Below are 56,063 nucleotides of genomic sequence, written 5' to 3'. Positions count from 1 at the left end.
TCGCCATGGAGTTGGCCGTGTCGTGGAACCCGTTGGTGAAGTCGAAGGCGAGCGCCGTGACGATGACGATGACGATGAGAAAGGAGACAGTGCCCACCGCATACCTCCCACCCGGGTGCGGTGCAGTTCACCGGGCCCTTCGTAGCGATGTCGTGTCGGGATTCCAGGCTAGGCGAGGTGCCGGTGGGCCGCATGGCACGGGCCGCCGGACGGGCACGCCGCCGGAAAATGCCTGGCGGCGGGTGGCCGGCGGCGGGCACGATGCCCGCATCATGGAGAACACCGAGATGCCGTACCGCCTGATCAGGGCCGCGCACACCGAGGACACCGTGACGGTCTATCAGGCGTACCGCCCCGAGATCGGTGACCACGCCGCGCAGCACGGCCGCTTCCCCGCGAGCTGGAGCCGCTCCCGGATGACGTGGATCAAGCCGTCGTTCCTGTGGATGATGTACCGCAGCGGCTGGGGCCGCAAGGACGGGCAGGAGCGGGTGCTCGCCCTCGACATCAGCCGCGACGGCTTCGACTCGGCGCTCCGGCAGGCCTGCCTGTCGCACTTCGACCGCTCGGTGTACCCCGACCGCGGGACCTGGGCCGAGCGCGTGCGCACCACGCAGGTCCGCGTCCAGTGGGATCCGGAGCGGGACCTCTCCCTGCGCCCGCTGCCGTACCGCTCGCTGCAGCTCGGACTCACCGGCCGGGCGACGCGCGACTACGCCGACCACTGGATCGTCCGGATCCGGGACGTCACCGCGCTCGCCCACCGCGTCCACGGGCTCGTACGCTCGGGCGACCACGAGGCCGCGACGGCGCTGCTGCCGCAGGAGCCGCCCTATCCGGTCGACGCGGCGACCGCCGCCGTGATCGGCGCGACGACCGGGCTCAGCGGCCGTCCAGCTCCGCGATGAGCCGCTTCGGGGCGACCACGCGGTAGCTCTCCTCCACCCAGTCGCACAGCACCTCGGCGGCCGGCGCCTCCCCGGTGAGGGGGACCGTGACCCAGCCGGCCCCGCCGAGGCCGTAGCCGGAGGGCTCGGCGCCGGGGACCGACAGGGCGTGCTCATGGACCTGGGGGTCCTTGAGCTTGACGTTGATGCCGGGAGGATGGCTGCCGTCGCCGGTGCCGAGGAAGACGAAGACCTTCTTGTTGACCTTGACGACGCTCTCGCCCCAGGGGAACTCCTCGGCCGCGCCGGGCAGCGTGAGCGCGAAGGCGCGCACCTGCTCGCGCACGGCGAGCGGGTCGTGGACGGTGGTCACGGGGCCTCCCCGGGGCGGGCGCGGACGGCGGACGACGGGCACGCGTACGCCCCGATCGTAGGACGCGGGCGGCCCGGACCCCGGGCAGGCGGGCCCCGCGACGCGCCACGCCCCGCGACGCGCCACGCCCCGCGGACGCGCGAGGCGCCGCGGGGCCGGGCCGTAGCGTCCGTACCGGCTCGCTCATGAGCAGTACTGCGCCTCCTTGCCGATGGCGCGGTACATGCAGTCCGCGTTCTCCAGGAGCAGCAGCACCGCCTCGCGGTTGCGGCTTGTCTGGGCGGGGATCACCTCGTCGGGCGGGTAGAAGCCCGAGGAGCCGTTCGGGCCCGGGTACATCTCGAAGGTGTACGCCCAGATCCCCTGGGTGCCCCAGAGCCAGTCGTCGATCGACCCGTCGGTGATGTAGAGGTCGCTGGACTGCTCGGGGGTGTAGCCGTTGGTGGCGGCCATGGTGCGGCCGAAGGTGGCGAAGGTGTTGTACTGGTCGGCCGTCATCCCGGTGGTGGTGTTCGCGGTCGTGTAGCCGAAGGGCCACAGCACGAGCTGGCTGTAGGTGTGGAAGTCGATGCCCGCGGTGATCTGCTGCCTGCCGCCGACGACCCGGCCGCGTACGAAGTCCGCGACGAGCCTGACCTCGGGTGCGGACTCGGGGGACGCGCCGCGGTAGGTCTCGCTCGACTTGGTGCCGGAGGAGCCGCCGCAGCAGCCCCACCGGTAGTTCCAGTTGCGGTTGAGGTCGGTGCCGACGGCGGTGGAGCCGGAGTTGGGCTGGCGGTTCTTGCGCCAGCTGCGGTAGGAACCGGTCGCGATGTCGTACTCGCCGCCGTCGGGGTTGAGGTCCGGGATGATCCAGATCTCGCGGGAGTCGACGATGCTCTTGATGCGGCTGTCGGTGGCGTAGGTGTCGCCGAACTGGTGCAGCAGGTAGAGCGCCATCTCGACGGTGAGGTGCTCACGGGCGTGCTGGTGGTGGGTGAACAGCACCTCGGGCTCGGCCTCGTCGGTGCCGACGTTGTCGCTGACCTTGACGGCGACGATGTTCCGGCCGCCGTAGGAGGTGCCGATGACCTGCTGCCTCATGATGGCGGGATGCGCGGCGACCAGGGCGCTGATCTCGGCGGTCATCTCCGCGTGGTTGTGGTAGCCGGAGTCGGAGCCGGGGAAGTCCAGCACCGAGGCGCCTCCGTCGGCGCCGCGGTTGCCGTCGCTCCCGGCGGGCGGACCGGGGAGCGCGGTGAGGCGGTAGCCCGCGGAGCGGAGTGCGGCCGCCTGGGCGGCGTTCGCGGTGACGACGGTGGAGTGGGTGCGGGCGGCGTCAATGGACACGCCGTGGGCGGCGAGCGCGGTACGGGCGGCGACGGTGCCCGTGCCGGCCACCTCGTACTGCCGGACGATCTCGTCGGCGGCGGCCGCGACGGGACGGCCGCCGGCGGTGGACGGCGAAGCGTCGGCCTGGACGGCGAGCGAGGTCGCCAGGGCGCAGGCGAGCAGTGCGGCGGTGACCGTCGCCCGTCGGCCGGTTCGGGGGATGTGCATGGACGTCCTCCTGGGTGTGGGGGTAGCGCAGGAGTTCGACCCGATCGTGCGGTCATGGCATGCGCGCGTCAATATGCCCACGGCGTCTTCGGCCGCGAACGCCCGGAACCTTCCGGTGGATTGGCCGGTGGGCCGCCCTGAGGGGCCCTGCGCGGCGCCGGTACGATCGGCGCAATGCCCGGACGTAGCGCAGAGGCAGGCGCACCGTCTTGCTCAGACGCATCACGCCGGTTCGAATCCGGCCGGCTCCACCGGGCACTGCCGGACGTCGGGCAGGGGCAGCGGGGGACTCGGGCGACATCACGGAGGCGGAACCCGCCGCCTTCGACGCGGTGGTGGGCAAGCTGCGCACCCTGCCCGTCGACGATCCGGTACGGCTGCGCGCTGAGCAGATGGCCGCGTCCTTCGCCCGGGACGGACGCCTGCGCCGCAGCAAGACGCGGCGGGACGACCGGGTGGCGGCGGACGCCGACGTCGTGGCGACCACCGGGACCGGTGCGCGGGAACGTTACCAGGGGCCACTGACAACGGGCCGTCAGTTCTCCCCTCAGCCGCCACCGACAGGGGTCGACTCAGATTCCGCGGCGCAGCACCCCGTCCAGGACCGCCGACCACTCGCGGACGATGCCCGCGCGGCGGGCGCTGTCGTCGCTGAGGAGGTTCGCCAGCCCCAGGCCCCGGGCCATGTCGAGGGTGGCCTGGACGGTCTCCCTGACCCCGGCCACCGCCTCGTCCGCGCCGAGCATCTCCACGGCGAGCCGGTGCGCCTCCCGCCCGATGCGCGCCTCCAGCGAGGTGACCCGGGGCCGCAGTTGCTCCTCGTTCGCCGCGGCGACCCACAGGTGCAGGGCGGCCCGGAAGATCGGCCCCGTGTAGAGGTCGACGACCATGCCGACCACGGCGTGCGTGCGGGGCACGCCCTCGCGGGGCAGGGCGTGCGCGTGCTCGCGCAGGGCGACCAGCCACTGTTCGGCGACGAACTCGATCGCCCCGGTGAACAGGTCCTCGCGGGTGGGGAAATGGTGCTGGGCCGCGCCCCGCGACACCCCCGCGCGCTCGGCGACCACGGTCACCGTGCTGCCCGCCCAGCCGCGTTCGGCCAGGCAGGCGACGGCGGCCCCCAGCAGCCGCTGCCGGGTGGCGCGGCTGCGGTCCTGCTTGGGCGTACGGGTGCCGGCGCTCACAGCGCCCATGGTGCGGCCCGCCGTTCGAGGAACGCCCGCATCCCTTCCGCGGCCTCGGGCGAGCCGAACAGCCGGGCCGACTGCTCGGTCAGCGTCGCCGCGTCCCGGTCGAAGACGCGCAGCACGGCGGCCGTCGTCAGCGCCTTGGACTCCGCGAGCCCCTGCGGCGACGCCGCGCGCAGCCCGGCGAGGATGCCGTCCAGCGCCTCCTCCGGTGCGGCGACCAGGCCGGTGCGGACGGCCTCCGCGGTGTCGAAGACCTCGCCCGTCAGGTAGTGCCGCGCGGCGGCCCGGGCGTCCATGCGCGGCAGGACCGTCAGCGAGATGACGGCCGGGGCGAGGCCGAGCCGCGCCTCGGTGAAGGCGAAGCTCGCCCGCGTCCCCGCCACCGGGACGTCGCAGGCCGCCAGCAGCCCGAGGCCGCCCGCGCGCACGTGACCGGTCACGTGCGCCACGACCGGCTTGGGCAGTTCCACGATCGCGCGCAGCAGCGCCACCAGCCGCCGCGGCCCCTCCGGCGACGCCGCCTCCTTCAGGTCCGCGCCCGCGCAGAAGGTGCCGCCGGTGTGCGTGAGCAGCACCGCCCGCGTGGCCGGGTCCTTGCCGGCCCGGGCCAGCGCGTCGGACAGCTCGTCGACCATGCGTGCGGACAGCGCGTTGCGGTTGTGCGGGGAGTCCAGCGTGAGCGTGGTGATCCCCCGGTCGTGCGCGCTCCGCACGCAGGGTGCCGCGGCGTCGTCGGTCATCAGGTGGTTCCCCTTTCCCGGGCGCGCAGTTCACGCCGGAGGATCTTGCCGCTCGCGGCCCTCGGTATCGCGTCGGTGAACTCCACCCGGCGCACCTTCTTGTACGGGGCGACCTGCGCGGCCACGTGCGCGATCACGTCGTCCGGCGTGAGGTCGGAGCCCTGCTGCGGCACCACGTACGCCTTGGGGATCTCGTTGCCGTCCTCGTCAAGCACGCCGATGACCGCGGCGTCGGCCACCCGCGGGTCGGTGAGCAGCACGGCCTCCAGTTCGGCGGGCGGCACCTGGTAGCCCTTGTACTTGATCAGCTCCTTGACCCGGTCGACGACGTGCAGCCATCCGTCGGCGTCCACCCGGCCGACGTCGCCGGTATGCAGCCAGCCCTCGTCGTCGATCATGGCGGCGGTCTCCTCGGGCCGGCCCAGGTAGCCCTTCATGACCTGCGGACCGCGGATGTGGATCTCCCCGGTGCCGTCGGCGGAGGCGTCCTCGTCCTCCTCGCCGAGCGGCACGATGCGCATCTCGGTGCTGGGCAGCAGTTTGCCGACCGCGCCGGGTGGCGCGTCCCGCGAGTCCAGCGGCACCACGTGCGTGCCCGGGGAGAGTTCCGTCATCCCGTACGCCTGCAGGATCGGCGGCAGTCCCAGCCGCTTGGAGCAGGCCTGGGCGAGCTCCGCGTCGAGCGGGGCCGCCGAGCACAGCACGTACTCCAGCGAGCTCAGGTCGTGCGCGGCGACCGCCGGGTGCTTGGCGAGCGCGAGCACGATCGGCGGGGCCACGAACAGGCCCTGTACCCGGTGGGTCGCCACCGCCTTCAGGAACTGCTCCAGGTCGAAGCGCGGCAGCACCACGACGGTGGCGCCCTTGCGCAGCGGGGCGTTCATGAGCGCGGTGAGCCCGTAGATGTGGAAGAACGGGAGCACGGCCAGGATGCGGTGCCCGGGCCCCATCGACAGCGTCGGGTCCAGCTGGGCCAGGTTGGTGGCGATGTTGCGGTGGGTCAGCATCACACCCTTGGGCACGCCGGTGGTGCCCGAGGAGTACGGCAGCGCGGCCAGGTCCTCGCCCGGGTCGAAGGCGATCTCCGGCTCGGGGGCGGTGGAGCCGAGCAGGTCGAGGACCGAGCGGTGGCCCTCGGCGCTGTCGCAGACGAGGATCTCCCGCACGCCGCCCGCCTGCTCCGCCGCCTTGCGTGCGGTCTCCAGCAGCGGCGAGACGGTGACGATCCACGAGGCGCCGCTGTCCCGCAGCTGCCGCGCGAACTCCTCGGCGGTGGCGAGCGGATGGACGGTGGTGACGGCCGCCCCGGCGCGCGTGGCGCCGTAGAAGACCGGAGGGTAGGCGATGGTGTTGGGGCTGTGCAGGGCGAGGACGTCGCCCTTGCGCAGGCCCGACTCCGCCAGCGCCGCGGCGATGCGGCGGGTGAAGGAGTCGAGCTGCGCGTAGGTGAGCGTCGTGCCCTCGACCCCGTCGACGAGCGCGGGCCGGTCGCCGAACCCGGCTGCGTGGCCCAGCACGGCCTCGTGGATCGGCAGGTCGATGGCGGGAACCGCGGGGTACTCGCTGTGGAACACGGCCGGCTGTGCCATGGCCGTTCCCCCCTCCTCGGTAGGACGTGCTCAGTAGGACTTGGGCAGACCCAGCGTGTGGTGCGAGACGTAGTTGAGAATCATCTCCCGGCTGACCGGCGCGATGCGACCCACGCGCGACGCCGTGAGGAGGGAGGCCAGCCCGTACTCGGCCGTCAGCCCGTTGCCGCCCAGGGTGTGCACGGCCTGGTCGACGGCCTTCGCGCCCGCCTCGGCCGCCGCGTACTTCGCCATGTTGGCGGCCTCACCGGCCGCCATGTCGTCCCCGGCGTCGTACAGGAACGCGGCCTTCTGCATCATCAGCCGGGCCAGTTCCAGCTCGATGTGGGCCTGTGCCAGCGGGTGGGCGATGGCCTGGTGCGAGCCGATGGGGGCCTTCCACACCTGCCGGGTGCGGGCGTAGTCCACGGCGGCGTCGAGCGCGAAGCGGCCCATGCCGATCGAGAAGGCGGCCGTCATGACACGTTCGGGGTTGAGGCCCGCGAACAGCTGCAGCAGCCCCGCGTCCTCGTCGCCCACCAGGGCGTCGGCGGGCAGCCGTACGTCGTCCAGGTAGATGTGGAACTGCTTCTCGGGCGCCGACAGTTCCATGTCGATCGGCCGGAACTCGAAGCCGGGCGTCTCGCGCTCCACGACGAACAGGCACGGCTTCAGCTTGCCCGTGCGCGCGTCCTCGGTGCGGCCCACGATGAGCGTCGCGTCGGCGATGTCGACGCCGGAGACGAAGACCTTGCGGCCCGTGAGCAGCCAGTCCGAGCCGTCCCGGCGGGCCGTGGTCGTCAGGCGGTGCGAGTTGGAACCGGCGTCCGGCTCGGTGATGCCGAACGCCATCCGGAGGGAGCCGTCCGCGAGCCCGGGCAGCCACCGGCGCTTCTGCTCCCCGGTGCCGAAGCGGGCGATGACCGTGCCGCAGATCGCGGGGGACACGATGAGCAGCAGCAACGGGCAGCCCGCGGCGCCCAGTTCCTCCAGCACGATGGAGAGCTCGGCCAGGCCGCCACCCCCGCCGCCGTGCTCCTCCGGCAGGTTGACGCCGAGGTAGCCCAGCGCCCCGGCCTCCTGCCACAGCTTGTCGGTGTGCCGCCCCGCGCGGACGGCGTCCAGGAAGTACGAACGCCCGTAACGGCGCCCCAGGTCGGAGACCGCCTTGCGCAGCGCGCGCCGTTCCTCGCTCTCCAGCAGGACGTTGTCGAAGGTGCCGGTCGGTCCGTTCACAGCGGGCGTACCGCTCATGGAGACTCCTCTTCCTGAACGACGGCGAGTACGGCTCCGACGTCGACCTGGCGGCCGGCCTCGGCGTGCAGTGCGGTGAGCACACCGTCCGCCGGGGCGGCGACGCGGTGCTCCATCTTCATGGCCTCCAGCCACAGCAGGGGCTGCCCCGCGGCCACCTTGTCGCCGACGGCGACGTCCGCGACGCGGACCACCGTCCCCGGCATCGGGGCCAGCAGCGAGCCGGGCGCGAGCTGGGCCTCGGGGTCGGGGAAGCGGGGCAGCGCGGTGAAGCGGTGGGAGCCCGACGGGCCGTCGACGCACACCTCGTCGCCGTAGACCGCGACGTCGAAGGCCCGGCGCACCCCGGAGACCTCCAGCACCACGTGTCCCGGCCCGTGCTCCAGCAGGCGTACGTCCGGGTGGCCCTCGGCAGCGAGGCCGTCACGGCCGAGCCGGTAGCGGACCTCGTACTCCGCGCCACCCGGCGCGGCGCGGTAGGTCTTGGACTGCGGCGCCGACCGCAGGTTGCGCCAGCCGCCCAGCGGGTGGCGTCCCGAGGCGTCGGCGAGCGCGGCGGCCAGGGCCGACAGCCGCAGCGCGGCCCCGTCCTGCGCGGGCGCCGGGCCGAGCCGGTCGAGGAAGGCCGTCGACAGCCGCCCCGCGGCGAAGTCCGGGTCGCGCAGCACCCGTACGAGCAGGTCGCGGTTGGTCACCAGGCCGTGCACGCGGGACCGCTCCAGGGCGCCCGCGAGCAGCCGCAGCGCCTGCGGGCGGGTGGGGGCGTGGGCGACGACCTTGGCGAGCATCGCGTCGTAGTGCACGCCGATCCGGTCGCCGTCGCCGAAGCCCGCGTCCACCCGCAGCCCCGGCGCCCGCGGCACCCGGAAGCGGTGCAGGACGCCGGTCTGCGGCTGCCAGTCGCGGGCCGGGTCCTCCGCGTACAGCCGGGCCTCGACCGCGTGCCCGGAGGGCGCCGGGGGAGCGGCCGGGAGCCGCCCGCCCTCGGCGACGTCCAGCTGGAGCGCGACGAGGTCCACGCCGAAGACGCACTCGGTCACCGGGTGCTCCACCTGGAGACGGGTGTTCATCTCCAGGAAGTACGGCCTGCCGTCCGCCGACACCAGGAACTCCACCGTTCCCGCGCCGACGTAGCCGATGGCCCGCGCCGCCGCCGCGGCCGCCTCGTGCAGCGTCCGGCGCAGCCCGTCGGTGATGCCGGGCGCCGGGGTCTCCTCGACCACCTTCTGGTGACGGCGCTGCACCGAGCAGTCGCGCTCGCCGAGCGTCCACACGGTGCCGTGCGTGTCCGCCAGCACCTGCACCTCGATGTGCCGGCCGTCCTCGACGTACGGCTCCAGGAACACCTCGCCGTCCCCGAAGGCGGACAGCGCCTCCGCGCGGGCGGCGGCCAGCTCCTGCTCCAGGGCGGCCGCCTCGCGGACGACGCGCATGCCGCGTCCGCCGCCGCCCGCCGCCGCCTTGACCAGCACGGGCAGGTCGCCTGGACCGGCCTCCAGCACCGGGACGCCGGCCTCGGCCATCAGCCGCTTGGCCCGGGTCTTGGAGCCCATCGCCTCGATGGCTTCCGGCGTGGGCCCGATCCAGGTCAGGCCCGCCGCGATGACGGACCGGGCGAACTCGGCGTTCTCCGACAGGAACCCGTAGCCCGGGTGGACGGCGTCCGCGCCCGCGGCGAGGGCGGCCTTCACGATGAGGTCGCCGCGCAGATAGGTGTCGGCGGGCGCGTCGCCCGGCAGCCGCACGGCGGCGTCCGCCTCCCGTACGTGCGGGGCGGTCGCGTCCGCGTCGGAGTGGACGGCGACCGTGGCGATGCCCAGGTCGCGGCAGGTACGGAAGACACGGCGGGCGATCTCGCCGCGGTTGGCCACCAGCACTGATGCGATCACGGTCAGGTGCTCCTCACATCCGGAAGACGCCGAAGCCGCCACGGGCGCCCTCGACCGGTGCGCTGTGGACCGCCGACAGGCACACGCCGAGCACCGTGCGGGTGTCGCGCGGGTCGATCACCCCGTCGTCGTACAGCCGCCCCGACAGGAACATCGGCAGGGACTCGGACTCGATCTGCTGCTCCACCATCGCCCGCAGCCCGGCGTCGGCCTCCTCGTCGAAGGGCAGGCCCCGGGCGGCCGCGGACTGCCGCGCCACGATGGACAGCACCCCCGCGAGCTGCGCCGGCCCCATGACGGCCGACTTGGCGCTGGGCCAGGCGAACAGGAAGCGCGGGTCGTACGCCCGGCCGCACATGCCGTAGTGCCCGGCGCCGTAACTCGCGCCCATCAGGACGGAGATGTGCGGGACCTTCGAGTTGGACACCGCGTTGATCATCATGGCGCCGTGTTTGATGATGCCGCCCTGCTCGTACTCGCGGCCCACCATGTAGCCGGTGGTGTTGTGCAGGAACAGCAGCGGGATGTCGCGCTGGTTGGCGAGCTGGATGAACTGCGCGGCCTTCTGCGACTCGGCGCTGAACAGCACGCCCTGCGCGTTGGCGAGGATCCCGACGGGATAGCCGTGCACCCGCGCCCAGCCGGTCGCCAGGCTCGGCCCGTACAGCGGCTTGAACTCGTCGAACTCCGAGCCGTCCACGACCCGCGCGATGACCTCGCGCGGGTCGAAGGGGGTCTTCAGGTCGGCGGGGACGATGTCCAGCAGCCCGTCCTCGTCGTACAGCGGCGGGTCGTAGGCGGCGGCCGGGGCGGGGCCCCGCTTGCGCCAGTTGAGCCGGGCCACCACCCGGCGGGCGGTGCGCAGGGCGTCGGGCTCGTCCAGCGCGAAGTAGTCCGCGAGGCCGGAGGTACGGGCGTGCATGTCCGCCCCGCCCAGCGACTCGTCGTCGCTCTCCTCGCCGGTGGCCATCTTCACCAGGGGCGGGCCGCCGAGGAACACCTTGGAGCGCTCCTTGACCATGATCACGTGGTCGGACATCCCGGGGACGTACGCGCCGCCGGCCGTGGAGTTGCCGAACACGACGGCGACCGTGGGGATGCCGGCCGCCGACAGCCGGGTCAGGTCCCGGAAGAGCGCGCCGCCCGGGATGAAGATCTCCTTCTGGCTGGGCAGGTCGGCGCCGCCCGACTCCACGAGGTTGACCAGCGGCAGCCGGTTGGAGAGCGCGATCTCGTTGGCCCGCAGGGCCTTCTTCAGCGTCCACGGGTTGCTCGCCCCGCCGCGCACCGTGGGGTCGTTGGCGGTGATCACGCACTCGGTGCCCTCGATCACGCCGATCCCGGTCACCAGCGACGCGCCGACCGGGTAGTCGCTGCCCCAGGCCGCGAGCGGCGACAGCTCCAGGAACGGGCTGTCCTGGTCCAGCAGCAGTTCCACCCGCTCCCTGGCGGTCAGCTTCCCCCGCGACCGGTGCCGGTCCACGTACTTGGGGCCGCCGCCCGCGAGCGCCTTCTCGTGCTCGGCCTCCAGTTCGGCGAGGCGTTCCAGCATGGTCGTACGGTTCTCGGCGTTCACGCCGTTCCTCCCTCACGCGGCTCGCGACCCCGCCCGGGCGGTCCCGCGAACGCCTGGGCGATGTCCAGCCAGCGGTCGGCGTCCTCGCCCTCGGCACGTACGGCGAGGTCGGCGCGGTGCCGGCGGCGGGTCGCCAGCAGGCACAGGTCGAGCGCCGGGCCCGTGACGCGCTGCGCGGCGTCCTCGGGGCCGTACGCCCACAGCGTGCCGTCGGGGGCCGACAGCTCGACCCGGAACTCCTCGGCGGGCGGGGTCAGCCCGTTGACGAAGTACGCGTAGTCGCGGGCCCGTACGGCGATCCGCGCCACGTGCCGCAACCGCGCGGTCGGCGGACGGCGGACGCCGAGGGCGTCCGCGACGTCCTCGCCGTGCGCCCAGCTCTCCATGAGCCGGGCCGAGGCCATGGACGCGGCGCTCATCGGCGGCCCGAACCACGGGAAGCGCGTCCCGGGCGGCTGCGCCCGCAGTGCGGCCTGCAGCTCCGCCCGCCCCGAGCGCCAGCGCGCCAGCAACGCGGCGGGCGGCAGCGCCGCGCCCTCCTCGGCGCCGGCGTCCACGAAGGTGTCGACCGCGGCGGCGGCCTTGTCCACCACGGAGCCGAAGCCCTCCGGGTCGGTGACCGCCAGCACGGACTGCCGGTCGGTCCAGGCCAGGTGGGCGATCTGGTGCGCGATCGTCCATCCCGGAGCGGGCGTCGGTGCCGTCCAGGCGTCCTCCGCGAGCGGGGCGACCAGGGCGTCCAGGCCCTCGCTCTCGTCCCGCAGATCGTCCAGTACGGGTGTGGGGTCGGACAAAGGTCCCCCTGAATGACGCAGCGTCAGCGAAGCCGTGCGCGTCACAGGCTGGCACTGCGGCAGGAAACAATCAAGCGTGCTTGCATGATTTTCCGCCCGGGGCCCGGTGCGGCGGCCCGGAGGCCGCCTGATTGACTGCACCGGCCCGCCCGGCGATCCCGGGACCGCGCCCTACGGCTCACCGGACGACCCGAGGTTCCATGCACGCCCTGCCGCCCCTCCTGTCGGGCTTCGTACCCATATGGGCCCTCAGCGCGGCGGGCTACGTGGTCGGCCGGACCGGGCTGCTGGGGCAGCAGGCGGAGTCCGTCCTCGGGCGGTTCGTCTTCCATGTCGCCATGCCGGCAGCCCTCTTCACCACGGTCGCCGCAACACCGTTGGACGCCTTCGCGAACACGTCCGTGATCGCCTTCGCGGCCGGCACGGCCCTGGCGTGCCTGCTCGGGTTCGCCGTCAGCCGGTGGCTCTTCGGGCGGCGCCTGCCCGACCAGGCGATCGGCGGCATGGCGGCCGGATACGTCAACTCCGCCAACCTGGGCATCCCGGTCGCGGCGCAGATCCTCGGCGACGCCTCGTTCGTCGCCCCGGTACTGCTCTTCCAGGTGCTGCTGGTCACCCCGGTGATCCTGACCGTCCTCGACGCCGGTACCGGCGCCGCCGGGCGGGCGCGGGCGGGCGGCGGTGCCGCGCGCATGCTTCTGATGCCGCTGCGCACCCCGGTCATCCTCGGTGCGGCACTCGGCTGCGCGTTCTCCGCGGCCGGCTGGCGGCTCCCCGCCGCGCTCGGCCACTCCGTCGAGTTGCTGGGCGACGCGGGTGTGCCGACCGCGCTGATCACCCTCGGCATGTCGCTGCACGGCCGCCCGGCCGCCACGGGCCCGGCGATCCGCGCGGAGATCGGGGTCACCGTCCTCATCAAGACCCTCGTCCAGCCCCTGACCGCATGGGCCGTCGGCAGCCTCGTCCTGCACCTGCCGGCGCGGCAGCTCTTCGCGGTGGTGATCCTCTCCGCGCTGCCGAGCGCCCAGAACGTCTTCATCTACGCACGCCAGTACGACCTGAGCACGGCCCTCGCCCGGGACGCGGTCATGCTCTCCACGCTGCTCTCGATGGCGACGCTCTCCGCCGCGGCCTGGGCCCTGGGCCCCGCCCACGGCTGAGTCCCGTCGTCAACGAGCGGCCGCGACCAGGCGGCTCAGGGCGGGAAGCACTTCCCGCAGGTCCTCGCCGTCCACCGGGACGGTCGCCGCGGCCCGGGCGTCCGCCGAGGCGTTGAACGCCACGCTCAGCCCGACGGACACGAACAGCGGCAGGTCGGAGCGGCTGTCGCCGACGGCCCCGCAGGCGTCGGGGGCCAGGGCCAGCCCTCGCGCGTGGGCGAGGGCGAAGTCCCTCTTGCCGTACTCGTCGAAGTGCCGGGCGACCCGGCCCGTGAACCGGCCGCCGGAGGTCTCCAACCGGGGGCCGCTGAACGCGTCGAAGCCGAAGCGCTCGCTCAGGTGGCCGCCGACCGGCGACCAGGCGAGGGTCGCCAGCACCGGCGCCAGTCCGTTCCGCCGGCACCAGGCCACCGTCTCCGTGATGCCCGGCACCAGGGGGAGCCCGTCGAGCCACCCGGCGACCCGTCCCTCGGGCACGCCCGCCCAGCCTGCGGCGTCCAGCTCGGAGACCTGCCGGTTGTCCATGGCGCCCCTGGCGTAGGCGTCCTCGGCCTCGGTCAACTCGTCCCGATGGCCGAGGAAGCCGGCCAGGAAGGCCGACGAGCTCGTGCCGGGCACGAGGGTGCCGTCGACGTCGAAGAACACCGCGCCCGCGCGATCGGAGGGGAACACCGCTCAAGGATGTCATCGGAGCCCGCACCCCCGCCCGTTGGGTCGCGGAGCCGGCCCGGGGCGACGCGGTCGGCCCGGGGCGGCAAACCGATGACGCCGCGGCCCGCGCGCTGCCACGCTCGTGGCATGGAAGGTGTCGTGATCCGTCCGGCCCGCCCGGAGGAGCTGCCGTTCCTGGACGCGTTGGTCCTGAGGTCGAAGTCGCACTGGGTGGGCGGTCGCGTGGCGGACGTCCCCGACGTGACGCCGAAGCTCACGGCGGCGGACATCGACTCCCGGCACGCCACCGTCGCCCAGAAGGACGGCGTGCCCGTCGGCTTTTACACGCTCAACGAGCACGAGGACTACCTGGGGATCGGTCTGCTGTTCGTCGACCGGACGTCCATCGGCACCGGGGTCGGGGGCCTGCTGTGGGGCCATCTGGTGCGGCGGGCGGTCGCGCTGGAAGCACGCCTGCTCGGGGTCGGCGCGGAGCCGCGGGCCGAGGGCTTCTACCTGCGGATGGGCATGGTGCGCCGACACGAGTTCGAGCACAACGGCGAACGCCTGATCTGGATGGTGGGCGAGGTCGCCACGGTGGGGCGCCTCCGGGGAGGCGCCCCACCGCGCACCGCTTCGTCAGGCGCGCGCGGCCCGCCGGGCCAGCAGGGCGTCCCGGCGCTCCTCGAACTTGCGGGCCTGGCTGTCCAGCTCGCCCATGAAGAAGCCCAGTTCCTCCTGTGCCTTCAGGCCCTCGGGGCCGAGCCCCGTCGTCTCCAGCACCTTCAGGTGCCGCAGTACGGGCTGGAGCACGTCGTCGTGGTGGATGCGGAGGTTGTAGATGCCGCCGATGGCGATCCGCGCCGCGGAGCGTTCGAAGCCGGGCATCCCGTGCCCCGGCATCCGGAAGCCGACGACCACGTCACGGATCGCCCGCATGGTCTGGTCCGGAGCGAGCTGGAGGGAGGCCCCGAGCAGGTTGCGGTAGAAGACCATGTGCAGGTTCTCGTCGGTCGCGATGCGCGCCAGCATGCGCTCGCACATCGCGTCGCCGGACTCGTGGCCCGTGTTGCGGTGCGAGATGCGGGTGGCCAGTTCCTGGAAGGCCACGTACGCCACCGAGTGCAGCATGCTGTGCCCGTTGTCGGACTCGAAGCCCTCCGACATGTGCCGCATGCGCAGCCGCTCCAGCTCCACCGGGTCCACGGCACGGGTGGTGAGCAGGTAGTCCCGCATCACTATGGCGTGCCGGCCCTCCTCCGCGGTCCAGCGGTGCACCCAGGTGCCCCAGGCGCCGTCACGGCCGAACATCGTGGCGATCTCGTGATGGTAGCTGGGGAGGTTGTCCTCCGTGAGCAGATTGACCACCAGCGATATCCGGCCGATCTCGGTCACCTTCGACTGCTCGGGCGCCCACGCCTCGCCGCCCATCACCCCGTCGAAGTCCCGGCCCTCGCTCCAGGGCACGTACTCGTGCGGCATCCACTCCTTGGCCGCTTTCAGGTGACGGTTGAGCTCGGTCTCGACGACCTCCTCCAGGGCATACAGCAGCCTGGTGTCGCTCCATGCTTCCGTTCCGGTGTTCTGGGGCGGGGCAATGGTCACGCTGGGCTCCTGCCGGATCGCTGAGAGTACTTACGGAATCGTAAGTTACGAAACCGTAGGTTGGTATCGCTGAAAAGGCAACTCGCCGTCAGGTGTACAACTCCCGCAGGCGGACGGACATACAGGTCACACAGCCCTCGAGTTTCTCGAACTCGCTGATGTCCACCGATACAGTTACATATCCGAGATCATTCAGCACCTCGGCGCTCCTCGGCGCGCTCGCCGCCATCAGCAGCCGGCCGCCGCCGAGCAGCACCACGTGCGCCCCCGGTTCCTCCGGCACCGGCAGGAAGCGAGCGAAGACCGACGGGTCGTCAACCAGCGGCGGATACCCGATGACCGTGCCGTCGGGCAGCGCCGTCACCGCCGACTTCAGATGCAGCACCGTGGTGACGGGTACCGCCACCACGCGCGCCCCGAGCGGCTCGAACGCCGACCGCAACTGCCGTACGCCCTCGGCGTTGGTGCGCCCGCCCCTGCCGACGTACACGGTGTCCCCGACCTTCAGCACGTCGCCGCCGTCCAGCGTGCCCGGGGCGCGGACCCGGTTGACCGACAGGCCCATTGCGGTCACGGCCTCCTCGGCCCCCGCCGTCTCCGGGCGCCGGGAAGGGGCGCCGGAGCGGGCGAGCAGCGCGACGTTGCGGAAGACCACCATGGTGTCCTCCACGAAGACACCGTCGGGGCAGTCGTCGGCGGCCGGCACCTCCACCGTCTCCCAGCCGTGGGCGCGCAGCGCCGCCACGTACCCCTCCCACTGGCGCGCGGCGAGGCCGGCGTCGACGGGGGAGCGCTCGACGTGCGTCACCAGCCCCTCGGCGAGGCGCGGACCCGGACGGCGGACGAGGGCCTTCTTGCTCGGCACGGTGGGTTCCCTCCCTGGATCGGGGACGGCCGGCGGCCGTCCCGGGCGCCGCGTGCGGGCCGCGGGGCGCGGGCCGGCGGGGCGATAGCATCGGCAGCCTGATGAGTGCCACTCTTGTCGTCAAGGATCTCGCCGCCGGCCACGGGGACCGCGTCCTCTTCGCCGGCCTCGACCTCGTCGTCGCCCCCGGCGACGTCATCGGACTGGTCGGTGCCAACGGTGCCGGGAAGTCGACGCTGCTGCGCCTGCTCGCGGGCCTCAGCGCGCCCGAGCAGGGGCAGCTGCGGCTCAGCCCGCCCACCGCGACCGTCGGCCACCTCCCGCAGGAGCCCGAACGGCGCCCGGACGAGACCGTACGGGCCTTCCTGGCCCGGCGCACCGGGGTCGCCGCCGCCCAGGCCGAACTCGACGCCGCCACGCAGGCCCTGGTCGACGGGACGCCCGGCGCCGACGACGCCTACAACGACGGCCTGGAGCGCTGGCTCGCCCTCGGCGGCGCGGACCTCGAGGAGCGCGCCGAGGAGGTCACCGACTCGCTCGGCCTGACCGTCGGCCTCGACCTCCCGATGACCGCCCTGTCCGGCGGCCAGGCCGCCCGTGCCGGCCTGGCGTCCCTGCTGCTGAGCCGCTACGACGTCTTCCTGCTCGACGAGCCCACCAACGACCTCGACCTCGACGGCCTGGAGCGGCTGGAGGCCTTCGTCAGGGGCCTGAAGGCGGGCACCGTCCTCGTCAGCCACGACCGCGAGTTCCTCACCCGCACCGTGACCAGGGTCGTCGAACTCGACCTCGCCCAGCAGCAGGTCAACACCTACGGCGGTGGCTACGCCGCCTACCTGGAGGAGCGGGAGACCGCCCGCCGTCACGCCCGCGAGGAGTTCGAGGAGTACGCCGACACCAAGGCCGCCCTGGAGTCCCGCGCCCGGATGCAGCGCAACTGGATGGAGCACGGCGTCCGCAACGCCCGCCGCAAGGCGAGCGACAACGACAAGATCGGCCGCAAGCTGCGCTCCGAGTCCACCGAGAAGCAGGCCGCCAAGGCCCGGCAGACCCAGCGCATGATCGAACGCCTCGACGTCGTCGACGAGCCCCGCAAGGAGTGGGAGCTGCGCATGGAGATCGCCGCCGCGCCCCGCGCGGGCGCGGTCGTCGCCACGCTGCGCGGCGCCGAGGTCCACCGCGGCTCCGGGTTCACCCTGGGGCCCGTCGACCTGCAGGTCGACTGGGCCGACCGGGTCGCCATCACCGGCGCCAACGGCTCCGGCAAGTCCACCCTCCTGGCCGCCCTCCTCGGCCGCGTCCCGCTGGACGCCGGCGCCGCCCACCTCGGCCCCGGGGTGGTCGTCGGCGAGGTCGACCAGGCACGCAGGCTCTTCCTCGGCGGCGAGTCGCTGCTCGACGCCTTCTGCGCGGAGGTCCCCGACACATCCCCCGCCGACGTCCGCACCCTGCTGGCCAAGTTCGGCCTCAAGGCCGCCCATGTGCTGCGCCCCGCCGCCACCCTGTCCCCGGGCGAGCGCACCCGGGCCGCCCTCGCCCTCCTGCAGGGCCGCGGCGTCAACCTCCTCGTCCTCGACGAGCCCACCAACCACCTCGACCTGCCCGCCATCGAGCAGCTCGAGTCCGCCCTCGCCTCCTACGACGGCACCCTGCTGCTGGTCACCCACGACCGCCGCATGCTGGAGGCCGTCCACACCACCCGCCGCATCCGGGTCGACTCCGGGCGCGTCACCGAGCACTGACGTCACGCCGCGGTCGTGCCGCGGGCCCCCTCCCATGGGAAGATCGGCACCGTGACCGGGGTTGAATGGACGACCTGTGGTCCGTCCGCGCCCCAAACGAGGAGATCCGAACGTGAGCATCTACGACATCCCGCTGCGCACCCTCACCGGTGAGCCCGCCTCCCTCGCCGACCACCGGGGCAAGGCCCTGCTGATCGTCAACGTGGCCTCCAAGTGCGGTCTGACCCCGCAGTACGAGGGCCTGGAGCGGCTGCAGAAGCGGTATGCCGACCGTGGGTTCACCGTGCTGGGCTTCCCCAGCAACCAGTTCGCGGGCCAGGAGCCGGGCACGGCCGAGGAGATCGCGACCTTCTGCTCCGCGACCTACGGCGTGAGCTTCCCGCTCTACGAGAAGGCCGACGTCAACGGTGAGCAGCGGCACCCGCTGTACGCCGCGCTGACCGAGACCGCCGACGCCGAGGGCCAGGCGGGCGACGTCCAGTGGAACTTCGAGAAGTTCCTCGTCGGCGGCGACGGCCAGGTCGTCGGCCGGTTCCGCCCCCGCACCGAGCCCGAGGCCGACGAGATCGTCGCCGCCATCGAGGCGCAGCTCCCCGCTTGAGCCTGCGCGCGGCACTGACGCGCATCGCCGTGCCGGCCGTCGTGGCCGGCACGGCGGCCGCGGTCCCCTGGGCGCCGACCGCGCTCCCGGACCGCATGGCGGACACCGGCGGCGGCACCCAGCTGATCACCGCGGTCGCCGCCTCCCCGGAGTCCACCACCGGGACGCTGACCTGGTGGGACCGCCGCGACGGCCGCTGGGTCGCCGCGGGCTCCGCGGCCGCCCGCTTCGGCGGCGGCGGCCTCGTCGAGGGCGGGACCCGTGTGCAGGACACCTCGACCACCCCGACCGGGCTGTACGACCTCCCGTTCGCGTTCGGCACCAGGGCGCCTCCCCCCGGCACGACGACGCGGTACCTGCCGGTCACCGAGGACTCCTGGTGGTGCCAGGACAACGCCTCGGACTCCTACAACCGCTGGGTCGAACCGCTGCCCGAGGACTGCGCCCCCGAGGAGTCCGAGCACCTCGCCGACTTCGGGCGGCAGTACGCGCACGCCCTCGTCATCGGCTTCAACTACCGCCACCCGGTCCGCGAACGCGGCGCCGGGATCTTCCTCCACGTGAACGGCCGCGCCGCCACGGCGGGTTGCGTCTCGGTCCCGGCCGGCGCCATGCGCCGCATCCTGGCCTGGGCCGACCCCGGCCGTGAGCCCCACATCGCGATCGGCACGGAGCCGGGCCGCGGCGGGACCGCGGTCACGCGGTACTAGGCCGGTGCCGGGTCAGCCGCGGCCGATAGGCTGAGGTAGGGGAGACGGAGGCCCGGAACTCCGCTGGCCTGCGTCTTTTCCCGACGCCGAGATCGTTCTCGTCCCGTGAGGATGCCCGTGCTGTCCCGTGGCTCCGGCCGTCGGCCTGTCGCCCTGCCGACCTGGCTGGCCCATCCGCTGCGCTGGCAGCGAGGGCCGGTGCCCTGGCCGGCCGTGCTGCGCGGGGCGCTGGCGGCCGGGCCCCTGCTCGCGCTGGGGATCGCGCTGGGACGCGTCGAGATCGGGGTGCTGGCCGGGCTCGGGGCCCTGTTCGCGGGCTTCAACGACCTTCCCGGCACCCGCAGGACGGGCGTCGTCCACATCGGGCTGCCCGCGCTCGTCGCCGCGCTCGGCGTGCTGGTGGGTGCCGCGACGCGGGACGCCCTGAGCGGGTGGTGGGGGCTGCCGGTGCTCTTCGCGGTGGGCGCGGTGTCGGGCGCGGTCAGCGTGATCGGCCCGGTCTGCTCGCGGGCCGGGATGCAGGGGCTGGCCGCCATGGTGATCGGGATGGGCCTGCCGTTGCCCGGCGGGCCCTGGTACAAGGCGCTGTGGTTCCTCGCCGGGGCGGGCTGCCTGCTCCTGCTGCGGCTCGTGCTGCGGCCGCCGCGCCCGTCCGGCGGGGCGCTGGAGGGCGAGCGCGCCTCGCTGGCCCGGATCTTCGACGCCCTCGCCGACGCTCTCGACGCCGTCGGCGGACCCGGGGCGGAGGCGGCGCGGCGGCGGCTCAGCGCCGCCCTGGACCGCGGTGACGAGGCGGTCCGGCTGCGCCGGCTCAGCCGGCGTCTGCTGCGTACCCGCGTACGCCGCGACGAACTGCTGCTCGCCGAGCGCTTCGGCGTGGCCACCGAGCTGACCGACGCCGCCGCGGCCCTGCTCTGGGAGGCCCGTCCCCTGCCGCCCGGGACCGGCGACGGCCCGCGGCGGCTCGCGGGGGCCCTGCGGACCGGAACGCCGCCCGGCCCCCTCCCGGCGCCCGGGCCGGCCACCCCCGCCCGCGCCGCCTTCGACGCGATGATGCTGCACGCCGCCGTCGTCTTCGCCCGCACGGTCCCGGACACGGACCGGCCCGAGGAGGCCGCGCCGCTCCCCGCCCGCCGCCCGGCGCCGCTGCTGCGCCGCCGCGTCCTCGGCCCCGTGGGCCGTGAGTACGGGCTGAAGGTCGCGGTGTGCGTCACCGCCAGCGCGGCCGTGGCCCTGGCCCTGCGGGCGGACCACTGGTACTGGCTGCCGCTCACGGCGGCGTTCCTGGTGAAGCCGGACATCGGCCCGCTGTTCTCCCGGGTCGTCAACCGCTGCTTCGGTACGGCGCTCGGCGTGCTGGTCTTCGCCGCGGTGGCCGCGCTCCTTGGGGGCGGGATCTGGTGGACCGCGGTCTGCGCGTCCGTGGCGGGCGCGCTGCTGCCGTTCGCGGCCCGCCATTTCGCGCTGCAGACCTCCGCCGTCACGATCATGGTGCTGGCGTTCGTCTGGGCCGGCGGCGACACCCAGGCCGCCCTGTCCCGTCTGCTGGACACCGCGATCGCCTGCGCGATCGTCGTCGTCGTGGGCCACCTCCCGCGGCTCGCCGACCCCACCGCACGGGTCGGCCACCTGCTGGCCGTCGCACAGCGGCGCACCGGGGACTACCTCGACCACGTCCTGACCGTGCCCGCCGGCGAGCGGCCCGAGGAACGCAGGGTGCTGCGCCGGGCGGCGTACAGCGCCCTGGGCGAGGCCCGCGTCGCCGCCGAGACCCTCGCCGCCGAGCTGCCCTCGCGGCACGGCGGGAACGGCGACTGGTTCCGGGTGGTCGCCGCCTCCGAGCGGATCGTGGACGCGGCCACCGCCTGCGTCGTCCGAATGGAGCAAGGGGCCCCGCGTCCGTCGGCCCGCGAGGGGGCGCAGGTGGCCGCCGCGCTCACGGCGGTCGCCGACACCCTGGACGGCCGGGCCCCCGCGACGGGCCCTCCGGAGCTCCCCGCGGCCCCCGAGTGCGAGACGCTCGCCGACGTCGTCGCCGAGCTGCACTTCATCCGCGCCATCGTGGCGGGCCTGCCCGTGCCCGCGCGGGGCAGGCGCACCACACGGCCCCCCGTTGTGGCCGTCGCGGCCGCAGGCCGGGAGTCACAGGCGGGCAATCGTCGCGATCAAGACGGGTGAGGGGCTAAGGTCGGGCCAGTCGGCGACACCGGGAGGTTGACGAGGTGGCCGTATTCCTGCTCGGGGTGGGGGCCGCTTGCTGTCTGGGGCTGGGCTTCGTACTCCAGCAGCTGGCCGCCCAGCGTGCCCCCCTGTCCGACTTCCTCTCCTTCAGGCTGCTGCTGGACCTCATGCGCATGCCGCAGTGGCTGCTCGGCGTCTTCCTGATGATCTGCGGCATGCTGCTCAGCGCCCTCGCGCTCACCAAGGGCGAGGTCTCGCTCGTCGAACCGCTGACGGCGACCAACCTGCTCTTCGCGATGGCGCTCTCGCGCCGTCTCACCGGCCAGAGACTCAGGTGGCACGGCTGGTCGGGCGTGGCGCTGCTGGCGCTCGGGGTGACGGCGTTCATCGTGGCCGGCCGGCCCTCGGGCGGCGGACCGCCCGCAGGGGCGCTGCGGCACTGGCTCGTGGTCGGCGTCGTCGTCGGCCTGGCGCTGCTCCTGGTGGGCTGCGCGCGGCGGCTGCGCCCGTCGCCCGAGGCCACGGTGCTGGCGCTCGCCGCGGGCCTGCTCTACGGCCTCCAGGACGCCCTGACCCGGATCTCCGGCCAGGTGGCCGAGGACGAGGGCGTCGGCGCGCTCCTCATGCACTGGCAGCCGTACGCCGTCGTCGCGATGGGCCTGACGGGGCTGATGCTCGTGCAGAGCGCCTTCGAGACGGCCCCGCTGCGCATGTCGCTGCCCGCGCTGACCGCCGCCCAGCCGCTCGCCGGGATCGCCTGCGGCGTCGGCTTCCTGGGCGACCGCGTGCGCGTCACGCCGGGAGCGCTGGCCTGGGAGGCGGCGGGGCTCGCGGCGATCGCCGTGGGCGTCGTGCTGCTGGGCCGGCATCCGGCGATGCCCTGTGCGCACGGCACGTCCCGGAAGGACGCGGCGGGCGTCGGCGGATCCGGTGAGGAACCCGTCAGGATCGTCCACTGACCAGGTGACGACTGACCACGTGACCACTGCGGTCGCCCGGCGCGCTCACCCCGTGAGCAGCCGGGCGACCGCCGCGATCGGCGGCCACGACCACTGACCGGAGCGTGCCACCAGGAAGTGCCGGCGCGTGCCGACCAGCGGGTCCAGCGGACGGGTCACCACGTCGTCGCGCTGCCGCTCCACCCCCGACTCGGCGAGCAGCGCCACACCGAGCCCCGCCCCGGTCAGCAGGTTCACCAGGTGCAGGCTGTCGACCCGGTGGACGATCCGCGGGGTGAAGCCGGCCAGCGCGCACACCCGCTGCACCAGCTCGTCGTCGTCGCTGCCGCGCGAGTTGGTGATCCACCCGGCCCCGGACAGCCGGCTCAGCCCGGACAGCGGCACCGGCCCGCCCGGCCCCGGGTCGCCGGTGTGCCCGGACGGCAGCAGGAGCACCATCGGCTGGGTGGCGAACTGCCGGGCGCTGAGGCCGTCCGGCACCGGGCGCGGCACCAGGCTGTAGTCGTAGACGATGCCGAGGTCGACGTCCCCGGACAACAGCAGCGCGAGGGTCTGCTCCGGCTCGTGCTCGTACAGCTGCACCTCGACGCGCGGGTGCTCCGCGCGGAGCCGGCCGAGCGCGGGCACGACCGTGGGCTCCACGGCGCTGACGAAGCTCGCCAGCCGCACCCGGCCGGCCGGGCCGGACGCCCCGCGCAGCTCGGCCCGGGCCTCCTCGACCGCCGCGAGGATCCCCACGGCGTGCCCGACCAGGCGCTCGCCCGCCGGGGTGAGCCGCACGCGGCGGCCGACCGGGGTGAGCAGCCGGGTGCCGACCTCCTGCTCCAGGACGGCGAGGTGCTTGGAGACCGCGGAGGTGCCGTAGCCGGTGCGCTCGGCGACGGCGGCCATCGTGCCCAGGCGGCTCAGCTCGACCAGCAGGCGCAGCCGGCCGAGGTCGGGGAGCTGTTCGGACGCATCGGTCATCCACCGATCGTAAACAATGCGTCCGCCAATGACGCGTGGACAGAAACAACGGGCGGCGTGTCCAATGGGACCCGTGTCCGAGCCGCATACCTTTACGACCCGCCGCATACCTGGCGCCGTGCTGATCCTGGCCGCGATGACGGTGCTGCACACCGGAAGCGCCCTGACGACGGAACTCTTCGACGAGATCGGCCCGGCCGGCACGACGTGGCTGCGCGTCGGCTTCGCCGCGCTGCTGCTGCTCGCCTTCACCGGCCGGTCGCTGTGGCCCGCGCTGCGCGCCGCCCCGCGCCGGGACCTGATGGCCGTCGTCCTGCTCGGCGCGGTCAGCGGCGGCATGATGCTGCTCTTCTCCGAGGCCGCCGACCGCATCCCCCTGGGGACCGCGACCGCGCTGGAGTTCCTCGGACCGCTCGCCGTCGCCGTCGCCTCCCTGCGGCAGCGCCGCGAACTCGCCTGGCTGCTGCTCGCGGCGGCGGGCGTCCTGTGCCTCACCTCCCCGTGGCAGAGCGGCGCCGACCTGGCGGGCGTCCTGTTCGGGGTCGCCTCCGGCGCGTGCTGGGCGCTGTACGTGATCGGCACCCAGCACGTCGGCAGCCGCTTCTCCGCGCAGCACGGCCTCGCCGTCTCCCTCGGCGTCGCCACGGTGTTCACCGCGCCGTTCGGCGCCCCGGGCGTGGTGGCGGGCGCCACGTGGTCGGTGCTCGCGGCGGTGGCGGGCATCGCCGTCCTGATGCCGCTGGTGCCCTTCCTGCTCGAGATGAAGGCCCTGCAGCGGATCGGCAAGACCGCCTACGGCACCCTCGCGGGCATGGAACCCGCGGTCAGCCTCCTCGCCGCGATGGTGCTGGTCTCCCAGGTCCCGACCGCTCTCCAGGCGGCGGGTACGGCCCTGGTCGTGGTCGCCGGCATCGGCGCCGCCCGCGGCGAGAAGCGCGCGGCGGGCCGCTCCGGCCGCGAGGTCACGCGCAGCGAACCCCTCACCCCCACCCCCGCCCCGCCCGCCCCGGCCCCCACCCCCTGACGGCGGCGGACGGCCGGACGAGGCGGGGGTTGTGGGAACCGCACCGCAGGCGGGGCGCGGGGGACGTCCCCTCAGTCCTTGCCGAAGTGCTGCAGCGGGAAGCCGCCGTTGCTCAGGACGCGGTGGGTCAGGGCGCCGGCGAGGGAGGTGAGGCGGTCGACGGCGGCGGCGCCGAGGTGCTCGTAGGGGGCGCGGTCGAGGCGGTCGGTCACGCCCTCGATCTCGCGCCGCAGTTCGACGCCGCGGTCCGTGAGGTCGCCCGCCGCGTCGAGGAGGCCGCGCTCCCGGAGCCGGTCCTGGGCCGCGGCCCAGTCCTGCGCGGACCAGCCGCGGCTGCGCTGCACGAAGCGCGGGGTGAAGCTCTTGCCGGTGGCGGTGTGGGTCACGAGGGCCTCCGGCCCGTCGAGGCCCGCGGCGGCGAGGGCCGCGAGGTGACCGTCGCCGCGGTGCTCGCGCAGCAGGGTGGCGGCGTGCCAGAGCGCGAGGTGGGGCCGGTCCGGCACCGGCAGGTCCGCGTTGGCGGCGTAGAGGGGTCTGGCCCCGCGCGTGCAGGCCTCGGCGGCGCGCAGCGCCAGGTGCGCGGCGTCGGCGAGGTCGGCGGAGGCGATGACCTCCGGTCCCAGCAGCCGCGTCAGTACGGCGTCGGCCACCCGCAGCCGGGTCCCGACGATCGCGTCCGGGGTCGCGATGTCCCAGGCGCGCGGGATGACCGGGGCGATGATCGCGTGGTTGAAGTTGTAGAACGTGGCGGTGACCGTCCCCGCCGCGACGGCGCCGAGCGGGGCGGCCCGCCCGGCGAAGTAGGCCATGGCGCCCCGCTCCAGGCCGAGCGCCGCGAGTTCGTCGTCGTACTCGGACGAGAAGTACACGACCGAGTGCAGGGGGTTGAGGGCGTTGTGGCAGCGCCGGCCCGCGCGCGGTTCCAGCGCGGGGGCGGGGACGGTGGCGGTCATGGGCAGCAGGTTACCGACCGGTCGGCATGCCGCCGAGACCGGGAGCGCCGAAACACCGATTCCGTCGCCCGAACGGCCACCGCCACGGATTCCGTGGAAAGTGTGGCGTGGAGCTGCTCATATGACTAGTCTCGGCGCCCTGTAGCCGCGAACCCTTCGGAGGCCGCCCGTGCCAGCCGCCGACCGTACGCTTCCCGTGACCGGGCGCACCCGTCACCGCCGCCTCCGGGAGCAGGGCAGTGTCTCCCGCGACGACCTGGACGCCGTGCTGGGCGCGGGGTTCGTGTGCCACCTCGCCGTCGTCGTCGACGGCACGCCGCTGGCGGTGCCCACCGCCTACGGGTACGACGCCGCCGCCGGCACCCTCTACCTGCACGGCTCCGTGGCGAGCCGCAGCCTGCGCCCGGCCCCGGGCGCGCCGGTCTGCGTCACGGTGACGCACGTGGACGGCCTGGTCCTGGCCCGGTCCGTCTTCGAGCACGGCGTCAACTACCGCAGCGCGATGGTCCTCGGTACGCCCCGCACCGTCACCGAGCCCGAGGAGAAGCTGCACGGCCTGCGGGTGCTCACCGAGCAGTGCGCTCCGGGGCAGTGGGACCACGCCCGTCGGCCGGACCGCCGGGAGCTCGCCGCGACGACGCTGCTGGCGCTGGCCACCGACGAGGCCTCGGTGAAGCTCCGCACCGGCCCGCCCGAGGACGGCGACGGGCCGGACGCCGCGCTGCCCGTGTGGGCGGGCGTCCTGCCGCTCACCACCGCGTGGGGCACGCCGGTCCCCGACCCGGCGCTGCGCGACGGCGTGCCGCTGCCGCCGCACCTGGCGGCCCTGACTACCGTGCCACCGTCCATGTGAAGCGGGGCTCGCGGCCCTCCAGGAACGCGGCCACGCCCTCCGCCGTGTCGTCGCTGCCCTCCGCCTGACGGGCCCAGTGCCCGACCCGCGCGGGGTCGGGTCCGGGCGCGGTGAACTCCTTGGCCGCCGCCTGCGTCAGCAGCGACCGCGAGGCCAGCACCCCGGCGAACTCCTCGACCCGCTTGTCCAGCTCGTCCTCCGCCAGCACCTCGTCCACCAGCCCGGTCCGCAGCGCCCGCTCGTGGCCGATCAGCTCCGCGGAGAACAGCAGGTGCTTCGCCGTCGACGGCCCGACCAGCCCCGTCAGCCGCCGCGTGGAGGACGCGGGGTAGACGATGCCCAGCCGCGCCGGGGTGACCCCGAAGCGCGAGCCCTCCGCGGCGAACCGCAGGTCGCAGGCGGCCGCGAGCTGGCAGCCGCCGCCCACGCAGAAGCCGCGGATCACCGCCAGCGTCGGCTTGGGGAACGCCGCGAGCGCCTCCTCCGCCTCCACGGCCGCGGTCTGCGCCGTGCCGGAACCGCTCGCCGGATCGCGCAGGTCGGAGATGTCCGCGCCGGCGCAGAAGGTGCCGCCGGCCCCGGTGAGCACCAGGACGCGCACGGCCGGGTCCGCGGCGAGGCCGTCGAGCAGGCCGGGCAGCTCCCGCCACATCGCCACGGTCATCGCGTTGCGCTTGGCCGGATTGCTGATCGTCACGGTGGCGGTGGCGCCCGCCGTGTCCACCCTCAGGCCGGGCCCGGACGGCTCGGACATGCCCGTATCCCTCATCTCGTCGTCGTCCCGGCGGCCGGAGATCGCGGAGGCCGCCGGACGGGGATCCTATCCCGGTCCGTGCCACGGCAAATCGGGTATATGAGCAGTAGCTCCCGACTGACTCCCGACGTGCGCGAGGAGGCGACGGCCATGGCCCCGTTCAAGGGACGCAAGAAGCATCCGGAGCCCCCGGAGGCCGGGATCAAGCGCAGCTTCGGCTGGGTCGCCGCCCTCGGGGCGGTCCTCGTCGTGGGCGGCCTGGTCGGGCTGTTCTACGTGGGCTTCGCGACCATCACCTCGATGCTGCTCTTCGGCTGGCTGCTGCTGGTCGGCGGCGTCGTCGGCCTGGTCCAGGCGGTGCAGAACCGCGACACCAACTTCTTCTGGCTCGCCCTGGTCGTCGCGGCCCTCTACGTCGCCGCCGGGGTCGTCGTGATCCGCAACCCCGAGCAGACGGCGGCCGCCCTCACCATGTTCGCGGCCCTGCTCTTCCTGACCGGCGGGATCTTCCGCCTCTTCGGGGGCATGGTGGTGCGCGGGCCGCACATGGTGTGGACGCTCATCCAGGGCGCCATCGGCATCCTGCTGGCGATCCTGGTCCTGGGGAACTGGCCGGAGAGCAGCCTCTACGTCATCGGCGCCTTCTTCTCCCTGGCGCTGCTCTTCGACGGACTGGGGCTGCTCGGCGCCGGCCTCGGGGGCCGCCGGATCGTCGGAATGGTCGCCGATGCCCGGGACGCCCCGCTGACGCGTCAGTGAACCGGAAGCACCGGATCAGTTGGGCTCACGGGCCCGACACGTCCGATCGCCTTGAGTCGGAGGTGGTCGAAAGGTGCGGATTTACGGTCAGCGGCTCGGGGTGGACCCGTTGGCTGCCGACACTCGATCCGTGAGGCGGACCTCGCCGCCGCCGTGGGCGGCCCGCGGGGGGCCGCGGGGTGCATCGCGCGAATGCGAGGGTGAAGACCGCCATGGACGTACGCGGGAGCGTCCCGCCCCCCGATCCGGTGCCCCCGATGGCGCCGGATGTCCCGCGCCCGTACGAGGGCGTGTGGCGCTTCACGGCCCCCGCGCTGGACTCCTCGGTGCCGCAGGCCCGGCACGCGGTACGGGACCTGGTCGTCCGCCAGGGCGTGCCGGTCAGCGAGGAACTGCTGCACGGCCTGCTGCTGATCGTCTCCGAGCTGGTCACCAACGCGGTGCGGCACGCCGCGCTGCTGTCGCCCGAGATCGCCGTGGAGTTCGCCGTCGGCGTGGACTGGGTACGGGTGGCCGTCGAGGACAACCACCCGTACCGGCCCAAGGCCCTGCAGGTCGACGACGCCGACACCGGCGGGCGCGGCCTGCTGCTGGTCAAGACGGTCACCGCCGAGGCGGGCGGGATGTGCGACGTCCAGCAGACGACGACCGGCGGCAAGGTCATCTGGGCCGCGCTCCCGCTGCCGCCCCGCCCGGTGCACTGACCGCACGGACCGGGGCCGGCCGCAGCGGCCCGGGCTACCAGCCCGCGTCGCCCGTCAGCTCGCGCACCGCCGGCAGCGCGGCATCGAGCACGGTCGGGAACCAGGCGGAGAACGGCCCGGCGGCGCGGAGCGCGGCGAGCTCGGCGGGCGACACGAACGCGGTCTCGCCGATCTCCTCCGGATCGGGGTCCAGGGGCGCGGTCACCAGGCCGACGAAGAGGTGGTTGTACTCCTGCTCGACCAGCCCCGACGCCGGGTCCGGGTGGTTGTAGCGGACCGTGCCGGCCTCCCGCATCAGCGCGGGTGCCACACCGAGCTCCTCACCCGTGCGGCGCGCGGCGGCGACGAAGGGCGGTTCGCCCGGGTAGGGGTGACCGCAGCAGGTGTTCGACCACACTCCGGGGGAGTGGTACTTCCCCGCCGCCCGGCGCTGCAGCAGCAGCCTTCCCTCGCCGTCGAAGAGGAAGACCGAGAACGCACGGTGGAGCCGCCCCGGCGGCAGGTGGGCCGACAGCTTCTCCGCGGTGCCGATCGTCACACCGGTCTCGTCGACCAGCTCGAGGAGGATCGGCGCCGGGGCACCGTTGGAGGAGGGGTCCGCGGCGGGTGTGCGGGGCCGGTCGGCGGCGGGGCTCGTGGGCATGGCCATCCTTTGCTTCGACGACAAGACCTCAGTTTGCCTCACGCGGGGACACGCGAGGCGGTTGCAGCGCGCTCAGGCTTCGTGACACTGCGTCGCACGGCGCGGCGTGCCGTCAGTGGCACAACCGCGCCTCGTGCTCCGCGTGTCCGACCGGCTCCAGCTGGAAGGTGCAGTGCTCCACGTCGAAGTGGGTGCCGAGGCAGCCCTGCAGGTCGTGCAGCATCTTCTCGTGGCCGACCGCGTCCAGGACGTCCCGGCTCACCACGACGTGCGCGGAGAGCACCGGCATCCCCGAGGTGATCGTCCACACGTGCAGGTCGTGCAGCCCGGCCACTCCGGGCAGCGCCAGGATGTGCGCCCGTACGTCGGCCATGTCCACGTCCTTGGGTGCGGCCTCCAGCAGGACGTCGATCGCCTCGCGCAGCAGTTTCCACGTCCGCGGGACGATCATCAGCCCGATCAGGATCGAGGCGACCGGGTCCGCCTGCTGCCAGCCGGTGGCCAGGATCACCAGCGCCGCCACGACGACGGCCAGCGAGCCCAGCGCGTCCGCCATGACCTCCAGGAAGGCACCCCGGACGTTCAGGCTCTCGCGCTGCCCGCGCATCAGCAGCAGCAGCGACACCGAGTTCGCCACCAGGCCGATCGCACCGAAGACGACGGTGAGCCCGCCCTCCACCTCGGTGGGCGTGATGAGCCGGCGGACCGCCTCGTAGAAGATGAAGGCGCCCACGCCGAACAGCAGCACCGCGTTGGCCACCGCCGACAGGATCTCGGCGCGCGCCAGCCCGAAGGTGCGGCGCTCGCTCGGCGGGCGGTTGGCGAAGTGGATGGCCACCAGTGCCATCGCGAGGCCCGCCGCGTCGGTCGCCATGTGCCCGGCGTCGGCGAGCAGGGCGAGCGATCCGGTGAGCGCGCTGCCCGTGACCTCGGCCACCAGGATCAGCAGCGTGATGCCGAGCGCCATGCGCAGCCGCCCGCGGTACGCGGCGGCCGCCGTGCCCGTCGGTACGGAACCCGGCCCGTGCGAGTGGCCGTGGCCGTGCGCGTGCCCTGCGCCCATCGCCCGACGCTCCCGTCCGCCGCCTCCACGCGACGGCGTGCCCGCGCGCGGAGACCGGCGAGCCCAGTGAACAACGGTCACCTTCCGTGGGCAACTCGCCGACGGTGGCCGCCGTCAGGTGCTGTCAGCCGTGGTGACCTGCGGCGATGAGGAGCGTGACGGCCGTGGGGGGGGGAGCGCCCGTAGTCAGGCGCCGCGCGCCTGCGGGTGGTTCAGGCACCAGCCCTCCCACGCGGACTCCACCATCTCGCGGACGCCGCGGCTCGCCGCCCAGCCCAGTTCCCGGCGGATCAGCGCGGACGAGGCGACCACGCTCGCCGGGTCGCCCGCGCGCCGCGGCATGATCACCGGCGCGACGTCCTTGCGACCGGTGACCTCGAGGACGATGTCGATCAGCTCCCGGACGGAGACGCCCTCGCCGCGACCGATGTTCACCGTCAGGTCCGTGCCGCCGTCGCGCTCGCCGACCCAGCGGGCGGCCGCGAGATGGGCGTCGGCGAGGTCCTCGACGTGGATGTAGTCGCGCACGCACGTGCCGTCGGGGGTGGGGTAGTCGTCGCCGAAGATCTGCGGGGCCTCGCCGCGGGTCAGCTTGTCGAAGACCATCGGGACGATGTTGAACACCCCGGTGTCGGCCAGCCGGGGCTCGGCCGCCCCCGCGACGTTGAAGTAGCGCAGGCAGGCGGTGGAGATCCCGTGCGCCCGCCCGGCCGCGCGGACCAGCCACTCGCCGGCCAGCTTGGTCTCGCCGTAGGGGCTCAGCGGCAGGCACGGCGTGGACTCGGTCACCAGCGGCACGTCGGGCAGGCCGTACACGGCGGCGGAGGAGGAGAAGACGAAACGGCCGATCCCCGCGTCCGCCACCGCCTCCAGCAGCGTCCCGAGGCCGCCGAGGTTCTCCCGGTAGTAGCGCAGCGGCTGCTCCACCGACTCGCCGACCTGCTTCCTGGCGGCCAGGTGCACGACGCCCGTGACGCCGTGCTCCGCGATCGCGCGGTCCAGCACGGCGCGGTCCAGGACGGAGCCGGTCACCACGGGGACGTCCGCGGGCACCCGGGCCGGCACACCGGCCGAGCCGTCGTCGAGCACGACCACGCGCTCGCCCGCGCCGCTCATCGCCCGCACCACGTGAGATCCGATGAAGCCGGCCCCGCCGGTGATCAACCAAGTCATGGCGCCACCCTAGTGGTTCGGCGCGGGAGCGGGTCCGCCGCCATCGGCTCGCGGAACACCGGGTCGAGGAACGCCGACGGGCACCGGACGGGCATCGGGACCCGACGACGTCCCGGTCCCCCACCGCGAGCCCTCGGGCCGTTCGACGACCACCCGGCAGCCCTCCCGGAGCGGGCGGGCGCTCCCCGGCACCCAGCGTGACCCCCGTTCCACAGGGCGTACCGGGCGGTTGTCGACGCCCGTGCGATCGACCATGATGATCACGCCCAGCGGCCCACCGCAGGGGAAACGGCCGGTGAACGGAGCCTTCCGGGAATCCGATAGCCTCTGCCGACACGGCCCCGCGGCGCGTCGCACCCCGTGGCGGCGGCGTCCCCGGCAGGCGCCGAGTACACACGCACGTCCAGGGAGATGAGTCCTTCTGTCGACCGCCATCCTCACCGGTACGCCGGTCGCGATGTCGCCGATCGAGGGCGACCTGCGGAACCTCGGCTTCGAGGTCGTCACCGCGGAGGACGCCGCCTCGCTCGCGGCGAGCCTGCGCGCCGCCCCGGCGGCCGACCGCGTCGCCGTGGTCGACCCGTGCTTCGTCGGGCACCTGCACGCGCTGCGCCTGGGGCTGATCGATCCGCGTTTCGACGCCTCCGCCGTGCCGGGCGCCGTCTCGGTGCGGCCCGCCGCCCGCCCGGCCCTGGCACGAGCCCTCGCGGAGACCGGGGACACGGGCACGGGCGAGGGGGAGACCCTCGCAGACCGGCTCGCCGGGCGCATGGAGAAGGACGGCGTCCGCGTGCACCGTCCTGAGCTCGGCGTCCTGATCGCGACCGTACCGGCCGACGCCGCGGGGCGCGTGAGCGCCGAGGCGGCCGTCGCCGCCGTGGACGACGAGGCGGTGCGGCTGCGCAGCGCCGTCAAGTCCCGTGACGGCTTCTTCACCACGTTCTTCATCAGCCCCTACTCCCGCCACATCGCGCGCTGGTGCGCCCACCGCGGGCTCACCCCGAACCAGGTGACCACCGCCTCGCTGCTGGTGGCCCTGGTCGCGGCCGGCTGCGCGGCCACCGGCACCCGGCCGGGTTTCGTCGCCGCGGGCGTGCTGCTGCTGACGTCCTTCGTCCTGGACTGCGCCGACGGCCAGCTGGCCCGCTACTCGCTGCAGTACTCCACGCTCGGCGCCTGGCTGGACGCGACCTTCGACCGCGCCAAGGAGTACGCGTACTACGCGGGCCTCGCGGTCGGCGCGGCCCGCGGCGGTGACGACGTCTGGGCGCTGGCGCTCGGCGCCATATTGCTGCAGACCTGCCGCCACCTCGTGGACTTCGCCTTCGCCGAGTCCGCCCAGGACGCCGCGACCGGCACCGGCGCGGCGGCGCTGTCCCGGAAGCTCGACCGCGTCGGCTGGACGGTGTGGCTGCGCCGGATGATCGTGCTGCCCATCGGCGAACGCTGGGCGCTGATCGCGGTGCTCACCGCGGCGACGACGCCGCGCATCACCTTCACCGTGCTCCTCGTCGCCTCCGGACTGGCCGCCTGCTACACGACGGCGGGCCGCGTGCTGCGCTCGGTGCGCGGCGCGGCACCCTGCGGCGACGCCGCGGCCCGGGCGCTGGCCGACCTCGCCGACACCGGCCCGCTCGGTGAGGGCCTCGCGCGTCTCTTCCGGGGCCGCGGCATCCCCGCGGCCGCCCTGCTGGGCGCGGCAGTGATGATCGCCACGTCGCTGCTCGCCCCGGTCGGCAGCCCGTGGCCGGCGGTCGCCGCCGGCTGCTACGCCGTGACGTCGGCCCTCGCGGTCTCCCGGCCGCTCAAGGGAGCCCTCGACTGGATCGTGCCGCCGGTCTTCCGCGCGGCCGAATACGGAACCATCCTGGTGCTCGCGGCGGTCTCCGATGTGAACGGAGCATTGCCCGCGGCTTTCGGGCTGGTGGCCGCGGTCGCCTACCATCACTACGACACGGTCTACCGCATCCGCGGCGGGACCGGTGCGCCCCCGCGGGGCCTGGTCCGCGCGACCGGCGGTCACGAAGGCCGGGCACTGCTGGTCACGGCGGCGGCCGCGGCCCTCGCTCACAACGCGGGTTTCACGGTCGCGCTGACGGTCCTCGCCGTCGCGCTGGCGGTGGTGGTGCTCACCGAGAGCATCGGCTTCTGGGTGTCATCACAAGCACCCGCTGTACACGACGAAACTGGAGGACCTGCATGATCGGCCTCGTGCTGGCGGCCGGCGCCGGACGGCGACTGCGCCCCTACACCGACACCCTGCCGAAGGCCCTGGTGCCCGTGGACCCGGCGGGTGAGGGGACCACGACCGTGCTGGACCTCACGCTGGGCAACTTCGCCGAGGTCGGCCTGACCGAGGCCGCCATCGTCGTGGGCTACCGCAAGGAGGCCGTCTACGAGCGGCAGGCCGAGCTGGAGGCCAAGTACGGCCTGAAGCTCCACCTCGTCGAGAACGACAAGGCCGAGGAGTGGAACAACGCCTACTCCCTGTGGTGCGCCCGTGACGTCATCAAGGAAGGCGTCATCCTCGCCAACGGCGACACCGTGCACCCGGTCTCCGTCGAGAAGACGCTGCTCGCCGCCCGTGGCAACGGGCAGCGCATCGTCCTCGCCCTCGACACGGTGAAGCAGCTCGCCGACGAGGAGATGAAGGTCATCACGGCCGAGGGCAAGGGCGTCCAGCGGATCACCAAGTTGATGGACCCGGCGTCCGCCACCGGTGAGTACATCGGCGTCACCCTCATCGAGGGCGAGGCCGCCGCCGACCTCGCCGACGCGCTGAAGGCCACCTACGAGCGCGACCCGCAGCTGTACTACGAGGACGGTTACCAGGAGCTGGTCAACCGCGGCTTCCAGGTCGACGTCGCCCCCATCGGCGAGGTCTCCTGGGTCGAGATCGACAACCACGACGACCTGAACCGTGCCCGGGAGATCGCGTGCCGGTACTGACGAGGCTCATCCCCTCGCCGGTCGTCGTCGACATCCGTGCCGGGGCCCTGGACGACCTGGCGACCGTCCTCGCCGACCAGCGCATCTCCAGTTCCGGCAGGCTGGCCATCGCCATAAGCGGCGGTTCGGGGGCCGTCCTGCGGGAGCGGCTCGCCCCGGCACTGCCGGGCGCCGACTGGTACGCGGTCGAAGGCGGTTCCATCGACGGCGCGGTGAAGCTCGCCGACGCCATCCGCGGCAACCGCTACGACGCGGTGGTCGGGCTCGGCGGCGGCAAGATCATCGACGCCGCCAAGTACGCCGCCGCGCGCGTCGGCCTGCCCATGGTGGCGGTGGCGACCAACCTGGCGCACGACGGGCTGTGCTCGCCGGTGTCCACCCTGGACAACGACAACGGTCGCGGCTCCTACGGCGTGCCGAGCCCCATCGCGATGGTCATCGACCTCGACGTGATCCGCGAGGCCCCGGTGCGGTTCGTCCGTTCCGGGATCGGGGACGCGATCTCGAACATCTCCTGCATCGCGGACTGGGAGCTGTCCCACCGCGAGACCGGTGAGCCGATCGACGGGCTGGCCGCCGCCATGGCGCGCACCGCCGGCGAGTCGGTGCTGCGGCACCCCGGCGGCACGGGTGAGGACGAGTTCCTGACCGTGCTGTCCGAGGCGCTGGTGCTCACCGGCATCGCGATGTCGATCAGCGGCGACAGCCGTCCCGCCTCCGGGGCGTGCCACGAGATCAGCCACGCGATCGACCTGCTGTACCCCAAGCGGGCCGCCGCCCACGGCGAGCAGGTCGGCATCGGTGCCGCCTTCGCGATGTTCCTGCGCGGCGCCAAGGACGAGGCCGGCCTCTTCGCGGAGGTGCTGCACCGCCACGGGCTGCCCACCACACCGGGTGAAATCGGTTTCACCGAGGCCGAGTTCGTCACGGCCGTCGAATACGCTCCGCAGACCCGCCCTGGGCGTTACACGATCCTGGAGCACCTGGAGCTCTCCACCGACCAGATCAGGGACGCATACGCCGACTATGCCAAAACCATCGGTAGCTGAGCTGCGGCCGGTCGTTCACCCCTCGGGGCTGAAGGACCGGCGCAGCGGTGAGCACTGGGCCGGGCGCATCTACATGCGGGAGATCTCGCTGCGCTGGACCCGGCACCTCGTCAACAGCCGGGTGACCCCCAACCAGCTCACGTACCTCATGATCGTCGCGGGCATCGCGGCCGGCGCGGCGCTGCTCGTGCCCGGCCTGCCCGGCGCCGTCGCCGGCGCGCTGCTGATCCAGCTGTACCTGCTGCTGGACTGCGTCGACGGCGAGGTCGCGCGCTGGCGCAAGCAGACCTCGATCACCGGCGTCTACCTCGACCGGGTGGGGCACTACCTGTCCGAGGCGGCGCTGCTGGTCGGCTTCGGGCTGCGCGCGGCCGACCTCTTCCACCGCGACGGCGCCACCACCCAGTGGGGCTGGGCGTTCCTCGGGACGCTGGCCGCGCTCGGCGCGATCCTGATCAAGGCCGAGACGGACCTGGTGGACGTGGCCCGCTCCCGCAGCGGTCTGTCCGCCGTCCAGGACGAGGCCTCCGTGCCCCGGTCCTCCGGACTGGCGCTGGCCCGCAAGGCCGCGGCCGCGCTGAAGTTCCACCGGCTGGTGGGCGGTGTCGAGGCCTCGCTGCTGATCCTGGCCGCCGGTGTCGCGGACTTCGTCCACGGCGACCTGCTCTTCACCCGCATCGCCGTCTGCCTCCTGGCCGCCATCGCCGTGCTGCAGACGCTGCTGCACCTGGTGTCGATCCTCGCGTCGAGCAGGCTGAGGTGAGCGCCGTGGGGACGTCGGCCGGAACGATCCGCCTCGGCGCGGTGATCATCACCATGGGCAACCGCCCCGAGGAACTGCGCGACCTGCTGGACTCGGTCGCCAAGCAGCGCGGCCCGGCGATCGAGGTCGCCGTGGTCGGCAACGGTTCGCCGCTGCCCGAGCTGCCCGCCGGGGTGCGGGCCGTCGAGCTGCCCGAGAACCTGGGCATCCCCGGCGGCCGCAACGTCGGCATCGAGGCCTTCGGCCCCGGTGGCGGCGAGGTGGACGTCCTGCTCTTCCTGGACGACGACGGACTGCTGCCGAACGAGGACACCGCGGAGCTGGTCCGTGAGGCCTTCGCCGCGGACCCGCGGCTCGGCATCGTCAGCTTCCGGATCGCCGACCCGGAGTCCGGGACCACCCAGCGCCGCCACGTCCCCCGGCTGCGGGCCTCCGACCCGCTGCGCTCCTCGCGCGTCACCACCTTCCTCGGCGGCGCCAACGCGGTGCGCACGGAGGTCTTCCAGGAGGTCGGCGGCCTGCCCGACGAGTTCTTCTACGCCCATGAGGAGACCGACCTCGCCTGGCGGGCCCTCGACGCGGGCTGGATGATCGACTACCGCGCGGACATGGTGCTGTTCCACCCGCTGACCGCTCCGAGCCGGCACGCGGTCTACCACCGGATGGTGGCCCGCAACCGCGTGTGGCTGGCCCGCCGCAACCTGCCGTGGGCCCTGGTCCCCGTCTACCTCGGCGTGTGGATGCTGCTGACCCTGCTGCGCAGACCCTCGGGCCCCGCGCTGAGAGCGTGGTTCGGCGGATTCAAGGAGGGCTGGACGACCCCGAGCGGCCCGCGCCGGCCCATGCGGTGGCGGACCGTGTGGCGCCTCGCCCGACTGGGCCGGCCCCCCATCATCTGACAAGCTCGGAAATGAGTGACCCCGCGCGACGGGCCCGGCCCGTGGCGCGCCAAGAGGACGAAAGTGTCAACTGTGAGCGAGACAACGCACGGCGGTGCGGTCGCCGTGGGCCCGGTGCCCCCGGCGGGCGGCGGCCTCACGCCGTCCCAGCTGGCGGCCAAGTACGGCCTGTCCGTCAGCGGCGCCCGGCCGGGTCTCGCCGAGTACGTACGGCAGCTGTGGAGCCGCCGTCACTTCATCTCGGCGTTCGCCCGGGCCCGCGTGTCGGCCCAGTACACCCAGGCCCGGCTGGGCCAGCTGTGGCAGGTGCTGACGCCGCTGCTCAACGCGGCCGTCTACTACTTCATCTTCGGCCTGCTGCTGGGCACCGACCGCGGTGTCGACAACTTCATCGCCTTCCTGGTCACCGGCGTCTTCATCTTCACCTTCACCCAGTCCTCGGTGCTGGCGGGGGTGCGCGCCGTCTCGGGCAACCTCGGGCTGATCCGCGCGCTGCACTTCCCGCGGGCGAGCCTGCCCATCGCCTTCACCCTGGTCCAGCTGCAGCAGCTGCTGATGTCGATGTTCGTGCTGCTGGCGATCGTGCTGATGACCGGCGAGGTACCCGGGCCGTCGTGGGTCCTCGTCGTGCCCGCGCTCGTCCTGCAGTGCGTCTTCAACGCGGGCCTGGCGCTGGTCATGGCGCGGCTCGGCAGCAAGATGACCGACCTCGCGCAGTTGATGCCGTTCATCCTGCGGACCTGGATGTACGCCTCCGGTGTCATGTACAGCATCAGCCACTTCGCGGCGGGCGCGCCGACCGCGGTCAAGATCGCCCTGGACGTCAACCCGGCGGCCGTCTACATCGACCTGATGCGCTTCGCGCTGATCGACAGCTTCACCTCCGAACAGCTGCCCCCGCACGTGTGGGCGCTGGCGCTGGGCTGGGCCGTGGTCATGGGCATCGGGGGCTTCGTCTACTTCTGGAAGGCCGAGGAGAGGTACGGCCGTGGCTGAGCACAACGAGACCGCCGAGGGCGGCGAGCGCGTCCCCACCGTGATCGTGGACGACCTGCACATCGTGTACCGGGTGCACGGCGCCGGCAGCAGCAAGGGCAGTGCCGTCGGCGCCCTGTCCCGTCTGGTCACCCGCAAGGGCGATCCGAACGTCCGCAAGGTGCACGCCGTGCGCGGCGTGAGCTTCACCGCCTACCGGGGCGAGGCGATCGGGCTGATCGGCTCCAACGGCTCGGGCAAGTCCACCATGCTGCGCGCCATCGCCGGCCTGCTGCCCGCGGAGAGCGGCAAGGTGTTCACCGAGGGCCAGCCCTCGCTGCTCGGCGTGAACGCCGCCCTGATGAACGACCTGACCGGCGAGCGCAACGTCATCCTCGGCGGCCTCGCGATGGGGATGTCGCAGGACGAGGTGCGGGAGCGTTACGACTCGATCGTCGAGTTCTCCGGCATCAACGAGAAGGGTGACTTCATCTCCCTCCCGATGCGGACCTACTCCTCCGGCATGGCGGCCCGGCTGCGCTTCTCGATCGCCGCGGCCAAGAGCCACGACGTCCTGATGATCGATGAGGCGCTCGCCACCGGCGACCGCTCGTTCCAGAAGCGCTCCGAGGCGCGGATCCGCGAGCTCCGCAAGGAGGCCGGCACGGTCTTCCTGGTCAGCCACAACAACAAGTCGATCCGCGACACCTGCGACCGCGTGCTGTGGCTGGAGAAGGGCGAGCTGCGCATGGACGGCCCCACGGACGTCGTGCTGAAGGCGTACGAGGAGTTCACCGCGAAGTGACCCCGCAGGCCGGCCCGCGCCCCCGCCCGGAGGCGCGGGCCGGCGCACGTCCCGGGCGGTCCGCCGAACTCTCCCGCCCCCGCGTGGTGTTCGACCGCGCTCGGCCACGGCCGCGACGGCGGCCGTCCACCCGGCGCGGATCCCTTCGCCCGGGACGCCGGCGGGTCCCCGTACGGATACGCCAAGTGAGTGGGCGCGCGCCCGGCGCATCCGCGGCGCGCGGACCACGGGGCGAATGAGGCCGATGATTTTCCCGGGATTTTGCGAGACACCGGGGACAGGAACCCACGGTTTGTGCGTTGCTGCTTTCGGATCGACATCGGTCCGCCCCCCGGCGCACGCCGGAGCGGGTCCGCGCCGTAAGCTGTAGCGGTACTCAATCGCCGGATCTCGGGCGATACGTCCGGAGAGTCGGTTCGAGTGCCGGGACAGCCAGGAGCAGGAATTATAGGAGCGGCGTGTCCGAAATTGGGTGTAATGGGCTATCGGTGTAGAACGGGGGATGTGACGGCAATGGCTCTGTGGACCCCTGGGGAGAAAACACCCACCGCCCGCACGCCGGGACGTCCACGGTGACCGGTCTCAAGCCCGAGGCGCGGGCTGGCACGGCGCCGGATCCCCATTCACGTGCCGTCCTCGACAAGGCGGCCCGCGAGAACTTCCCCGTCGCACCCTTCTTCGTCCCCCGTTCCTGGCGTGCCGACCTGATGGCCGTCTACGGCTTCGCCCGGCTCGTCGACGACATCGGCGACGGGGACCTGGCCGACGGCGGCCGCACGGACGCGGTACGGCTGGGGCTGCCCGCGGAGGCGGCCGAGGACCGCCTCGCCATGCTCGACGCCTTCGAGGCGGACCTGCGCCGGGTCTTCGACGCCGGCCCCGACGACGTCCGCCACCCGCTGCTCCGCGCCCTGCAGCCCACCGTCCGGCGCCACGGCCTCACGCCCGCGCCCTTCCTCGGCCTCGTCGAGGCCAACCGCCAGGACCAGGTCGTCCGCCGCTACGCCACCTACGAGGACCTCCTCGCCTACTGCGAGCTGTCGGCGAACCCGGTCGGCCGGCTCGTGCTCGGCATCACCGGCACCGCCACACCCGAACGGATCCGCCGTTCGGACGCGATCTGCACCGCACTGCAGATCATCGAGCACCTCCAGGACGTGGCCGAGGACCTCGGCCGCGACCGCATCTACCTGCCCGCCGAGGACATGAAGCGCTTCGGCGTCACCGAAACCGATCTCACCGCCGCGAACGCAGGCGCACAGGTGCGCGCACTGGTTGCGTACGAAGCGGAACGCGCCCGAGACCTCCTGAATGAAGGCACCCCCTTGGTGGGTAGCGTCCACGGCAGGCTCAGGCTGTTGCTCGCCGGGTTCGCCGGAGGAGGCCGCGCCGCCCTGCGGGCGATCGCGGACGCGGGGTACGACGTGCTGCCGGGTCCGCCCAAGGCGGGCACGTTCAGCCTGCTGCGCGAGGTGGGGTCGACATTGCGAAGAGAGGGGTGAGCCGGACCGTGAACGGCTCCGATCGCATGTCCGGCCCGGTACTCGCGGCCTACCGCTACTGCGAGGTCGTCACCGGCCACGAGGCCCGGAACTTCGCCTACGGCATCCGGCTGCTGCCCACCCCCAAGCGACAGGCCATGTCCGCCCTGTACGCCTTCTCCCGGCGGGTGGACGACATCGGCGACGGCGACCTCGACCTCCCCGAGAAGCAGCAGCGGCTCGACGGGACCCGGGCCCTGCTCACCCGGGTCAGGGAGGGCGCCGTCACCGAGGACGACACCGACCCGGTGGCCGTCGCGCTCGCCGACGCCGCCCGCCGCTTCCCGCTCCCGCTCGGCGGGCTCGACGAGCTGATCGACGGCGTGCAGATGGACCTGCGCGGCGACACCTACGAGACCTGGGACGACCTCGCCTCCTACTGCCGGTGCGTCGCCGGCGCCATCGGCCGGCTCTCGCTCGGCGTCTTCGGCACCGTGCCCGGCGCGCCCGGCCGGGAGCGCGCCGCGGAGTACGCGGACACCCTGGGGCTCGCCCTGCAACTCACCAACATCCTGCGGGACCTGCGCGAGGACGCCTCCAACGGGCGCACCTACCTGCCCGCCGAGGACCTCGCGAAGTTCGGCTGTTCCGGCGGGTTCCTCACCGACACCCCGCCGCCGGGGTCCGACTTCGCGGGCCTGGTCGAGTTCGAGGTGAAGCGGGCCCGCGCCCTGTTCGCCGAGGGGTACCGGCTGCTGCCCATGCTGGACCGCCGCAGCGGCGCCTGCGTCTCCGCCATGGCCGGCATCTACCGCCGCCTCCTGGAGCGCATCGCCGCCGACCCCGAGGCCGTCCTCCGGGGCCGGGTCTCGCTGCCCGGTCACCAGAAAGCGTACGTCGCGGCGCGCGGCCTCGCCGGTCTCGACGCCCGACGTGCCGCCAGGAGGCGCGTGTGACGCCCGCCCCACCGGCCGCGGGCCCCTTCCCCCGCACCGGCAAAAGCACCGCAACCGGCACGGGAGCGGCAGCCTCGCGGAAAACCGCCGTTTTCCGCCGCCGTGAGGCAACCGCCGCCGTGCCGGAGGCGTCACTGTCGGCAATGGTGCGCCGCGCCGCGCGCGGAGGCACCCGGGGGAGGACGCATGGCTGAGCGCACGGCCGTCGTGATCGGCGGCGGGCTCGCGGGCACGACGGCGGCGCTGGCACTGGCCGACGCCGGGCTCCGCGTCACCCTGCTCGAGGCCCGGCCCCGGCTCGGCGGGCTCGCCTTCTCCTTCCGGCGCGGCGCCCTGACCGTCGACAACGGCCAGCACGTCTTCCTGCGGTGCTGCGTCGCCTACCTGCGGTTCCTGGAACGCATCGACGCGGCCGACCTCGTCACCCTCCAGGACCGGCTCGACGTGCCGGTGCTCGACGTGGCCACCCCCCGGCCCCGGCTCGGCCGGCTGCGCCGCGCGGGGCTGCCCGTACCGCTGCACCTGGCCGCCAGCCTGGCCACCTACCCGCACCTGTCCCTGGCCGAGCGGGCGTCCGTCGGGCGGGCCGCACTCGCGCTGCGCTCGCTCGACCCCACCGACCCGGCGCTGGACGCCGTCGACTTCGGCAGCTGGCTGCGCGAGCACGGCCAGTCGGCCCGTACCGTCGAGGCGCTGTGGGACCTGGTCGGCGTCGCGACGCTCAACGCCACGGCCGACGAGGCGTCACTGGGCCTGGCCGCCATGGTCTTCAAGACCGGGCTGCTCTCCGCGCCGGGCGCGGCGGACATCGGCTGGGCCGCCCGCCCGCTCGGCGAGCTGCACGACGACCGCGCCCGCACCGCCCTGGACAAGGCGGGCGTGCGCACCCTGCTGCGCACCCGCGCCACCTCGCTCACCCGCACGGACGCGCCCGAGCCGGTACGGTCCGCCGAGGGCGGTGCCGGGGACGGCGGACCGGTCTGGGAGGTCGAGGCCGAGTCCGGACCAGGGCGTGCCGAGCGCTTCACGGCCGACGCCGTCGTGCTGGCCGTGCCCCAGCAGGAAGCCCACGGGCTGCTGCCCGCCGGCGCCCTGGCGGACCAGGACGCGCTGCTGCGCATCGGCACCGCGCCGATCCTCAACGTGCACGTCGTGTACGACCGCAAGGTCCTGCGGCAGCCCTTCCTCGCCGCCCTCGGCAGCCCCGTGCAGTGGGTCTTCGACCGTACGGAGCACTCCGGCCTGACCGGCGAAGGCCAGTACGTCGCCCTGTCCCAGTCGGCGGCCCAGGAGGAGATCGACCTCCCCGTGGCCGAGCTGCGGGCGCGCTACCTGCCGGAGCTGGAGCGGTTGCTCCCGGCCGCGCGTGAGGCCGCCGTACTGGACTTCTTCGTCACCAGGGAACGGACCGCGACCTTCGCCCCCGCCCCCGGTGTCGGCGCCCTCCGCCCGGGTCCCCGTACCCGCGCGCAGGGCGTCTGGCTCGCCGGCGCGTGGACCGCCACCGGCTGGCCCGCGACGATGGAAAGCGCGGTCCGCAGCGGTTTGCAAGCCTCCCGAGCAGCTTTGACCGCACTCCGCCACCCCTTCGACCCACGTACCTTCGCAATCGAAGGCCTGGAGCCGGTATGAGCATGACCAGTGCAATCAGAGGAGAGAATGTGACCGCTGGCAACGAGCAGATGACCGCGGGCGTCGACAGAGAGACCGTGACCGTGCTGCTGGAGCGCGGCCGCGAGCTGTCCACGCCGGTGCTGCGCGCCGCCGTGGACCGCCTCGCACCCCCGATGGACACCGTCGCCGCCTACCACTTCGGATGGATCGACGCCGCGGGCAACCCGTCCCACGGCGACAGCGGCAAGGCCGTACGCCCCGCACTCGCACTGCTGTCCGCGGAGGCGGCGGGCGCCGCCCCCGAGGTGGGCATCCCCGGCGCGGTCGCCGTGGAGCTGGTGCACAACTTCTCCCTGCTGCACGACGACCTGATGGACGGTGACGAGCAGCGCCGCCACCGCGACACGGTGTGGAAGGTGCACGGCCCCGCGCAGGCCATCCTGGTCGGCGATGCCCTCTTCGCCCTCGCCAACGAGATCCTGCTGGAGCAGGGCACCGTCGAGGCCGGCCGGGCCACCCGCCGGATCACCACCGCCACCCGCAAGCTGATCGACGGTCAGGCCCAGGACATCTCCTTCGAGCACCGCGAGCGGGTCACCGTCGAGGAGTGCCTGGAGATGGAGGGCAACAAGACCGGCGCCCTGCTGGCCTGCGCCTGCTCCATCGGCGCGGTGCTGGGCGGCGCCTCCGAGGCCGACGCGGACGCCCTGGAGGAGTACGGCTACCACCTCGGCCTGGCCTTCCAGGCCGTCGACGACCTGCTGGGCATCTGGGGCGACCCGGCCGCCACCGGCAAGCAGACCTGGAGCGACCTGCGCCAGCGCAAGAAGTCCCTGCCGGTGGTCGCGGCGCTGGCCGCGGGCGGCTCGGCCTCGCAGCGCCTGGCCGAACTCCTGGCCGCGGATGCGAAGGCCGCGGATTCATCGGACCGTAATGACATCGAGTCCTTCGACGAGGAAGAGTTCGCGACGAGGGCGGCGTTGATCGAGGAGGCCGGTGGCCGGGAGTGGACCTCCCGGGAAGCCCGCCGGCAGTACGCCACCGCGATCGCCGCACTCGACAAAATGGACATGCCGGGAGAAGTTCGCCGTAAGCTCGTGGGCCTGGCGGATTTCGTGGTGGTTCGCGAGAAGTAAGGACACAACTGGAGCGCAGTACGTCGCCGGCCGGGCGCGCGTGACGGCCGACGGCAGCCCCAACACCGCAGACGGAACGACTGTGCAAAGGGGAAGCCATGACAGCGACGACCGACGGCGGTCCCGGGGGCGAGGCGGCCCGCGGGACACCCTCGGCGAGAACGAAGACCTCGGGCGCGATTCCGGAGCCGGCGTCAGTTCCCTGGCCCGGCGGCAGCACCGGAACGACCGAGGAGCTCGCGGCCGAGGCCGCGCGCCGGGCCACCGGCCACCTGCTGGCGCGTCAGCATCCCGACGGCTGGTGGAAGGGCGACCTCGAGACCAACGTGACGATGGACGCCGAGGACCTGCTGCTCCGTCAGTTCCTCGGCATCCAGGACGAACGGGTCATCGAGGCCGCCGCCCGCTGGATCAGGTCCCAGCAGCGCGACGACGGCGCCTGGGCCACCTTCCACGGCGGGCCGCGCGACCTCTCGGCCACCGTCGAGGCCTACGTCGCGCTGCGGCTCGCCGGTGACGCCCCCGAGGACCCGTGGATGGCCGCCGCCTCGGCCTTCGTCCGCGAGCAGGGCGGCATCGCGCGGTCACGGGTCTTCACCCGGATCTGGCTCGCGCTGTTCGGCTGGTGGCGCTGGGACGACCTCCCGGAGCTGCCGCCCGAGCTCATCTACCTGCCCAAGTGGGTCCCGCTCAACATCTACTCCTTCGCCAGCTGGGCCCGGCAGACCATCGTGCCGCTGACGATCGTCGGCGCCCACCGGCCCGTACGGCCCGCCCCTTTCACCCTCGACGAGCTGCACACCGACCCCGCGCGGCCCAATCCGCCGGTCCCGCGGGCACCGCTGTCCAGCTGGGACGGGTTCTTCCAGCGGGTCGACCGGGCCCTGCACGCCTACCGCAAGGTCACCGTCCGTCCGCTGCGCCGTGCCGCGATGCGCTCGGCGGCGCGCTGGATCATCGAACGCCAGGAGAACGACGGCTGCTTCGGCGGCATCCAGCCGCCCGCCGTGTACTCCGTCATCGCGCTCCACCTGCTCGGCTACGACCTCGACCACCCCGTGCTGCGCGCCGGACTCAAGGCGCTGGACGACTTCGCGGTCTGGCCGGACAAGGACACGCGGATGATCGAGGCGTGCCAGTCCCCGGTCTGGGACACCTGTCTGGCGACCATCGCGCTGGCCGACGCCGGCGTCCCCGCCGACGACCCGGCGCTGGTCAAGGCGGTGGACTGGATGCTGGGGGAGCAGATCACCAAGCGCGGCGACTGGGCCGTGCAGCGGCCGGGCCTGCCCTCCGGTGGCTGGGCGTTCGAGTTCCAGAACGACACCTACCCCGACATCGACGACACCGCCGAGGTGGTCCTCGCCCTGATCAGGGTCGACCACCCGGACCCGGAGCGGGTGAAGGCCTCGGTCGACCTAGGGGTGCGCTGGAACGTCGGGATGCAGTCGAAGAACGGCGCCTGGGGCGCCTTCGACGCCGACAACACCAGCGCCTTCCCCAACCGCCTGCCCTTCTGCGACTTCGGCGAGGTCATCGACCCGCCGTCGGCCGACGTCACGGCCCACGTGGTCGAGATGCTGGCCGCCCTCGGCCTGGAGCACGACCCGCACACCCGGCGCGGCATCGACTGGCTGCTCGCCGAACAGGAGCGCAACGGTGCCTGGTTCGGCCGCTGGGGCGTCAACTACATCTACGGCACCGGGTCGGTGGTCCCGGCCCTCGTCGCGGCCGGTCTCCCGGCGGGCCACCCCGCGATCCGGCGGGCGGTGGGCTGGCTGGAGTCCGTCCAGAACGAGGACGGGGGCTGGGGCGAGGACCTGCGCTCCTACTCCTCCGACGAGTGGGTCGGCCGCGGCGAGTCCACCGCCTCCCAGACGGCCTGGGCCCTGCTGGCCCTGCTGTCGGCCGGCGAACGCGACGGTGAGGCCGTACGGCGCGGGGTGCGCTGGCTGGCCCGGACCCAGAAGGAGGACGGGTCCTGGGACGAGCCGTACTTCACCGGCACCGGCTTCCCCCGGGACTTCTCCATCAACTACCACCTCTACCGGATGGTCTTCCCGCTCACCGCCCTCGGGCGCTACGTGCACGGCGAGCCGTTCGGCGGGCTACGGAAGGGGGCCTGATGGGGCCGGCCGGCCCACCTCTGCTCATCGTCTGCGCGCTACGGGTGGAACGGTTCGCCCTGCGCGGCGGCGACCGCAGCCACGCCGCGGGCCCGGTCGCCTTCGTGCGCACGGGCATGGGGCCCCAGGCCGCGGAACGCGCCGTCACCGCCGCGCTGCGCGACCCCGCCCTGGACGGGGCGGCGGTCCTCACCACCGGCTTCTGTGCCGGGCTGGCCCCCGGGATGCGGCCGGGCGACGTGGTCGTCGCCGACGAGCCGCGTGACGGGGAATCACTCGCCGCCGCCCTCAAGGCGGCGGGACACACCGTGCACGTCGGCCGGCTCGCCGAGTCGGACCACGTCGTACGGGGCCCGGAGCGGGCGGCGCTCCGGGCCACCGGTGCCGTCGCCGTCGACATGGAGTCGGCGGCGATGATGCGGGCCGCGCTCGCCCGGGGTCCACGCCCGGTCGCCGCGGCCCGCGTGGTCGTCGACACGCCCGAGTTCGAGCTCGTACGCGTCGGCACGCTCCGCACGGGGATCACCGCTTTCCGCGTGCTGAGGGACCTGCTTCCTGCCTTTCTCGATTGGCACCGCTCTACCGCGCTCCCCTGGAGGTGAGCTAGATGGCCATGCCACTCCGACAGTCCATCAGGGTCGGCACCTATCTCTTCGAACAGAAAATGCTCCGCAGGCGCGAGAAGTTCCCGCTCATCGTCGAACTCGAGCCCCTCTTCGCGTGCAACCTGAAATGCGAGGGCTGCGGAAAGATCCAGCACCCGGCGGGTGTGCTGAAGCAGCGCATGCCGGTGGCGCAGGCCGTCGGCGCCGTCCTCGAATCGGGCGCGCCGATGGTGTCGATCGCCGGCGGCGAGCCGCTGATGCACCCCCAGATCGACGAGATCGTGCGGCAACTGGTGGCGAAGCGGAAGTACGTCTTCCTCTGCACCAACGCCATGCTGCTGCGCAAGAAGATGGACAAGTTCACCCCCTCGCCCTACTTCGCCTTCGCCGTGCACATCGACGGACTGCGCGAGCGGCACGACGAGTCGGTCGCCAAGGAAGGCGTCTTCGACGAGGCGGTGGAGGCGATCAAGGAGGCCAAGCAGCGCGGATTCCGGGTCACCACCAATTCGACCTTCTTCAACACCGACACCCCGCAGACCATCATCGAGGTGCTCAACTTCCTCAATGACGACCTGCAGGTCGACGAGATGATGATCTCGCCGGCCTACGCCTACGAGAAGGCCCCCGACCAGGAGCACTTCCTGGGCGTGGAGCAGACCCGGGAACTGTTCAAGAAGGCCTTCTCGGGCGGCAACCGGAAGAAGTGGCGGCTCAACCACAGCCCCCTCTTCCTGGACTTCCTCGAAGGCAAGGTCGACTTCCCCTGCACCGCCTGGGCGATCCCCAACTACTCCCTGTTCGGCTGGCAGCGCCCCTGCTACCTGATGAGCGACGGTTACGTGACCACGTACAAGGAGCTCGTCGAGGACACCGACTGGAGCAAGTACGGGCGTGGCAAGGACCCGCGCTGCGCCAACTGCATGGCGCACTGCGGCTACGAGCCGACCGCCGTCCTGGCCACGATGACCTCCCTCAAGGAGTCCATCAGGGCCACCCGTGAGACCATCGCCGGCAACCGCGGGAAGTGACGTCGCGATGACAGCTGTCGAGCCCGTCCAGCTCGGCCTGCCCTCCGTGCCGGCCCGGCCGCTCGCGGAGCGCCGCCGTTCGCGGCGCATCCAGGTCGGGTCGGTGGCGGTGGGCGGCGACGCCCCCGTCTCCGTCCAGTCCATGACGACCACGCTCACCGCCGACGTCAACGCGACCCTGCAGCAGATCGCCGAACTGACCGCGGCGGGTTGCCAGATCGTCCGGGTCGCCTGCCCCTCGCAGGACGACGCGGACGCGCTGCCGCAGATCGCGGGGAAGTCGCAGATCCCGGTGATCGCGGACATCCACTTCCAGCCGAAGTACGTGTTCGCGGCGATCGACGCGGGCTGTGCGGCGGTGCGGGTGAACCCGGGCAACATCCGGCAGTTCGACGACAAGGTGAAGGAGATCGCCAAGGCGGCCTCCGAGGCGGGTGTGCCGATCCGGATCGGGGTGAACGCCGGGTCGCTGGACAGGCGTCTGCTGGAGAAGTACGGCAAGGCCACCCCAGAGGCGCTGGTGGAGTCGGCGCTGTGGGAGTGCTCGCTGTTCGAGGAGCACGGTTTCCGGGACATCAAGATCTCGGTGAAGCACAACGACCCGGTGGTGATGGTCAACGCGTACCGCCTGCTGGCGGCGCAGTGCGACTATCCGCTGCACCTGGGCGTGACCGAGGCGGGTCCGGCGTTCCAGGGCACGATCAAGTCGGCGGTGGCGTTCGGCGCGCTGCTGAGCGAGGGCATCGGGGACACGATCCGGGTGTCGCTGTCGGCTCCTCCGGCGGAGGAGGTCAAGGTCGGCATCCAGATCCTGGAGTCGCTGAACCTGCGGCAGCGGCGGCTGGAGATCGTCTCGTGCCCGTCGTGCGGTCGTGCGCAGGTGGACGTGTACAAGCTGGCGGACCAGGTGACGGCGGGTCTCGAGGGCATGGAGGTGCCGCTGCGGGTGGCGGTGATGGGCTGTGTCGTCAACGGTCCGGGTGAGGCGCGCGAGGCGGACCTGGGGGTGGCCTCGGGCAACGGCAAAGGGCAGATCTTCGTCAAGGGCGAGGTCATCAAGACCGTGCCGGAGTCGAAGATCGTGGAGACCCTCATCGAGGAGGCCATGAAGCTCGCCGAGCGCATGCAGGCCGACGGAGTGCCGTCAGGAGAGCCCCAGATCAGTGTGAGCTAAAGCGAAACAATCCCCAGTAGGGGAGCGAGGTGGGAAAGTGTCGCTGCTCGAGAACATCCGTGGTCCACGCGACCTGAAGGCCCTTCCGCCGGAGCGGCTGGGCGAACTCGCCGTGGAGATCCGTGAATTCCTGGTGCAGGCGGTGGCCAGGACCGGGGGGCACCTGGGACCCAATCTGGGCGTGGTCGAGCTGACGGTCGCCCTGCACCGGGTCTTCGACTCGCCGGCCGACCGCATCCTGTGGGACACGGGTCACCAGTCCTACGTCCACAAGGTCCTGACCGGCCGTCAGGACTTCTCCAAGCTGCGCGGCAAGGGGGGCCTGTCCGGCTACCCCTCGCGCGCCGAGTCCGAGCACGACGTCATCGAGAACAGCCACGCCTCCACGGTGCTCGGCTGGGCCGACGGCCTGGCCAAGGCCAACCAGGTGCTCGGCCGGCAGGACCACGTCGTGGCCGTCATCGGAGACGGCGCGCTCACCGGCGGCATGGCCTGGGAGGCGCTGAACAACATCGCCGCCGCCAAGGACCGTCCGCTGATCATCGTCGTCAACGACAACGAGCGCTCCTACGCCCCCACCATCGGCGGTCTCGCCAACCACCTGGCCACCCTGCGCACCACCGACGGCTACGAGCGCTTCCTGGCCTGGGGCAAGCAGGTGCTCCAGCAGACGCCCGTCGTCGGCAAGCCGCTGTACGAGTCCCTGCACGGAGCCAAGAAGGGCTTCAAGGACGCCTTCGCCCCGCAGGGCATGTTCGAGGACCTGGGGCTGAAGTACCTCGGCCCGATCGACGGCCACGACGTGACCGCGGTCGAGTCCGCGCTGCGCCGGGCCCGGCGCTTCCACGGTCCCGTCCTCGTCCACTGCCTCACCGAGAAGGGCCGCGGCTACGCCTTCGCCGAACGCGACGAGGCGGACCGCTTCCACGCGGTGGGCGCCATGGACCCGCTCACCTGCGAACCGCTCACCCCGTCGAGCGGCCCGAAGTGGACCTCGGTCTTCGGCAACGAGATGGTCCGGATCGGCGCCGAGCGCCCGGACGTCGTGGCGATCACGGCGGCCATGCTGCAGCCGGTCGGGCTGGAGAAGTTCGCCAAGGCCTTCCCGCGCCGCGTCTACGACGTCGGGATCGCCGAGCAGCACGCGGCGGTCTCGGCGGCGGGCCTGGCGACCGGCGGCCTGCACCCGGTGGTCGCCGTGTACGCGACCTTCCTCAACCGCGCCTTCGACCAGGTCCTGATGGACGTCGCGCTGCACAAGTGCGGTGTCACCTTCGTGCTGGACCGGGCGGGCGTCACCGGCGAGGACGGCGCCTCGCACAACGGCATGTGGGACATGTCGATCCTCCAGGTCGTCCCGGGCCTGCGGATCGCCGCGCCGCGCGACGCCGACCAACTGCGCGCCCAGCTCCGCGAGGCGATCGACGTCGACGACGCGCCCACCGTCGTCCGCTTCCCCAAGGAGACCGTCGGCGAGGCCCTGCCGGCCATCGACCGGGTCGGCGGCATGGACGTCCTGCACCGCGGCGACCGGCCGGACGTGCTGATGGTGTCCGTCGGCGCCCTGGGCTCGGTCTCCCTGGCCGCGGCCGCCCTGCTGCGCGAACGCGGCGTCGGCGTCACGGTCGTCGACCCCCGCTGGGTCAAGCCGCTCGACGCGGAGCTGCCCGCGCTCGCCGCCCGGCACCGCATGGTGGCCGTCATCGAGGACAACGGCCGTGCCGGGGGCGTGGGTTCCGCGGTGGCGCAGGCCCTGCGCGACGCGGAGACCGACGTGCCGGTCCGGGACTTCGGCATCCCGCAGCAGTTCCTGGCGCACGCCAAGCGCGGCGAGGTGCTGGCCGACATCGGGCTCACCCCCGCCGAGATCGCCGGCCGGATCGGGGCCACCCTGGCCCGTCTCGCGGTGAACGAGCAGCACCCGAACGAGAGGCACGTGAGCGATGACACCGCCCGAACCTGAGCCCAAGGGGTTCGACCTGGCGACGCTGCTGGCCGAGCGCGGAGCCGAGCGCTACGACCTGCACGCCAGGTACCTCAACCACCAGTTGCCGCGCATGCTGCACACCATCGGCTTCGACAAGGTCTACGAGCGGGCCGAGGGCGCGTACTTCTGGGACGACGAGGGCCGGGACTACCTCGACATGCTCGCCGGCTTCGGGGTGATGGGCCTGGGCCGCCACCACCCCGTGGTCCGCAAGGCGCTGCACGACGTCCTGGACGCCGGGCTGGCCGACCTCACCCGCTTCGACTGCCAGCCGCTGCCGGGACTGCTCGCGGAGAAGCTGCTGTCGTACGCGCCGGGTCTCGACCGGGTGTTCTTCGGCAACAGCGGCACCGAGGCCGTCGAGACGGCCCTGAAGTTCGCCCGTTACGCCACCGGCAGGCCCCACGTGCTCTACTGCGACCACGCGTTCCACGGGCTGACCACCGGCTCGCTGTCCGTCAACGGCGAGGGCGGCTTCCGTGAGGGCTTCGACCCGCTGCTCCCCGACACCGCCGTGCCCCTGGGCGACCTGGCGGCCCTGGAGCGGGAGCTGGCCAAGGGCGACGTGGCCGCGCTGATCGTCGAGCCGATCCAGGGCAAGGGCGTGCACGCCACGCCGCCCGGTTACCTGCGGGCGGCGCAGGAGCTGCTGCACCGGCACAAGGCGCTGCTCGTCGCCGACGAGGTGCAGACCGGCATCGGCCGCACCGGCGACTTCTTCGCGTACCGGCACGAGGAGGGCGTCGAGCCGGACCTGGTGTGCGTGGCCAAGGCGCTGTCGGGCGGCTACGTGCCGGTGGGTGCCACCCTCGGCAAGGACTGGATCTTCAAGAAGGTCTACTCGTCCATGGACCGGGTGCTGGTGCACTCCGCCAGCTTCGGCTCCAACGCCCAGGCCATGGCCGCGGGGCTGGCCACCCTGGCGGTGATGGAGGACGAGAAGGTCGTCGCCAACGCGCGGGCCACCGGGGACCTGCTCCGCGACCGCCTGGCCGCCCTCGTCGACCGCTACGAGCTGCTGCACGAGGTCCGCGGCCGGGGCCTGATGATCGGCATCGAGTTCGGCCGGCCGAAGTCGCTGGGGCTGCGCAGCCGCTGGACGATGCTGCAGGCGGCCCGCAAGGGCCTGTTCGCGCAGATGGTGGTCGTGCCGCTGCTGCAGCGGCACCGTATCCTGACCCAGGTCTCGGGGGACCACCTGGAAGTGATCAAGCTGATCCCGCCGCTGGTCATCGGGGAGCGCGAGGTGGACCGTTTCGTGGACGCCTTCACCGCCGTGATGGACGACGCACACGGCGGCGGTGGCCTGATGTGGGAGTTCGGCAGGACACTGGTGAAGCAGGCCGTCGCAGGCCGCTGACCCGGGCCGGCGTCCGGCCCACGACGCTTTGCCCCTGAGACAAATTTTTTGCCTCAGGGGCGAACCGCGTCTATACCTGAGATATGACCTCACCATCCGCGGACGAGGCGCCCCTGCCGGACGTCGCCCCCCAGCTGCGCGCGCTGCGCCGCAGGGGCGGGCTGACGCTGGAGGCGGCCGCGGCCCGCGCCGGGCTCTCGCCCGCGCACCTGTCCCGGCTGGAGACCGGGCAGCGGCAGCCTTCGCTCCCCATGCTGCTGACCCTCGCCCGCACCTACGGCACCACGGTGTCCGACCTGCTCGGCGAGACCTCCCCCGAGCGCGATCCGGTCGTCCGCGGCGGTTCCGTGCCGCCCGCGGAGGCCGGCGGCTGGACGTACTGGCCGGCCGGGAACCCCGGGCGGGCCATGCAGGCGCTGCGGCTGCACGTGCCGCCCGGCCCCCAGGAGGGGCTGGTCCGCGTCCACGCCGGCGAGGAGTGGCTGTACGTCCTGGGGGGCGAGCTGCGGCTCACCCTCGGGGACGCCGTGCACCGGCTGGTGCCCGGCGACAGCGCCCACTTCGACTCGCTCACCCCGCACCGCATCGCGGCGGCCTCGCCGAACGGTGTCGATCTGCTGTTCGTCCACACGCTGCTGCGGAGTTCCGTCGCAGAGCTGTGCCTGGGCGACGGCCGTTCCCCGCGCCCCCACGGCGCATGACGAGAGGACTGACCGTGTCCGGCAACTCCGGGGGCAAGGCCCCCATGGGCTTCAAGGTGCGCACCTTCATCTACCTGGTGGGGGTCCACGTCATCGCCGCGTTCTTCTTCCTGATCTTCCACCTGGCCGGGGCCAAGTAGGGCGGCGCCGCCGCCTCGTGTCAGGCCGGCTGCGCGCCGTCCAGGAAGAGCGCGCGCAGCCGCTCGCGACGCCCGGGAGTGAGGCCGAGCCCCTCCTCCAGGTAGCGGTCCACCGAGCCCCAGTGCTCCTCGATGGTGTCGAAGGCGGTCTCCAGGTACTCCTTGCGCGCGTCGAAGAGCGGGCCGAGCAGCTCCATGACCTCGGGGGTGGTCGCCGGTTCCGCGTCGTCGCCGCGCTTGATGCGGTAGCGGCGGTGGGCCTCGTTGCTCTTGAGGTAGTCCTCCACGATCGCGCCGCGCTCGACCCCGAGGGCGAGCAGGATGACGGCGACCGAGGTCCCGGCCCGGTCCTTGCCCGCGGCGCAGTGCAGCAGCGCCGGCACCGACTCGTCCTCGGCGAGCAGTTCCAGCATGCGGGCGTGCTCGGCGGTGCGGTCCAGCACGATGCGGCGGTAGGCCTGCACCATGCGCGCGGCGGCGCGGCCCTCGCCGAGGATCTCGCGCAGCGCCGCGATGTCGCCGTCGCGGACCGTCGTCCAGAACTCGGCGCCCGAGGCCGGGTCGCTCAGCGGCATGTTGACGTTCCGCACGCCGGGCAGCTCGACGTCCGGGCCCTCCAGCTTCATGTCGGAGGCGTTGCGGAAGTCGAAGACCGTGTGCAGCCCGAGGGAGGAGAGGAAGGCGGCGTCATCGGCGGTGGCGTGCGCCAGGTGGCCGCTGCGGAAGAGCCGTCCGTACCGCACCCGGCGGCCGTCGGTCGTCGGGAGGCCGCCCACGTCGCGGAAGTTGCGCACCCCGGTCAGCTCGGGTTCCGACGGGGCGGTCTGCGGCGTCTGCTCGGTCACCGGGGCTCCTTCGCTCAGGGGCCGGACGGTGCGGTTCACCGGCGGCCGGACCACTCCCGACCTTACGACACCCCGGGCGCGGCCCGTACCGCCCGGTATGTGATCGCGGGAGGGGCTGTGGGCGGCGGGCGCGACACCGCCGTATTCCGCTTCCGGCGGATCCGGCCGGGTGGGATACATCACCCCCCGTCAACCCTTGGTTACGGTGGCGTAGGCCACTTGAGGAGGTGAAGTATGTGCTGACGTGCCAGACGATTCGAAGAGAAACAACAGTGCCGCCATCGGGTCGTACACCGCCCTGGGGGACAGCTTCACGGAAGGTGTGGGCGATCCGGGTCCCGACGCGACGTTCATCGGCTGGGCCGACCGGCTGGCGGTCCTCCTGTCCGACCGTCGCCCGGAGCACGACTTCCGGTACGCCAACCTCGCGGTGCGCGGCCGCCTGCTCGACCAGATCGTCGAGGAGCAGGTGCCGCGGGCCGTGGAGCTCGCGCCCGACCTCGTGACCTTCTGCGCGGGCGGCAACGACATCCTCCGCCCCGGCAGCGACCCGGACGACGTCGCGGAGCGCTACGAGGCGGCGGTCGCCCGCCTCACCGCCTCCGTCGGCACCGTCGTGCTGTGCACCGGTTTCGACACCCGCGGCATCCCCGTGCTGCGCCATCTGCGCGGCAAGATCGCCACCTACACGGCCCATGTGCGCGCCATCGCCGACCGGTACGACTCCCCGGTGCTGGACCTGTGGTCGCTCCGTTCCGTCCAGGACCGCCGGGCCTGGGACTCCGACCGCCTCCACCTGTCGCCCGAGGGGCACACCAGGGTCGCGCTGCGCGCCGCGCAGGTGCTGGGCCTCGAGGTTCCGGCCGACCCCGACCAGGCGTGGCCGCCGGAGCCGTTCCGCGCGCCCGCCGAGATCCGGCGGGACAACATCCAGTGGGCGCGCGAGTACCTCGTGCCCTGGATCGGCCGGCGACTGCGCGGGGAGTCCTCCGGCGACAACGTGGAGCCCAAGCGCCCGGACCTGCTCCCGCTGTAGCCGGCGGGCCCTGGGCGTACCGCGCGCGGGCGCGGCGTCAGAAGGACGAGGCTCCGGAGGCGAGTTCGGCCCACACGACACGGCCGCCACCGTCGTCGGTGGGCCGGACGCCCCAGGCCTGCGAGAGCGCGCCCACCAGCAGCAGCCCGCGGCCGCCCTCCTCGTCGACGCCCGCCGCCCGCGGCCGGGGCGCAGTCGGCGCGTGCCCCTGGTCGCTGACTTCGAGGCGCAGCCGGGTGCCGTCGTAGCGCAGCCCGCAGGTGATGAACTCACTGCCGGTGTGCATGACGGCGTTGGTGAAGAGCTCGGAAACGATCATCTCGGCGTCGTCGCGGAGTCCCTCGTCCGCCTCCCACTCCCGCAACCGTGCCCGCACGCGATGGCGTGCGTCGGCGACCGAGGACCCGTGAGCGGGCAAACGGAAGAGGTCCTGGCAGCGACGGGCGTCGAGGTCGCCACGGCGCTCTAACCGCAGAGCGTCTGGTGAGGAGGCCACGTCGCTAACTATGCGGTCCCGTTCTCACTGTTGGCAAGATGCGATCTGTAATTTACAGAACGGCCGATGCGCACTGTCGGTTTTCGTTGACGGCATGACACACTGCCTGTGGCAGAGGGGAGTTGGGGAAGTGGTCGTGACGGACGCGCGGTCAGCCGGTGCCCCCACCGTCCTCCGTGTGGTGCTCGGAAAACGGCTCCAGGACCTGCGTGAGAAGGCGGGACTCTCCTTCGAGGACGCGGGCCGGGCGCTCGACGTCACCCACGCCACCGTCCGCCGCATGGAGAAGGCCGAGGTCGGCCTGAAGATCCCCTACGTCGAGAAGCTCCTGCGCACCTACGGGGTCGCCGACCCGGAAGAGGTCGAGGGGTTCCTGGCGCTGGCCCGTGAGGCCAACCAGCCGGGCTGGTGGCACCGCTACCGCGACGTCCTGCCGGACTGGTTCAGCGCCTTCGTGAGCCTGGAGGGCGAGGCCGGTGTCATCCGCGCCTACGAGCCGCACTACGTCCCCGGACTGCTGCAGACCGAGGACTACGCGCGCGAGGTGCTGCGGGCGGGGAACCCGGGCGCCGGCGACGCGGAGATCGAACGCGGGGTCGCGCTGCGCATGGAGCGCCAGGCCCTGCTCACCCGCGAGGACGCGCCGCTGGTCTGGATCGTCATCGACGAGACGGTGCTGCGAAGACCCATCGGCCGTCCGGCGGTCATGCGCGCACAGATCGCCAAGCTGATCGACTCCTGCGCCCTGCCCAACGTACG

The 56,063-nt window shown here is 73.1% G+C and carries 53 protein-coding genes, 1 tRNA gene and 1 pseudogene (2 of these 55 running past the window's edge); 34 read left to right on the top strand and 21 right to left on the bottom strand.

What is annotated here, in order from left to right:
* Positions 1-97, bottom strand: the 5' portion of a protein-coding gene (locus ACFV3E_RS14400) for an inorganic phosphate transporter (protein ID WP_500534977.1). 1,049 nt of this gene lie to the left of the window's left edge; only the first 97 of its 1,146 coding nucleotides appear in the window; its start codon is at positions 95-97; its stop codon lies off the left edge, out of view.
* Positions 98-272: 175 nt separating this feature from the next.
* Here ACFV3E_RS14400 and ACFV3E_RS14395 point away from each other — a divergent pair, with 175 nt between their 5' ends.
* A complete protein-coding gene (locus ACFV3E_RS14395; protein ID WP_500534976.1) occupies positions 273-908 on the top strand; it encodes a DUF4291 domain-containing protein in 636 nt (211 codons plus the stop codon).
* On the opposite strand, the gene ACFV3E_RS14390 is transcribed toward ACFV3E_RS14395, so the two are convergent.
* Together ACFV3E_RS14390 and ACFV3E_RS14385 are read right to left on the bottom strand one after the other, a co-directional pair.
* On the bottom strand, positions 883-1,260 hold the full coding sequence (locus tag ACFV3E_RS14390; protein ID WP_500364254.1) for an MmcQ/YjbR family DNA-binding protein: 378 nt from the start codon (positions 1,258-1,260) through the stop codon (positions 883-885). The genes ACFV3E_RS14395 and ACFV3E_RS14390 overlap by 26 nt on opposite strands.
* Before the next feature lie 183 nt (positions 1,261-1,443).
* Positions 1,444-2,799 carry a M14 family metallopeptidase gene (locus ACFV3E_RS14385; protein ID WP_500534975.1) on the bottom strand — a complete coding sequence of 452 codons (1,356 nt, stop codon included), beginning with the start codon at positions 2,797-2,799 and terminating at the stop codon, positions 1,444-1,446.
* 180 nt (positions 2,800-2,979) lie between these two features.
* On the opposite strand from ACFV3E_RS14385, the gene ACFV3E_RS14380 reads away from it, so the two are divergent.
* Positions 2,980-3,050, top strand: a tRNA-Ser gene (locus ACFV3E_RS14380).
* Positions 3,051-3,371: 321 nt separating this feature from the next.
* On the opposite strand, the gene ACFV3E_RS14375 is transcribed toward ACFV3E_RS14380, so the two are convergent.
* From ACFV3E_RS14375 to ACFV3E_RS14345, 7 genes are read right to left on the bottom strand one after another with little or no spacing between them, the layout of a single operon-like run.
* Positions 3,372-3,992: a TetR/AcrR family transcriptional regulator gene (locus ACFV3E_RS14375; protein ID WP_500364252.1), complete on the bottom strand. Its 621-nt coding sequence runs from the start codon at positions 3,990-3,992 to the stop codon at positions 3,372-3,374.
* Positions 3,980-4,729 (bottom strand): enoyl-CoA hydratase family protein, encoded by a 750-nt coding sequence (locus ACFV3E_RS14370; protein ID WP_500534974.1) that lies wholly within the window; start codon positions 4,727-4,729, stop codon positions 3,980-3,982. Before ACFV3E_RS14370 ends, ACFV3E_RS14375 begins: the two co-directional genes overlap by 13 nt.
* Positions 4,729-6,318, bottom strand: a complete 1,590-nt coding sequence (locus ACFV3E_RS14365; RefSeq protein ID WP_500534973.1) for a 4-coumarate--CoA ligase family protein — start codon at positions 6,316-6,318, stop codon at positions 4,729-4,731. Before ACFV3E_RS14365 ends, ACFV3E_RS14370 begins: the two co-directional genes overlap by 1 nt.
* 30 nt (positions 6,319-6,348) lie before the next feature.
* On the bottom strand, positions 6,349-7,551 hold the full coding sequence (locus tag ACFV3E_RS14360) for an acyl-CoA dehydrogenase family protein (RefSeq protein ID WP_500534972.1): 1,203 nt from the start codon (positions 7,549-7,551) through the stop codon (positions 6,349-6,351).
* The gene (locus ACFV3E_RS14355; RefSeq protein WP_500534971.1) at positions 7,548-9,440 is read right to left on the bottom strand and encodes an acetyl/propionyl/methylcrotonyl-CoA carboxylase subunit alpha; all 1,893 of its coding nucleotides are present in this window, start codon (positions 9,438-9,440) and stop codon (positions 7,548-7,550) included. Before ACFV3E_RS14355 ends, ACFV3E_RS14360 begins: the two co-directional genes overlap by 4 nt.
* Positions 9,441-9,453: 13 nt before the next feature.
* Positions 9,454-10,992: an acyl-CoA carboxylase subunit beta gene (locus ACFV3E_RS14350; RefSeq protein ID WP_500535030.1), complete on the bottom strand. Its 1,539-nt coding sequence runs from the start codon at positions 10,990-10,992 to the stop codon at positions 9,454-9,456.
* Between the two features lie 20 nt (positions 10,993-11,012).
* Positions 11,013-11,810 carry a TIGR03084 family metal-binding protein gene (locus tag ACFV3E_RS14345; RefSeq protein ID WP_500534970.1) on the bottom strand — a complete coding sequence of 266 codons (798 nt, stop codon included), beginning with the start codon at positions 11,808-11,810 and terminating at the stop codon, positions 11,013-11,015.
* Positions 11,811-12,010: 200 nt separating this feature from the next.
* Here ACFV3E_RS14345 and ACFV3E_RS14340 point away from each other — a divergent pair, with 200 nt between their 5' ends.
* Positions 12,011-12,970 (top strand): AEC family transporter, encoded by a 960-nt coding sequence (locus ACFV3E_RS14340; protein ID WP_500534969.1) that lies wholly within the window; start codon positions 12,011-12,013, stop codon positions 12,968-12,970.
* A gap of 9 nt (positions 12,971-12,979) precedes the next feature.
* On the opposite strand, the gene ACFV3E_RS14335 is transcribed toward ACFV3E_RS14340, so the two are convergent.
* Positions 12,980-13,642 (bottom strand): HAD family hydrolase, encoded by a 663-nt coding sequence (locus tag ACFV3E_RS14335; protein WP_500534968.1) that lies wholly within the window; start codon positions 13,640-13,642, stop codon positions 12,980-12,982.
* Between ACFV3E_RS14335 and ACFV3E_RS14330 the strand changes: the two are divergent.
* Positions 13,541-14,188, top strand: a pseudogene (locus ACFV3E_RS14330) (GNAT family N-acetyltransferase); the annotation flags it as partial. The gene ACFV3E_RS14335 and the pseudogene ACFV3E_RS14330 overlap by 102 nt on opposite strands.
* Before the next feature lie 72 nt (positions 14,189-14,260).
* Here the strand turns inward: ACFV3E_RS14330 and ACFV3E_RS14325 are convergent.
* On the bottom strand, positions 14,261-15,226 hold the full coding sequence (locus ACFV3E_RS14325) for an acyl-ACP desaturase (RefSeq protein WP_500534967.1): 966 nt from the start codon (positions 15,224-15,226) through the stop codon (positions 14,261-14,263).
* An 88-nt stretch (positions 15,227-15,314) separates the two neighbouring features.
* Positions 15,315-16,091 carry a dimethylargininase gene (gene ddaH / locus ACFV3E_RS14320; protein WP_500534966.1) on the bottom strand — a complete coding sequence of 259 codons (777 nt, stop codon included), beginning with the start codon at positions 16,089-16,091 and terminating at the stop codon, positions 15,315-15,317.
* Between the two features lie 101 nt (positions 16,092-16,192).
* On the opposite strand from ddaH, the gene ACFV3E_RS14315 reads away from it, so the two are divergent.
* From ACFV3E_RS14315 to ACFV3E_RS14295, 5 genes are all read left to right on the top strand, one after another.
* Complete coding sequence (locus ACFV3E_RS14315) at positions 16,193-17,833, top strand: ABC-F family ATP-binding cassette domain-containing protein (protein WP_500534965.1); 1,641 nt, start codon at positions 16,193-16,195, stop codon at positions 17,831-17,833.
* 112 nt (positions 17,834-17,945) lie between these two features.
* Complete coding sequence (locus ACFV3E_RS14310; protein WP_499515182.1) at positions 17,946-18,434, top strand: glutathione peroxidase; 489 nt, start codon at positions 17,946-17,948, stop codon at positions 18,432-18,434.
* Positions 18,431-19,144, top strand: a complete 714-nt coding sequence (locus ACFV3E_RS14305) for a L,D-transpeptidase family protein (RefSeq protein ID WP_500534964.1) — start codon at positions 18,431-18,433, stop codon at positions 19,142-19,144. The genes ACFV3E_RS14310 and ACFV3E_RS14305 overlap by 4 nt, the downstream gene beginning before the upstream one ends.
* A gap of 111 nt (positions 19,145-19,255) precedes the next feature.
* The gene (locus tag ACFV3E_RS14300) at positions 19,256-21,322 is read left to right on the top strand and encodes an FUSC family protein (protein ID WP_500535029.1); all 2,067 of its coding nucleotides are present in this window, start codon (positions 19,256-19,258) and stop codon (positions 21,320-21,322) included.
* Positions 21,323-21,366: 44 nt separating this feature from the next.
* On the top strand, positions 21,367-22,284 hold the full coding sequence (locus tag ACFV3E_RS14295; protein WP_500534963.1) for a DMT family transporter: 918 nt from the start codon (positions 21,367-21,369) through the stop codon (positions 22,282-22,284).
* Between the two features lie 45 nt (positions 22,285-22,329).
* Here ACFV3E_RS14295 and ACFV3E_RS14290 read toward each other — a convergent pair whose 3' ends face one another.
* The gene (locus ACFV3E_RS14290; protein ID WP_500534962.1) at positions 22,330-23,250 is read right to left on the bottom strand and encodes a LysR family transcriptional regulator; all 921 of its coding nucleotides are present in this window, start codon (positions 23,248-23,250) and stop codon (positions 22,330-22,332) included.
* Between the two features lie 64 nt (positions 23,251-23,314).
* Between ACFV3E_RS14290 and ACFV3E_RS14285 the strand changes: the two genes are divergently transcribed.
* A complete protein-coding gene (locus ACFV3E_RS14285) occupies positions 23,315-24,274 on the top strand; it encodes an EamA family transporter (RefSeq protein ID WP_500534961.1) in 960 nt (319 codons plus the stop codon).
* A gap of 71 nt (positions 24,275-24,345) precedes the next feature.
* On the opposite strand, the gene ACFV3E_RS14280 is transcribed toward ACFV3E_RS14285, so the two are convergent.
* Positions 24,346-25,227 carry an SCO6745 family protein gene (locus ACFV3E_RS14280; protein WP_500534960.1) on the bottom strand — a complete coding sequence of 294 codons (882 nt, stop codon included), beginning with the start codon at positions 25,225-25,227 and terminating at the stop codon, positions 24,346-24,348.
* 196 nt (positions 25,228-25,423) lie between these two features.
* On the opposite strand from ACFV3E_RS14280, the gene ACFV3E_RS14275 reads away from it, so the two are divergent.
* On the top strand, positions 25,424-26,080 hold the full coding sequence (locus ACFV3E_RS14275; RefSeq protein WP_500534959.1) for a pyridoxamine 5'-phosphate oxidase family protein: 657 nt from the start codon (positions 25,424-25,426) through the stop codon (positions 26,078-26,080).
* Here the strand turns inward: ACFV3E_RS14275 and ACFV3E_RS14270 are convergent.
* Positions 26,058-26,834 (bottom strand): enoyl-CoA hydratase/isomerase family protein, encoded by a 777-nt coding sequence (locus tag ACFV3E_RS14270; RefSeq protein WP_500534958.1) that lies wholly within the window; start codon positions 26,832-26,834, stop codon positions 26,058-26,060. The two genes, ACFV3E_RS14275 and ACFV3E_RS14270, sit on opposite strands and share 23 nt — an antisense overlap.
* A 150-nt stretch (positions 26,835-26,984) precedes the next feature.
* Here ACFV3E_RS14270 and ACFV3E_RS14265 point away from each other — a divergent pair, with 150 nt between their 5' ends.
* Both ACFV3E_RS14265 and ACFV3E_RS14260 read left to right on the top strand, forming a co-directional pair.
* Positions 26,985-27,593, top strand: coding sequence for an HdeD family acid-resistance protein (locus tag ACFV3E_RS14265; RefSeq protein ID WP_500535028.1), 609 nt, complete (start codon positions 26,985-26,987; stop codon positions 27,591-27,593).
* A 212-nt stretch (positions 27,594-27,805) separates the two neighbouring features.
* On the top strand, positions 27,806-28,297 hold the full coding sequence (locus ACFV3E_RS14260) for an ATP-binding protein (RefSeq protein ID WP_500534957.1): 492 nt from the start codon (positions 27,806-27,808) through the stop codon (positions 28,295-28,297).
* A gap of 34 nt (positions 28,298-28,331) precedes the next feature.
* Here the strand turns inward: ACFV3E_RS14260 and idi are convergent, their stop codons facing one another.
* The 3 genes from idi to galE form a co-directional block, all read right to left on the bottom strand.
* Positions 28,332-28,940, bottom strand: coding sequence for an isopentenyl-diphosphate Delta-isomerase (idi, locus tag ACFV3E_RS14255; RefSeq protein ID WP_500364217.1), 609 nt, complete (start codon positions 28,938-28,940; stop codon positions 28,332-28,334).
* Between the two features lie 112 nt (positions 28,941-29,052).
* Positions 29,053-30,003, bottom strand: coding sequence for a cation diffusion facilitator family transporter (locus tag ACFV3E_RS14250; protein ID WP_500323849.1), 951 nt, complete (start codon positions 30,001-30,003; stop codon positions 29,053-29,055).
* Between the two features lie 186 nt (positions 30,004-30,189).
* Positions 30,190-31,176, bottom strand: a complete 987-nt coding sequence (galE, locus tag ACFV3E_RS14245) for a UDP-glucose 4-epimerase GalE (protein ID WP_500534956.1) — start codon at positions 31,174-31,176, stop codon at positions 30,190-30,192.
* Between the two features lie 421 nt (positions 31,177-31,597).
* Between galE and ACFV3E_RS14240 the strand changes: the two genes are divergently transcribed.
* The 19 genes from ACFV3E_RS14240 to ACFV3E_RS14150 all read left to right on the top strand — a co-directional run bounded on the left by ACFV3E_RS14240 (position 31,598) and on the right by ACFV3E_RS14150 (position 52,927).
* Positions 31,598-33,379 carry a DUF5941 domain-containing protein gene (locus ACFV3E_RS14240; protein WP_500535027.1) on the top strand — a complete coding sequence of 594 codons (1,782 nt, stop codon included), beginning with the start codon at positions 31,598-31,600 and terminating at the stop codon, positions 33,377-33,379.
* The gene (locus tag ACFV3E_RS14235) at positions 33,376-34,125 is read left to right on the top strand and encodes a phosphocholine cytidylyltransferase family protein (RefSeq protein ID WP_500323851.1); all 750 of its coding nucleotides are present in this window, start codon (positions 33,376-33,378) and stop codon (positions 34,123-34,125) included. The genes ACFV3E_RS14240 and ACFV3E_RS14235 overlap by 4 nt, the downstream gene beginning before the upstream one ends.
* The gene (locus ACFV3E_RS14230; RefSeq protein WP_500534955.1) at positions 34,113-35,174 is read left to right on the top strand and encodes an iron-containing alcohol dehydrogenase family protein; all 1,062 of its coding nucleotides are present in this window, start codon (positions 34,113-34,115) and stop codon (positions 35,172-35,174) included. The genes ACFV3E_RS14235 and ACFV3E_RS14230 overlap by 13 nt, the downstream gene beginning before the upstream one ends.
* Positions 35,152-35,937, top strand: coding sequence for a CDP-alcohol phosphatidyltransferase family protein (locus ACFV3E_RS14225; RefSeq protein WP_500323853.1), 786 nt, complete (start codon positions 35,152-35,154; stop codon positions 35,935-35,937). The genes ACFV3E_RS14230 and ACFV3E_RS14225 overlap by 23 nt, the downstream gene beginning before the upstream one ends.
* A 53-nt stretch (positions 35,938-35,990) precedes the next feature.
* On the top strand, positions 35,991-36,836 hold the full coding sequence (locus tag ACFV3E_RS14220) for a glycosyltransferase family 2 protein (protein WP_500372586.1): 846 nt from the start codon (positions 35,991-35,993) through the stop codon (positions 36,834-36,836).
* 72 nt (positions 36,837-36,908) lie between these two features.
* The gene (locus ACFV3E_RS14215) at positions 36,909-37,832 is read left to right on the top strand and encodes an ABC transporter permease (protein WP_500534954.1); all 924 of its coding nucleotides are present in this window, start codon (positions 36,909-36,911) and stop codon (positions 37,830-37,832) included.
* Complete coding sequence (locus ACFV3E_RS14210; protein ID WP_500534953.1) at positions 37,825-38,616, top strand: ABC transporter ATP-binding protein; 792 nt, start codon at positions 37,825-37,827, stop codon at positions 38,614-38,616. Before ACFV3E_RS14215 ends, ACFV3E_RS14210 begins: the two co-directional genes overlap by 8 nt.
* A gap of 572 nt (positions 38,617-39,188) precedes the next feature.
* Positions 39,189-40,118, top strand: a complete 930-nt coding sequence (gene hpnC, locus ACFV3E_RS14205) for a squalene synthase HpnC (RefSeq protein ID WP_500534952.1) — start codon at positions 39,189-39,191, stop codon at positions 40,116-40,118.
* 26 nt (positions 40,119-40,144) lie between these two features.
* Entirely contained in the window at positions 40,145-41,053 is a 909-nt protein-coding gene (gene hpnD / locus ACFV3E_RS14200) for a presqualene diphosphate synthase HpnD (protein ID WP_499515199.1), read from the top strand.
* Between the two features lie 186 nt (positions 41,054-41,239).
* A complete protein-coding gene (gene hpnE, locus ACFV3E_RS14195) occupies positions 41,240-42,685 on the top strand; it encodes a hydroxysqualene dehydroxylase HpnE (protein ID WP_500534951.1) in 1,446 nt (481 codons plus the stop codon).
* The gene (locus ACFV3E_RS14190; protein WP_500534950.1) at positions 42,682-43,803 is read left to right on the top strand and encodes a polyprenyl synthetase family protein; all 1,122 of its coding nucleotides are present in this window, start codon (positions 42,682-42,684) and stop codon (positions 43,801-43,803) included. Before hpnE ends, ACFV3E_RS14190 begins: the two co-directional genes overlap by 4 nt.
* Before the next feature lie 98 nt (positions 43,804-43,901).
* Positions 43,902-45,929 (top strand): squalene--hopene cyclase, encoded by a 2,028-nt coding sequence (shc, locus tag ACFV3E_RS14185; RefSeq protein WP_500534949.1) that lies wholly within the window; start codon positions 43,902-43,904, stop codon positions 45,927-45,929.
* Positions 45,929-46,531, top strand: a complete 603-nt coding sequence (locus ACFV3E_RS14180) for a phosphorylase family protein (RefSeq protein ID WP_500364200.1) — start codon at positions 45,929-45,931, stop codon at positions 46,529-46,531. The genes shc and ACFV3E_RS14180 overlap by 1 nt, the downstream gene beginning before the upstream one ends.
* A 5-nt stretch (positions 46,532-46,536) precedes the next feature.
* A complete protein-coding gene (gene hpnH, locus ACFV3E_RS14175; RefSeq protein WP_500534948.1) occupies positions 46,537-47,565 on the top strand; it encodes an adenosyl-hopene transferase HpnH in 1,029 nt (342 codons plus the stop codon).
* 7 nt (positions 47,566-47,572) lie between these two features.
* The gene (ispG, locus tag ACFV3E_RS14170; RefSeq protein ID WP_500534947.1) at positions 47,573-48,739 is read left to right on the top strand and encodes a flavodoxin-dependent (E)-4-hydroxy-3-methylbut-2-enyl-diphosphate synthase; all 1,167 of its coding nucleotides are present in this window, start codon (positions 47,573-47,575) and stop codon (positions 48,737-48,739) included.
* 37 nt (positions 48,740-48,776) lie between these two features.
* The gene (gene dxs / locus ACFV3E_RS14165; protein ID WP_500534946.1) at positions 48,777-50,702 is read left to right on the top strand and encodes a 1-deoxy-D-xylulose-5-phosphate synthase; all 1,926 of its coding nucleotides are present in this window, start codon (positions 48,777-48,779) and stop codon (positions 50,700-50,702) included.
* The gene (locus ACFV3E_RS14160) at positions 50,683-52,086 is read left to right on the top strand and encodes an aspartate aminotransferase family protein (protein WP_500534945.1); all 1,404 of its coding nucleotides are present in this window, start codon (positions 50,683-50,685) and stop codon (positions 52,084-52,086) included. The genes dxs and ACFV3E_RS14160 overlap by 20 nt, the downstream gene beginning before the upstream one ends.
* An 83-nt stretch (positions 52,087-52,169) precedes the next feature.
* The gene (locus ACFV3E_RS14155; RefSeq protein WP_500534944.1) at positions 52,170-52,787 is read left to right on the top strand and encodes a helix-turn-helix domain-containing protein; all 618 of its coding nucleotides are present in this window, start codon (positions 52,170-52,172) and stop codon (positions 52,785-52,787) included.
* A 14-nt stretch (positions 52,788-52,801) separates the two neighbouring features.
* Complete coding sequence (locus ACFV3E_RS14150; RefSeq protein WP_500323865.1) at positions 52,802-52,927, top strand: DUF6126 family protein; 126 nt, start codon at positions 52,802-52,804, stop codon at positions 52,925-52,927.
* Positions 52,928-52,947: 20 nt separating this feature from the next.
* Here the strand turns inward: ACFV3E_RS14150 and ACFV3E_RS14145 are convergent, their stop codons facing one another.
* Positions 52,948-53,772, bottom strand: a complete 825-nt coding sequence (locus ACFV3E_RS14145) for a tyrosine-protein phosphatase (protein ID WP_500534943.1) — start codon at positions 53,770-53,772, stop codon at positions 52,948-52,950.
* 244 nt (positions 53,773-54,016) lie between these two features.
* Here ACFV3E_RS14145 and ACFV3E_RS14140 point away from each other — a divergent pair, with 244 nt between their 5' ends.
* Positions 54,017-54,808: an SGNH/GDSL hydrolase family protein gene (locus ACFV3E_RS14140; RefSeq protein WP_500534942.1), complete on the top strand. Its 792-nt coding sequence runs from the start codon at positions 54,017-54,019 to the stop codon at positions 54,806-54,808.
* Positions 54,809-54,845: 37 nt separating this feature from the next.
* Here the strand turns inward: ACFV3E_RS14140 and ACFV3E_RS14135 are convergent, their stop codons facing one another.
* Positions 54,846-55,304, bottom strand: coding sequence for an ATP-binding protein (locus tag ACFV3E_RS14135; protein ID WP_500364187.1), 459 nt, complete (start codon positions 55,302-55,304; stop codon positions 54,846-54,848).
* A gap of 136 nt (positions 55,305-55,440) precedes the next feature.
* Here ACFV3E_RS14135 and ACFV3E_RS14130 point away from each other — a divergent pair, with 136 nt between their 5' ends.
* On the top strand, positions 55,441-56,063 hold the 5' portion of the coding sequence (locus ACFV3E_RS14130; protein ID WP_500534941.1) for a Sco1979 family transcriptional regulator. The gene runs 244 nt beyond the window's last position; 623 of the gene's 867 nt are visible here — the first part of the coding sequence; it begins with the start codon at positions 55,441-55,443; the stop codon falls past the right edge of the window.

The organism is Streptomyces sp. NPDC059718, from assembly GCF_042733315.1.
In the GTDB taxonomy this organism is placed as follows: Bacteria; Actinomycetota; Actinomycetes; order Streptomycetales; family Streptomycetaceae; genus Actinacidiphila.
Note: the sequence above shows the minus strand (reverse complement) of the source record. Positions and strands in the feature narration are given on the sequence as shown.

Excerpts from the sequence above, each read along its gene's own strand:
- ACFV3E_RS14395 (WP_500534976.1), top strand. The coding sequence starts at position 273 with ATGGAGAACACCGAGATGCCGTACCGCCTGATCAGGGCCGCGCACACC.
- ACFV3E_RS14385 (WP_500534975.1), bottom strand. The coding sequence starts at position 2,799 with ATGCACATCCCCCGAACCGGCCGACGGGCGACGGTCACCGCCGCACTG.
- ACFV3E_RS14375 (WP_500364252.1), bottom strand. The coding sequence starts at position 3,992 with ATGGGCGCTGTGAGCGCCGGCACCCGTACGCCCAAGCAGGACCGCAGC.
- ACFV3E_RS14370 (WP_500534974.1), bottom strand. The coding sequence starts at position 4,729 with ATGACCGACGACGCCGCGGCACCCTGCGTGCGGAGCGCGCACGACCGG.
- ACFV3E_RS14365 (WP_500534973.1), bottom strand. The coding sequence starts at position 6,318 with ATGGCACAGCCGGCCGTGTTCCACAGCGAGTACCCCGCGGTTCCCGCC.
- ACFV3E_RS14360 (WP_500534972.1), bottom strand. The coding sequence starts at position 7,551 with ATGAGCGGTACGCCCGCTGTGAACGGACCGACCGGCACCTTCGACAAC.
- ACFV3E_RS14350 (WP_500535030.1), bottom strand. The coding sequence starts at position 10,992 with ATGCTGGAACGCCTCGCCGAACTGGAGGCCGAGCACGAGAAGGCGCTC.
- ACFV3E_RS14340 (WP_500534969.1), top strand. The coding sequence starts at position 12,011 with ATGCACGCCCTGCCGCCCCTCCTGTCGGGCTTCGTACCCATATGGGCC.
- ACFV3E_RS14315 (WP_500534965.1), top strand. The coding sequence starts at position 16,193 with ATGAGTGCCACTCTTGTCGTCAAGGATCTCGCCGCCGGCCACGGGGAC.
- ACFV3E_RS14300 (WP_500535029.1), top strand. The coding sequence starts at position 19,256 with ATGCCCGTGCTGTCCCGTGGCTCCGGCCGTCGGCCTGTCGCCCTGCCG.
- ACFV3E_RS14290 (WP_500534962.1), bottom strand. The coding sequence starts at position 23,250 with ATGACCGATGCGTCCGAACAGCTCCCCGACCTCGGCCGGCTGCGCCTG.
- ACFV3E_RS14285 (WP_500534961.1), top strand. The coding sequence starts at position 23,315 with ATGGGACCCGTGTCCGAGCCGCATACCTTTACGACCCGCCGCATACCT.
- ACFV3E_RS14280 (WP_500534960.1), bottom strand. The coding sequence starts at position 25,227 with ATGACCGCCACCGTCCCCGCCCCCGCGCTGGAACCGCGCGCGGGCCGG.
- ACFV3E_RS14270 (WP_500534958.1), bottom strand. The coding sequence starts at position 26,834 with ATGTCCGAGCCGTCCGGGCCCGGCCTGAGGGTGGACACGGCGGGCGCC.
- ACFV3E_RS14265 (WP_500535028.1), top strand. The coding sequence starts at position 26,985 with ATGGCCCCGTTCAAGGGACGCAAGAAGCATCCGGAGCCCCCGGAGGCC.
- ACFV3E_RS14260 (WP_500534957.1), top strand. The coding sequence starts at position 27,806 with ATGGACGTACGCGGGAGCGTCCCGCCCCCCGATCCGGTGCCCCCGATG.
- idi (WP_500364217.1), bottom strand. The coding sequence starts at position 28,940 with ATGCCCACGAGCCCCGCCGCCGACCGGCCCCGCACACCCGCCGCGGAC.
- ACFV3E_RS14250 (WP_500323849.1), bottom strand. The coding sequence starts at position 30,003 with ATGGGCGCAGGGCACGCGCACGGCCACGGCCACTCGCACGGGCCGGGT.
- galE (WP_500534956.1), bottom strand. The coding sequence starts at position 31,176 with ATGACTTGGTTGATCACCGGCGGGGCCGGCTTCATCGGATCTCACGTG.
- ACFV3E_RS14235 (WP_500323851.1), top strand. The coding sequence starts at position 33,376 with ATGATCGGCCTCGTGCTGGCGGCCGGCGCCGGACGGCGACTGCGCCCC.
- ACFV3E_RS14225 (WP_500323853.1), top strand. The coding sequence starts at position 35,152 with ATGCCAAAACCATCGGTAGCTGAGCTGCGGCCGGTCGTTCACCCCTCG.
- ACFV3E_RS14220 (WP_500372586.1), top strand. The coding sequence starts at position 35,991 with ATGGGCAACCGCCCCGAGGAACTGCGCGACCTGCTGGACTCGGTCGCC.
- hpnD (WP_499515199.1), top strand. The coding sequence starts at position 40,145 with ATGTCCGGCCCGGTACTCGCGGCCTACCGCTACTGCGAGGTCGTCACC.
- hpnE (WP_500534951.1), top strand. The coding sequence starts at position 41,240 with ATGGCTGAGCGCACGGCCGTCGTGATCGGCGGCGGGCTCGCGGGCACG.
- ACFV3E_RS14190 (WP_500534950.1), top strand. The coding sequence starts at position 42,682 with ATGAGCATGACCAGTGCAATCAGAGGAGAGAATGTGACCGCTGGCAAC.
- shc (WP_500534949.1), top strand. The coding sequence starts at position 43,902 with ATGACAGCGACGACCGACGGCGGTCCCGGGGGCGAGGCGGCCCGCGGG.
- ACFV3E_RS14180 (WP_500364200.1), top strand. The coding sequence starts at position 45,929 with ATGGGGCCGGCCGGCCCACCTCTGCTCATCGTCTGCGCGCTACGGGTG.
- hpnH (WP_500534948.1), top strand. The coding sequence starts at position 46,537 with ATGGCCATGCCACTCCGACAGTCCATCAGGGTCGGCACCTATCTCTTC.
- ispG (WP_500534947.1), top strand. The coding sequence starts at position 47,573 with ATGACAGCTGTCGAGCCCGTCCAGCTCGGCCTGCCCTCCGTGCCGGCC.
- ACFV3E_RS14160 (WP_500534945.1), top strand. The coding sequence starts at position 50,683 with ATGACACCGCCCGAACCTGAGCCCAAGGGGTTCGACCTGGCGACGCTG.
- ACFV3E_RS14155 (WP_500534944.1), top strand. The coding sequence starts at position 52,170 with ATGACCTCACCATCCGCGGACGAGGCGCCCCTGCCGGACGTCGCCCCC.